General features: G+C 43.8%; 51 protein-coding genes and 1 tRNA gene (2 of these 52 only partly in view). 29 read left to right on the forward strand and 23 right to left on the reverse strand.

Going from position 1 to position 57671, the window contains the following annotated elements; all coding sequences use genetic code 11:
* The 6 genes from L2717_RS02735 to L2717_RS02760 all read left to right on the forward strand — a co-directional run.
* A protein-coding gene (locus L2717_RS02735) for a 5'-methylthioadenosine/adenosylhomocysteine nucleosidase (protein WP_076496960.1) crosses the window boundary here: on the forward strand, window positions 1-506 show its 3' portion. It extends 199 nt beyond the left edge of the window; 506 of the gene's 705 nt are visible here — the last part of the coding sequence; its start codon lies beyond the left edge, outside the window; it ends in the stop codon at window positions 504-506.
* 28 nt (window positions 507-534) lie between these two features.
* Window positions 535-1524, forward strand: coding sequence for a cobalamin biosynthesis protein CobD/CbiB (locus tag L2717_RS02740; RefSeq protein WP_220774363.1), 990 nt, complete (start codon window positions 535-537; stop codon window positions 1522-1524).
* Between the two features lie 54 nt (window positions 1525-1578).
* Window positions 1579-1956 carry a DUF2721 domain-containing protein gene (locus tag L2717_RS02745; protein ID WP_220774366.1) on the forward strand — a complete coding sequence of 126 codons (378 nt, stop codon included), beginning with the start codon at window positions 1579-1581 and terminating at the stop codon, window positions 1954-1956.
* Window positions 1953-2579, forward strand: a complete 627-nt coding sequence (locus L2717_RS02750; protein WP_220774362.1) for a trimeric intracellular cation channel family protein — start codon at window positions 1953-1955, stop codon at window positions 2577-2579. Before L2717_RS02745 ends, L2717_RS02750 begins: the two co-directional genes overlap by 4 nt.
* A 1-nt stretch (window position 2580) precedes the next feature.
* The gene (locus tag L2717_RS02755; RefSeq protein WP_220774361.1) at window positions 2581-3072 is read left to right on the forward strand and encodes a nuclear transport factor 2 family protein; all 492 of its coding nucleotides are present in this window, start codon (window positions 2581-2583) and stop codon (window positions 3070-3072) included.
* A gap of 124 nt (window positions 3073-3196) precedes the next feature.
* Window positions 3197-3625, forward strand: coding sequence for a hypothetical protein (locus tag L2717_RS02760; RefSeq protein ID WP_220774360.1), 429 nt, complete (start codon window positions 3197-3199; stop codon window positions 3623-3625).
* Window positions 3626-3741: 116 nt separating this feature from the next.
* Here L2717_RS02760 and tyrS read toward each other — a convergent pair whose 3' ends face one another.
* Window positions 3742-4935 carry a tyrosine--tRNA ligase gene (tyrS, locus tag L2717_RS02765; protein WP_220774359.1) on the reverse strand — a complete coding sequence of 398 codons (1194 nt, stop codon included), beginning with the start codon at window positions 4933-4935 and terminating at the stop codon, window positions 3742-3744.
* A 126-nt stretch (window positions 4936-5061) separates the two neighbouring features.
* Here tyrS and L2717_RS02770 point away from each other — a divergent pair, with 126 nt between their 5' ends.
* The 4 genes from L2717_RS02770 (at window position 5062) to L2717_RS02785 (ending at window position 8645) form a co-directional block, all read left to right on the forward strand.
* A complete protein-coding gene (locus tag L2717_RS02770; protein ID WP_248937970.1) occupies window positions 5062-6468 on the forward strand; it encodes a peptidoglycan DD-metalloendopeptidase family protein in 1407 nt (468 codons plus the stop codon).
* Window positions 6469-6488: 20 nt separating this feature from the next.
* Window positions 6489-7598: an anhydro-N-acetylmuramic acid kinase gene (locus L2717_RS02775; protein WP_220774602.1), complete on the forward strand. Its 1110-nt coding sequence runs from the start codon at window positions 6489-6491 to the stop codon at window positions 7596-7598.
* Window positions 7599-7789: 191 nt separating this feature from the next.
* The gene (locus L2717_RS02780) at window positions 7790-8170 is read left to right on the forward strand and encodes a DUF2750 domain-containing protein (protein WP_076497075.1); all 381 of its coding nucleotides are present in this window, start codon (window positions 7790-7792) and stop codon (window positions 8168-8170) included.
* 25 nt (window positions 8171-8195) lie between these two features.
* Entirely contained in the window at window positions 8196-8645 is a 450-nt protein-coding gene (locus L2717_RS02785; protein WP_220774601.1) for a hypothetical protein, read from the forward strand.
* Between the two features lie 98 nt (window positions 8646-8743).
* Here L2717_RS02785 and erpA read toward each other — a convergent pair whose 3' ends face one another.
* A complete protein-coding gene (erpA, locus tag L2717_RS02790) occupies window positions 8744-9094 on the reverse strand; it encodes an iron-sulfur cluster insertion protein ErpA (protein WP_220774600.1) in 351 nt (116 codons plus the stop codon).
* The gene (locus L2717_RS02795; RefSeq protein WP_220774599.1) at window positions 9087-9887 is read right to left on the reverse strand and encodes a DUF6776 family protein; all 801 of its coding nucleotides are present in this window, start codon (window positions 9885-9887) and stop codon (window positions 9087-9089) included. The genes erpA and L2717_RS02795 overlap by 8 nt, the downstream gene beginning before the upstream one ends.
* A 74-nt stretch (window positions 9888-9961) precedes the next feature.
* On the opposite strand from L2717_RS02795, the gene L2717_RS02800 reads away from it, so the two are divergent.
* From L2717_RS02800 to L2717_RS02810, 3 genes are all read left to right on the forward strand, one after another.
* A complete protein-coding gene (locus tag L2717_RS02800) occupies window positions 9962-11683 on the forward strand; it encodes a chloride channel protein (RefSeq protein WP_220774603.1) in 1722 nt (573 codons plus the stop codon).
* A gap of 413 nt (window positions 11684-12096) precedes the next feature.
* A complete protein-coding gene (locus L2717_RS02805; RefSeq protein WP_107881972.1) occupies window positions 12097-12954 on the forward strand; it encodes a LysR family transcriptional regulator in 858 nt (285 codons plus the stop codon).
* An 8-nt stretch (window positions 12955-12962) separates the two neighbouring features.
* A complete protein-coding gene (locus L2717_RS02810) occupies window positions 12963-13916 on the forward strand; it encodes an oxamate carbamoyltransferase subunit AllH family protein (RefSeq protein ID WP_248937971.1) in 954 nt (317 codons plus the stop codon).
* Window positions 13917-14184: 268 nt separating this feature from the next.
* Here the strand turns inward: L2717_RS02810 and L2717_RS02815 are convergent, their stop codons facing one another.
* The 6 genes from L2717_RS02815 to L2717_RS02840 form a co-directional block, all read right to left on the reverse strand.
* Window positions 14185-15120, reverse strand: a complete 936-nt coding sequence (locus tag L2717_RS02815; RefSeq protein ID WP_220774597.1) for a carbamate kinase — start codon at window positions 15118-15120, stop codon at window positions 14185-14187.
* Window positions 15121-15298: 178 nt separating this feature from the next.
* The gene (locus L2717_RS02820; protein WP_248937972.1) at window positions 15299-16717 is read right to left on the reverse strand and encodes a YlbE family protein; all 1419 of its coding nucleotides are present in this window, start codon (window positions 16715-16717) and stop codon (window positions 15299-15301) included.
* Window positions 16718-16719: 2 nt separating this feature from the next.
* On the reverse strand, window positions 16720-18273 hold the full coding sequence (fdrA, locus tag L2717_RS02825) for an acyl-CoA synthetase FdrA (RefSeq protein WP_220775061.1): 1554 nt from the start codon (window positions 18271-18273) through the stop codon (window positions 16720-16722).
* A 199-nt stretch (window positions 18274-18472) separates the two neighbouring features.
* On the reverse strand, window positions 18473-19735 hold the full coding sequence (locus tag L2717_RS02830; RefSeq protein WP_220775000.1) for an ankyrin repeat domain-containing protein: 1263 nt from the start codon (window positions 19733-19735) through the stop codon (window positions 18473-18475).
* Window positions 19736-19744: 9 nt separating this feature from the next.
* Entirely contained in the window at window positions 19745-20722 is a 978-nt protein-coding gene (locus L2717_RS02835; protein WP_220774999.1) for a hypothetical protein, read from the reverse strand.
* A gap of 19 nt (window positions 20723-20741) precedes the next feature.
* Window positions 20742-21320, reverse strand: a complete 579-nt coding sequence (locus L2717_RS02840) for a hypothetical protein (RefSeq protein ID WP_220774998.1) — start codon at window positions 21318-21320, stop codon at window positions 20742-20744.
* Between the two features lie 1072 nt (window positions 21321-22392).
* Between L2717_RS02840 and pyrB the strand changes: the two genes are divergently transcribed.
* The 3 genes from pyrB (at window position 22393) to hemL (ending at window position 25774) form a co-directional block, all read left to right on the forward strand.
* Complete coding sequence (gene pyrB, locus L2717_RS02845) at window positions 22393-23322, forward strand: aspartate carbamoyltransferase (protein WP_220774767.1); 930 nt, start codon at window positions 22393-22395, stop codon at window positions 23320-23322.
* 16 nt (window positions 23323-23338) lie between these two features.
* On the forward strand, window positions 23339-23800 hold the full coding sequence (gene pyrI, locus L2717_RS02850) for an aspartate carbamoyltransferase regulatory subunit (protein ID WP_220774766.1): 462 nt from the start codon (window positions 23339-23341) through the stop codon (window positions 23798-23800).
* A gap of 681 nt (window positions 23801-24481) precedes the next feature.
* Window positions 24482-25774 (forward strand): glutamate-1-semialdehyde 2,1-aminomutase, encoded by a 1293-nt coding sequence (hemL, locus tag L2717_RS02855; protein WP_220774765.1) that lies wholly within the window; start codon window positions 24482-24484, stop codon window positions 25772-25774.
* Between the two features lie 108 nt (window positions 25775-25882).
* Here the strand turns inward: hemL and plsY are convergent, their stop codons facing one another.
* Window positions 25883-26494, reverse strand: coding sequence for a glycerol-3-phosphate 1-O-acyltransferase PlsY (gene plsY / locus L2717_RS02860; RefSeq protein WP_220774764.1), 612 nt, complete (start codon window positions 26492-26494; stop codon window positions 25883-25885).
* A 268-nt stretch (window positions 26495-26762) separates the two neighbouring features.
* Here plsY and folB point away from each other — a divergent pair, with 268 nt between their 5' ends.
* From folB to L2717_RS02880, 4 genes are all read left to right on the forward strand, one after another.
* A complete protein-coding gene (folB, locus tag L2717_RS02865; protein ID WP_220774763.1) occupies window positions 26763-27113 on the forward strand; it encodes a dihydroneopterin aldolase in 351 nt (116 codons plus the stop codon).
* A 67-nt stretch (window positions 27114-27180) separates the two neighbouring features.
* A complete protein-coding gene (gene folK / locus L2717_RS02870) occupies window positions 27181-27684 on the forward strand; it encodes a 2-amino-4-hydroxy-6-hydroxymethyldihydropteridine diphosphokinase (RefSeq protein WP_220774762.1) in 504 nt (167 codons plus the stop codon).
* Between the two features lie 18 nt (window positions 27685-27702).
* Complete coding sequence (locus tag L2717_RS02875) at window positions 27703-28503, forward strand: undecaprenyl-diphosphate phosphatase (protein ID WP_220774761.1); 801 nt, start codon at window positions 27703-27705, stop codon at window positions 28501-28503.
* A 117-nt stretch (window positions 28504-28620) separates the two neighbouring features.
* The gene (locus tag L2717_RS02880) at window positions 28621-29463 is read left to right on the forward strand and encodes a class I SAM-dependent methyltransferase (protein ID WP_220774760.1); all 843 of its coding nucleotides are present in this window, start codon (window positions 28621-28623) and stop codon (window positions 29461-29463) included.
* A 619-nt stretch (window positions 29464-30082) separates the two neighbouring features.
* Here L2717_RS02880 and L2717_RS02885 read toward each other — a convergent pair.
* Together L2717_RS02885 and L2717_RS02890 are read right to left on the reverse strand one after the other, a co-directional pair.
* Complete coding sequence (locus tag L2717_RS02885) at window positions 30083-30349, reverse strand: Lpp/OprI family alanine-zipper lipoprotein (RefSeq protein ID WP_220772934.1); 267 nt, start codon at window positions 30347-30349, stop codon at window positions 30083-30085.
* 233 nt (window positions 30350-30582) lie between these two features.
* Window positions 30583-31833 carry a multifunctional CCA addition/repair protein gene (locus tag L2717_RS02890; protein ID WP_220772935.1) on the reverse strand — a complete coding sequence of 417 codons (1251 nt, stop codon included), beginning with the start codon at window positions 31831-31833 and terminating at the stop codon, window positions 30583-30585.
* A gap of 179 nt (window positions 31834-32012) precedes the next feature.
* Here L2717_RS02890 and L2717_RS02895 point away from each other — a divergent pair, with 179 nt between their 5' ends.
* Both L2717_RS02895 and L2717_RS02900 read left to right on the forward strand, forming a co-directional pair.
* Window positions 32013-33683, forward strand: a complete 1671-nt coding sequence (locus L2717_RS02895; protein WP_220772936.1) for an ExeA family protein — start codon at window positions 32013-32015, stop codon at window positions 33681-33683.
* On the forward strand, window positions 33683-34741 hold the full coding sequence (locus L2717_RS02900; protein WP_220772937.1) for a general secretion pathway protein GspB: 1059 nt from the start codon (window positions 33683-33685) through the stop codon (window positions 34739-34741). Before L2717_RS02895 ends, L2717_RS02900 begins: the two co-directional genes overlap by 1 nt.
* 72 nt (window positions 34742-34813) lie before the next feature.
* On the opposite strand, the gene tsaD is transcribed toward L2717_RS02900, so the two are convergent.
* Entirely contained in the window at window positions 34814-35836 is a 1023-nt protein-coding gene (tsaD, locus tag L2717_RS02905; protein WP_220772938.1) for a tRNA (adenosine(37)-N6)-threonylcarbamoyltransferase complex transferase subunit TsaD, read from the reverse strand.
* A 218-nt stretch (window positions 35837-36054) separates the two neighbouring features.
* Here tsaD and rpsU point away from each other — a divergent pair, with 218 nt between their 5' ends.
* The 5 genes from rpsU to L2717_RS02930 all read left to right on the forward strand — a co-directional run bounded on the left by rpsU (window position 36055) and on the right by L2717_RS02930 (window position 40841).
* Window positions 36055-36270, forward strand: coding sequence for a 30S ribosomal protein S21 (rpsU, locus tag L2717_RS02910; RefSeq protein ID WP_006080725.1), 216 nt, complete (start codon window positions 36055-36057; stop codon window positions 36268-36270).
* 6 nt (window positions 36271-36276) lie between these two features.
* Entirely contained in the window at window positions 36277-36720 is a 444-nt protein-coding gene (locus tag L2717_RS02915) for a GatB/YqeY domain-containing protein (RefSeq protein WP_076496994.1), read from the forward strand.
* A gap of 83 nt (window positions 36721-36803) precedes the next feature.
* On the forward strand, window positions 36804-38528 hold the full coding sequence (gene dnaG, locus L2717_RS02920; protein ID WP_220772939.1) for a DNA primase: 1725 nt from the start codon (window positions 36804-36806) through the stop codon (window positions 38526-38528).
* A 135-nt stretch (window positions 38529-38663) separates the two neighbouring features.
* Entirely contained in the window at window positions 38664-40502 is a 1839-nt protein-coding gene (rpoD, locus tag L2717_RS02925; RefSeq protein ID WP_143562195.1) for an RNA polymerase sigma factor RpoD, read from the forward strand.
* A gap of 262 nt (window positions 40503-40764) precedes the next feature.
* A tRNA-Ile gene (locus L2717_RS02930) sits at window positions 40765-40841 on the forward strand.
* Window positions 40842-41053: 212 nt separating this feature from the next.
* Here L2717_RS02930 and L2717_RS02935 read toward each other — a convergent pair.
* Window positions 41054-43174 carry a methyl-accepting chemotaxis protein gene (locus tag L2717_RS02935; RefSeq protein ID WP_220772941.1) on the reverse strand — a complete coding sequence of 707 codons (2121 nt, stop codon included), beginning with the start codon at window positions 43172-43174 and terminating at the stop codon, window positions 41054-41056.
* A gap of 361 nt (window positions 43175-43535) precedes the next feature.
* Between L2717_RS02935 and L2717_RS02940 the strand changes: the two genes are divergently transcribed.
* Window positions 43536-45086 (forward strand): peptide MFS transporter, encoded by a 1551-nt coding sequence (locus L2717_RS02940; protein WP_220772942.1) that lies wholly within the window; start codon window positions 43536-43538, stop codon window positions 45084-45086.
* Between the two features lie 489 nt (window positions 45087-45575).
* A complete protein-coding gene (locus L2717_RS02945; protein ID WP_220772943.1) occupies window positions 45576-46583 on the forward strand; it encodes an LLM class flavin-dependent oxidoreductase in 1008 nt (335 codons plus the stop codon).
* 144 nt (window positions 46584-46727) lie between these two features.
* Here L2717_RS02945 and gabT read toward each other — a convergent pair whose 3' ends face one another.
* The 9 genes from gabT to L2717_RS02990 form a co-directional block, all read right to left on the reverse strand.
* Window positions 46728-48005: a 4-aminobutyrate--2-oxoglutarate transaminase gene (gabT, locus tag L2717_RS02950; RefSeq protein WP_220772944.1), complete on the reverse strand. Its 1278-nt coding sequence runs from the start codon at window positions 48003-48005 to the stop codon at window positions 46728-46730.
* Between the two features lie 31 nt (window positions 48006-48036).
* The gene (gabD, locus tag L2717_RS02955) at window positions 48037-49485 is read right to left on the reverse strand and encodes an NADP-dependent succinate-semialdehyde dehydrogenase (protein ID WP_220772945.1); all 1449 of its coding nucleotides are present in this window, start codon (window positions 49483-49485) and stop codon (window positions 48037-48039) included.
* A 50-nt stretch (window positions 49486-49535) separates the two neighbouring features.
* A complete protein-coding gene (locus tag L2717_RS02960) occupies window positions 49536-50822 on the reverse strand; it encodes an NAD(P)/FAD-dependent oxidoreductase (protein WP_220772946.1) in 1287 nt (428 codons plus the stop codon).
* Window positions 50823-51066: 244 nt separating this feature from the next.
* A complete protein-coding gene (locus L2717_RS02965; protein ID WP_220772947.1) occupies window positions 51067-51885 on the reverse strand; it encodes an ABC transporter permease subunit in 819 nt (272 codons plus the stop codon).
* Entirely contained in the window at window positions 51882-52787 is a 906-nt protein-coding gene (locus L2717_RS02970; protein ID WP_220772948.1) for an ABC transporter permease subunit, read from the reverse strand. Before L2717_RS02970 ends, L2717_RS02965 begins: the two co-directional genes overlap by 4 nt.
* Window positions 52784-53920: a polyamine ABC transporter ATP-binding protein gene (gene potA, locus L2717_RS02975; RefSeq protein WP_076497004.1), complete on the reverse strand. Its 1137-nt coding sequence runs from the start codon at window positions 53918-53920 to the stop codon at window positions 52784-52786. The genes L2717_RS02970 and potA overlap by 4 nt, the downstream gene beginning before the upstream one ends.
* 177 nt (window positions 53921-54097) lie before the next feature.
* The gene (locus L2717_RS02980) at window positions 54098-55198 is read right to left on the reverse strand and encodes a polyamine ABC transporter substrate-binding protein (RefSeq protein WP_076497005.1); all 1101 of its coding nucleotides are present in this window, start codon (window positions 55196-55198) and stop codon (window positions 54098-54100) included.
* A gap of 596 nt (window positions 55199-55794) precedes the next feature.
* Window positions 55795-57150, reverse strand: a complete 1356-nt coding sequence (locus tag L2717_RS02985; RefSeq protein ID WP_220772949.1) for a glutamine synthetase family protein — start codon at window positions 57148-57150, stop codon at window positions 55795-55797.
* Between the two features lie 2 nt (window positions 57151-57152).
* On the reverse strand, window positions 57153-57671 hold the 3' portion of the coding sequence (locus L2717_RS02990; RefSeq protein ID WP_220772950.1) for a gamma-glutamyl-gamma-aminobutyrate hydrolase family protein. It continues 243 nt past the right edge of the window; 519 of the gene's 762 nt are visible here — the last part of the coding sequence; its start codon lies off the right edge, out of view; its stop codon occupies window positions 57153-57155.

Here is a 57671-nt window from a genome sequence, read left to right on the forward strand (position 1 = left end):
CGCCAGATGCGGTGATCAACACAGGCTCTGCCGGTGGTTTTGTCGATACGTTAGCGATTGGCGATATCGTCATTTCTTCCGAAGTACGTCATCACGATGTAGACGTCACCGCTTTTGGTTATGAAATTGGCCAAATGGCGCAGCAGCCTGCCGCGTTTATTCCTGCGGCTCATTTAGTTGAAGCTGCCAATAAGGCGATAGCTCAATTAGGTGAAGTTAAAGCGATTGAAGGATTGATTTGTACGGGTGATAGCTTTATTTGCGATCCTGTTCGCACTCAAACTATGCTAAAAAACTTCCCGACTATGGCCGCCTGTGAAATGGAAGGCGCTGCAATTGCCCAAGTTTGTCATCAATTTGGAGTGCCATTTGTAGTGATCCGTTCATTATCAGATAACGCCAATAATGACTCACCAGTTGATTTTGACTCTTATATTGTCAAAGCTGGTTATCACTCAGCACTGATGGTGATGTTACTGCTTGAGCAATTAACTCCAGCTCAGTAAAATAATCACTTAAGCGGAAAAGTATCAAATGCACACCTCATTTTATCAACAACTTGTCGTGAACGATGGCACTTTGTTTACAGGTTTTTTGGTACTTTTTTTTGCTTTATTATTGGCACGTTTAGCGCCATTACCACGCGAAATACAACCGCTTATTTGGTTTAGCCATTTAGCAAAACAACTCGCGGTTAAAGTAAATCGCCCCGAGCGTTCACCAAGGCAACAAGCTATAGCAGGTTTTTTAGCGATGTTGCTGTTAGTATTTCCATTTTGGGCCATCATTACCTTTTTGCTCGAATTAGCCGAGTTCCCATGGTTCTTTGAGTTCTTAGTCCTTTACCTGTGCTTAGCTGATGCAGGATTTAGCCAAATAGCCGATGAAATCGCTAAAGCCTTAAAGCGTGGAGACAATACCCACGCCAAAACGCTTTTACAGCCTTGGGTAGTGCGCGATACCGATAGTTTATCGGAAGTTGGCCTAGCCAAAGCCACCATAGAAAAACTAGCTACTGCACCCATTTATGGCATTGCTGCGACGATTTTCTTTTTTGCTATCGCCGGGGCACCGCTAGTACTGGCGGTGCGTATGCTAAAACAGCTCGAATTGAGCTGGCCGCCTATTCAGCCAAAGTATCAACACTTTTGCAGTACCATAAATAGCTTATCAACTATCTTATTAGCAATCCCCGCTTGGTTGTGGGGTTTATCACTCGCCATTCAAGGCGGCCCTAGCGCGTTAACTAAGCTGTTTACTGCGCCGAAAAATCATCCCACGATTCGAAGCGATATTCTCTGTGTGAATATCGTTGCCAATATTTTAAGAATAGAACTTGGTGGACCACAAAAGTTTGCAGGCATACGTATCAATGTGGATAAATTCCACTATGGCGCGCAGCCAAACAGTGATGCCATTGCGCCAGCTATTAAGCTAACCACGCGCGCCGGCGCCATCTGGTTTAGTTTTATTATTCTACTCCCCGTGTTATGGGCAAGTTTACGTTGGTTACATAGCTTGTGATATGATCTAGCCCTCTGTTAGCACTAGGTAAAGGCGGTTATTTTGCTCGAAAGTATGCATGTTTCACTGACAACGCCTGCGTTGTTATTTCCAGCGATCTCATTGTTATTGCTTGCTTATACCAACCGTTTTTTTGCTTTGGCTGCATTAATCCGAAACTTAAGCAATGGTGATAAGCCAGTGCAAAACGATCAACTTAAAAACCTGAGCCAGCGCATCACTATTATTCGCCGCATGCAAGAGGCGGGTGTATCAAGCTTCGCCCTGTGTGTATTGTGTATGATATTTATCTATATCGGTTTCAATAAAACAGGTTCAGTGATTTTTGGTGCTAGCTTGTTGTTACTGCTCTATTCACTGATTTTATCTGTAATTGAAATCCGCATCTCCGTCGATGCATTAAATATCCATATCAAAGAGATGAGTAAATGAGCCAATGGATTTATTTTTTTGACTTATGTGGCACTGCTGTATTTGCTTTATCCGGTGCGCTTGCTGCGGGACGTCACAGAATGGACCCCTTTGGCGTTATTGTACTTGCCTCAGTTACCGCGGTTGGCGGCGGCAGTATCCGCGATGCCCTAATTGGTGCAACGCCCGTTTTTTGGATCCGCGATCCCAATTACATCATAGTGATCCTTGCAACAGTGCTCGCCTGTTTATTATTAGTACGCCGGCCTCGTAAGGTGCCTGAATACATTTTACCCGTTGCCGATGCCTTTGGATTAGCCCTTTTTACGGTAATTGGTGCTGAAAAAGCCTTCAACATGGGCTTAAGTGGCATGATTGCTGTCGTTATGGGCTTGATCACAGGCGTAGGAGGAGGCATTATTCGAGACGTACTGTGCAAACAAATCCCGATGGTATTACGTACAGAAATCTATGCTACGGCTTCTATCGTAGGTGGTATAGGCTATACCGTGAGTTTAGCCTATGGCATGGGCGAAAAAACGGCACTATTTTTAGCGATGACCAGCATCTTAACGATCCGTTTAAGCGCCATTAAATGGCACCTGTCTTTACCAGCGTTTGATCTCAAAACCAAGAGGGAATAATTTGCGAATATTGTTTTTTATGTTGAGTCTTATTTTTGGACTAGCCTTCAATCCCACAGCGGCAACAGCCAATACAGGTGAAATGCCCACAGAGCAGCTGTTAGCCGTAAAATACATGAACGCGCTTACAGAACACGACTACAAGACTCTGCGAAAATTCTATAACCGTGATAGCGTTTTTTTCGACAAAACGGCTAATCGGAAATACACCGGCGGTCGTTTCATTATCGACTTTCTCGAACGCGCTCATGAGGGGGTGCTCGAATATAATTTCAATATAGAACACATGTATAACGCAGGCTCTTTGGTGGTCATGATAGGTAACTACCATTTAAAAGGCCCCGGTGAACAATTCGGCAAGCCGGGTAAAATCATTGATATTGCCATTCCGGGCGTCACCAGCCTTAAACTCGATATGCTCAACCATAGGGTAATTGAGCATATGGATCTGCTCGATTACCAAACCATGTCTGACCAATTAGCCATGCAGTAGTGACAAAATTTACGCATCTTTGAAACTTGAGCCCTAAAAAAGGGTCGAAACTAGCAATAGGCCAATACCTGAGTGTGATGTCTTAGACAGGTTGACTGAGTTAGTTCGTTTCAATGAGGTTCATATGAAGTTTTTGGGATTACTTGTTCTACTCATTCTTAATAGCCTAGTGCTAACCCCCAATGCCTTGGCATTGCAACCCATTATCGTTTCTTACGCCGTTCAGCCAGTGAGCCATTTTAACCAACAATTACGGGTCGCTCAGGCGCAACATCAACCATGGGCGGATGATCCTAATAAGATCAGTAACCGCTATGCTGGCGATAAATTTACTTTAGTGAGTACTCAGGCTAATAAAGACAGTATCTTAACTTATCAAGTAAGTGAGTTTTCTAAACAACATCCGCAGATGCTGTTGATTATCTCTCTAAAGCAAGACGCTAAACTGTGGCAAGTTAGCTCGGCGCAATTAGCGTGGAAGTGCAGTGATGGAAAACACTTTGGCACCGATAGATGCAATATCGCTGAACATGAAGCGAGTACAGCACCTTGATTTTATGGGATAGAAAAGACTTAAAAACGAAGAGCGCCTTAAGGCGCTCTTTTTGTTCATTTAACTGATTTAAATGAAAATAACTTAAACTAAAGTGACTTAAACAACCAAGCCACTTAAACCAACGTCACTTTGGCAAACTTACGTTTACCGACTTGGAATACCGCTACAGTACCCGAAGACAGCATCATACGGCTATCATCTAGTTTTTCACCGTCCATCTTCACCGCGCCTTGCTTGATCATCCGCATGGCTTCTGAAGTCGACGAGACTAAATCGGCATCTTTCAGTAAATTGGCAATAGCGAGACCTTCACCAGCAGCTAACTCCAGTTCTTCGATATCATCGGGGATTATACCCTTAGCTCGATCAACGAAGGCTTGGTGCGCACTCTCAGCAGAAGCTGCATCGTGGAAGCGTGTAATGATTTCCTTCGCCAAGGCGATTTTAGTATCACGTGGGTTTGAACCATTAGCCACATCTTGCTTAAACTGTTCAATTTCAGCCAATGGGCGGAATGACAACAGCTCAAAGTAGCGCCACATTAAGTCGTCCGAAATAGACATTAGCTTACCAAACATTTCATTAGCCGGTTCGCTCACGCCAATATAGTTGAACGCCGATTTAGACATTTTCTTCACGCCATCTAAACCTTCCAGCAGTGGCATCATGATCACAGCTTGTGGCTTTTGGCCTTCCGCTTTTTGTAATTCACGGCCCATCAACAGGTTGAACTTTTGGTCTGTGCCACCTAGCTCTACATCGGCTTTTAACGCAACTGAGTCATAACCTTGCAATAATGGGTACATAAACTCATGAATTGCAATAGATTGGCCCGATGCATAACGCTTTTTAAAGTCATCGCGCTCCATCATACGGGCAACCGTTTGTTGAGAAGCAAGACGGATCATGCCAGCCGCGCCCAATGGCTCTAACCAGCTTGAGTTAAATTCAATACGTGTTTTTGCAGGATCTAGAATTTTATAAACTTGTTCTTTATAAGTTTCTGCGTTGGCTAACACTTGTTCACGGGTCAGCGGTGGACGCGTGCTATTTTTACCACTAGGATCACCCACCATACCGGTAAAGTCACCAATCAAGAAAATGACCTCATGACCTAACTCCTGGAATAACCTTAGTTTATTTAAGATTACTGTGTGTCCAAGGTGAATATCCGGAGCCGTAGGATCGGCGCCTAATTTAATCCGCAGTGGACGTCCTTCTTTGAGCTTTTCGAGCAAATCTGCTTCGAGTAAAATCTCATCGGTACCACGTCTAATTTCTGCTAATACTTGGTCTAAATCAGCCATTTCGGCAAGGACTCCTAGGGCCATGGTCATAAAATGAAGAGACTTATGTTACTTGTTAGCCACTACAATTGAAAGTGTGTACACTAACGGGATTATTCAAGTTTCTGGTTATCGGTATCGGCGTCAATGGCAAAGGTTATAACATTATTTAAATTGTTGCCTAAAAAGCATCAAATTCTCCTCAGCATTCTTTCTGTTATCACTATGATAACCATGCTGCTACCTGCTGAAGAAGCCCAAGCTTCAAAGCAAACTGCCAGCCTAGGTGAACATTCTCAAATCAACACTCGTTATGATGTGCCTTTAGCCTTTCGCTCACCTGAACGGCCAGAATCACTTGAACATCAAACACACAACGCCGTAGAAATGGCAACGCCATTATCTTCATCCGATGCACTAGCAGCAGGTGAAGCCAATAATCAAGCCATTGAATCACTCGAAAGTGCCCATCACAGAGACGTCGAACATTTTAATGTCAAAAATGGGGATACCTTAGCCGCGGTATTTGATCGTGCAGGCTTAACCACTAAAGATGTTTACGAGATCACCCAACTCCCCTTAGCCAAGCAAAATTTACTTAAAATTATGCCAGGTGAAGAAATTGTGATTTCAAAGGATATTAATGGTGATTTAACTGAGGTACGTTATCGAGTTAATGCCGTTTCGACGCTAGTTATCACTAAAAAACAAGAACAATATCACGAAAAAATCTCCGAAAAAGATATCGAAATCCGCAGCCATTTCACCAGTGCGAATATTAAGAGCAACTTCTGGAGCGCGGCGGTTGATGCGGGAATGACCGCGAACCAAATTATGCAGTTATCAACCGTATTCGGTTGGGATATCGATTTTGCTTTAGATTTACGTGAAGGCGACAGTTTTGCCATTATTTATGAGCAAGAATATGCCGATGGAGAGTTTTTACGTAACGGTAATATTCTTGCCGCCGAATTTATTAACCAAGATGAACGCTATACCGCCATTCGCTATACCGACGGAAACTATTACTCCGAGAATGGTACGAGCATGCGTAAGGCTTTCTTGCGCTCACCCGTTGATTTCAAGTATGTCAGTTCCAACTTTAATCCAAGACGTTTACATCCTGTAACTGGGCAAGTTAAAGCTCATCGCGGCGTAGACTACGTTGCCGCTATTGGCACGCCGATTAAGGCGGCGGGTAGTGGTCACGTAATTGAGGCGGGTTATAATCAATTTAATGGTAACTATGTTTTTATTAAACATAACAACACTTACACTACCAAATACCTGCATCTGACTAAACGTAATGTGAGTAAAGGTGCTAGCGTCAAGCAAGGGCAAATTATCGGTACTTTAGGTAAAACGGGCCGCGTGACAGGGGCACATTTACATTACGAATTTATCGTCAATGGCGTACACCGTAACCCAAGAACGATTACGCTACCAAAATCAGAATCGATAGCGAGAAAAGAAAAACCTCAATTCGATACGCTTAGCAAACAGTTGATGGCAACACTTTCGCAAAACAAACAAACGCAATTGGCAATGCAATAACGAAGGACGGACTCCTCCTCATGAGAAATGCGTATTATATTGGACTGATGTCAGGCACCAGCATGGACGGTGTTGATGCAGTATTAGTCGACTTTTCGGGTATAAAACCGCAACTGATTTGTAGCCATACAGAGGCCATTCCGAGTCATTTACTCAAAGGTCTACAACGTTTATGTTTACCGAGCACAGATGAAATCAATCGTCTCGGCCGCTTAGATCGCAATGTCGGTGAGCTATTTGCCCTTGCCGTCAATAATTTAATGGCTAAATGCGCTATTGCTAAAGAAGATATTATTGCCATTGGCAGTCACGGCCAAACCGTGCGCCATATGCCAAACCTCGAAGTGGGTTTTACCCTACAAATTGGCGACCCTAATACCATTGCGACCGAAACGGGTATCGATGTCATTGCCGATTTTCGTCGTAAAGATATTGCGCTCGGTGGTCAAGGTGCGCCTTTAGTTCCGGCATTCCACCAGCAAACCTTTGCGGAAGTCGGTAAAAAACGTATCATTTTAAATATTGGCGGTATAGCTAACATTACCTATTTACCAGGTAATAATGAACAGGTACTCGGGTTTGACACTGGCCCAGGCAATACCTTAATTGATGCGTGGATCCAACAGGTTAAAAGTGAGCCCTTCGATAAAGGGGGGGACTGGGCCGCATCGGGTACAACCGATCAAAGCCTATTAACCCATCTATTATCGCACCCCTATTTCTCACTGGCTTACCCTAAAAGTACAGGCCGAGAGTTATTTAACCAAGCTTGGTTAGAACAACAGTTATCGCCGTTTAACCATTTAGATGAAGAAGATATTCAATCGACATTATTAGATTTAACTTGTCACAGCATAGCTCGGGATATCATTAAACTATCTTATGAAGGGGAATTATTCGTTTGCGGTGGTGGTGCGTTCAACGGTCAACTGATGCAGCGTTTAGCCGTCTTATTACCCGGTTATCAATTAGATACGACCTCAGCCCTTGGTGTTGATCCTAAATGGGTAGAGGGCATCGCCTTTGCGTGGCTTGCCATGCGTAATCATTTAGGCTTACCCGCCAATCTACCCGCAGTGACAGGTGCTTCACGCGAAGCCGTACTCGGTGGATATTTTAGCGCGAAATAGGCCAACGCTTTTAAAACAATCGCCAATAAAGCAGCAAAATACCGTGGCCGCTCCAACACAACAGCACTCTATAGTGCTGTTGTTCTTTTTCTAATCCCTCGCTAATGTTACCATTTGCACAACTGGTGAATTTTGCTGTGTAACTAAAAACACATCAAGCTCACCCTATTCAAGCAAAAGAGATATTTTTCATGAGTAAGACTGTTAAAACCCTCGCTGAGACAGCAGCAATGACACCTGAAGCCCGTTACGATTACCTTGTTGAACAAGTTAAAGAACACCAAATTATTTGGACGTTACAGGACCAAGACGGTTGCGTCATGCTGACCACAGAAGAAGAAGATTGTATTCCAATGTGGCCAACTGAAGAAGCGGCGGAATCTTGGGCTGTGGACGAATGGAGCGATTGCCAAACCTTAGCCATACCCTATGACGAATTCCACGATAGATGGGTGCCAGGCATGGAAGATGATGATTTATTTGTTGCCGTGTTCCCAGTATTAGATGATTTAGGCGTAGTGATCCCACCTTACGAACTTGATCAAAAATTAGCGCCTAAGCAAAGCCATTAATCTGCAGCGCTAAGCGAGAATATCTATGAGCGAGCAAGAACCCACGCTAACAACACCTCAAGCAAGCGCAATGATGAGTCAACGTTTACCGAAACGACTCATTGCGCTGTTAATAGTGTATACCGCTGCGTCAATCAGTGGCTTAGTTGCCAAGCAAGGCGTGTTATTTTGTCTACTGACACTCTTTATGGTGATTGCCATTATCGGTCGGCAAAAGGCTGCGCTTATCATGCTGAGGGGTTACACCTTAGTACAGCTTGGGTTGATTAGTATGCTGCCAGTGATCATGTACGATCCTGACAACTTAATTGTCGGCCCAACCACAGTGTATTTAGGTGAGTGGCAGAGCAGACTACCTGACTATGTCATTTTTATCGCTTTGATCGTTTTGTCGTTACTGCAAGTTTGGGTCGCCTTTGATAAAAAGGTGAAGGCGTGGTTTAAGCCTAAGCTTAACTTGAATATCATGAGTTAAGTCGTGATAGGTGACTAAATTACGCCCAACAAAAAGCCGTCATTACGACGGCTTTTTTGATCTAACTCTGTGCCTTTAGGCACTACATTAGCAATGCGTTAAACAGAAAAGCTGGCACCACAACCACATGTCGAAGATGCATTAGGGTTTTTTACGAAGAAGCGAGAACCTTCAAGGCCAGAAGTATAATCGACTTCTCCACCAACTAAATATTGTAGGCTCATAGGATCAACAACTAAAAGAACGCCTTGTTTTTCTATCGTAAAATCGCCTTCATTAACCTTTTCATCAAAGGTAAAGCCGTACTGAAATCCAGAACAACCACCACCTGTCACATAGACTCGTAGCTTAAGTTCAGGATTTTGCTCTTCTTCCAGCAAACCTTTTACCTTAGCGGCGGCCGCATCGGTAAATTGGATTGGCATTGCTGCATCAGCTTGATCAGTCATTACTACCTCTTACATCAGTTTTCTGGGGCAAATTATCCTTTACCTGACTATTTTGTTCAAGTATTACCCGTGGTTCTTTTTCACCCTGTAATAACTCAGGGGCACTATAGACTTGTTCAGTCTGTGAATTCTTAGTCCAGCGGCTCGAAGGCACCAACACTTTAACTTTCACTTGCTGTAAATTAAAGCCTGCGGGAACAGTCACCTTAGTATCTATGACCTGAAAATAACGAAAATCAAATTCAAGCTTAGAGTCCGTGAGTTTATTCACACTCAAATTAACCGATTTACCATTTTGCACACCGATTAACGTCAATTCGGCTCGACCTTGAATCGAATGTTTACGCTTTTGCAACTGAGTTAACACCAGTTTGAGCTTATAATCATCGGTCAAAGCGCCCGGCGTTATCTCAAGTCCGTGAATTGCGACACCTTCTGCATTATCGTCTGGCGTCATAATACTACGGTAGAACGCTAGCTCGTGCTCTAATTCCTTTTGCTTTTTCAGTTGCTGACCAAACATATCTTGCATCTGTGCATTCGCTTCACGCTCGACGGAAAGTTCTAGATTTCGGGTCGCAAGTAATTGCGTTTGAGCTGCTAATTCAACGTTCAAATCTTGGGCTTTACTACTGTGTTTAACAATCGGATTATCACTGCTTAACAGCAGAAAACTAATCCAAGCCCCCAAAAGAAGGGCCACTAAGACTAAACACGATAAATATATTGAAGATGGACGATACTTGCGATCCATCATTTGTAACCGATTTAGCCAATGAGAATAATTTGGCATTAGGTAACAACCCCTTATATAAAATACAATCAACTCAAGAACGAGTTCGATACAATACAACTCAGGCCAACGCAGTGCAATTACCGATAAACAAAGTCGCGATTCAACGCGCCATCATAGTAGCTAAAAAGTATTTCGCTAATGAGCTACGTGATCATTTATCCCAAGCCCGTATCAGTGCACAACTGTGCATACTGGCGCTGCTATTTGCCATTTTCGCATCTTGTGTCATTTTACTGTTTCGACTTTTACTGGTTTGGGCTAATCATTACACTCAAATACAGACGCTGGATTTTACGGGGAACGTCGCTGACTGGCGAGCTCTGTTACCGCTTTTAGGGGCAGTATTAATTTGGATTGTGGCAAAACTAGGCTCTAAACGCTACAAGCGGATGGGAATAGCCTATGTTTTACATAGAGTTAAGTTGCATTATGGTAAAATTCCGCTGCAATCCGCCGCAGGACAATTTTTTCAAGCACTCTTTGCCCTTGGCACTAATTTCTCGGTCGGTCGTGAAGGTCCAGCTATTCATCTGGGTGCGGTCAGTGCCAGCTTTCTCGCTGAAAAATTTAATCTTCCGGATAATAGCGTGCGTATTATGTGCGTCAGCGGCATTGCTGCAGGCATAGCTGCAACTTTTAATGCCCCACTCGCTGCGGTCATTTTTGTACTCGAAGTGATTGTTCGCGAGTATAAAATCCACTACTTTTTTCCGATTATGCTCTCGGCAATTTGTGGCGCCGTATCAAGCCAACTGGTATTTGGTGATGTACACGAACTGGACCGTATTCAAGTATTCCATATCCCCTTAGATCACTACCCCATACTGGCGATTGGCGGCGTGGTATTAGGCTTTGCTGCCGCCCTATTTAATTACTCACTATTAAAAGTTACCGCCACGGGGCAAAACTGGCCATTAATTTATCGGTTATTATTGGCCGGTAGCATAACGACATTGATTGGTTTAGTGTTGCCACAAGCCCTTGGAACTGGCGATTTCGCCATTGGTGAGGCTATTAGTCAACACCCGAGCCTATTACTTTTAATTGCGCTGTTGTTTGCCAAAATGATTGCCACTATTGCGGCAATTGGTTTAGGTATTCCTGGTGGCTTGATTGGTCCTCTCTACGGTATAGGTGCTTTACTCGGTGCTATCCTTGCCTTAGTCAGCGCCCTATTGTTCCCGTCTATTGCGCCCTACGTTGGGCTTTATACGGTTATAGGTATGACCGCCATGATGGGAGTATGCCTTGCTGCGCCACTGGCAGCCTTAGTCGCTCTGTTAGAAATGACCAATGATGCCAGTATTATTTTGCCTTCAATGTTCGTCACTATTCCAGCTTTTTTAATTGCTTATCAAGGTTTTAAAACTAAATCTATTTTCTTTGAACAGTTAGAGATCATGGGGCTTAATTATAAAGTCGCGCCGGTCAATTTAGCGCTGCAGAAAAAAGGGGTTAGAACCCTGATGGATAGGCGTTTTGTTATCGTCAACAACGATGAATTATTGCTCGAGGTACTTAAGCGGGCTGAGGGTCGAAGCGTACTGATGCGTAATACTGAGGCAATATTTGAAATGGTCAGTCTTGAGATGCCATCCGATAATCATAGCCCCGCGCTAACACGCCATCCTATCGAAGGCCTAAGTGATACAACAACACTCAATGAGGCTTATATCATCTTGTCACCCAAACGTAGTGGTCAGGTATTTATCTACCAAGATACGCCCGATAACATCGTTGGCGTGATCAGCTGGGCAGCACTCCAAAAAGAAATCAATTCAGGACAAATATAATCTATAGCCACTTATTCTTCCCACCAGCATAAACAATCAGTAACACCTAATGCTGAGTAAGCGCTAATTGAACATCACCAATAACATGGACTCCACACAGTTGATATTGAGTTGGCGCAAATACTATTTCCCTTACTAAGTTAAAGGTCTTACTATTTGTCGGTTGAATGTCTGCCCTATTGAAGAAAGACTGAATGCTAGGATGATGTTTAAACGCATCCCCCATGAAGAAGATCAAAATAATATCAAAGTCGTGATCCCTAAGATTAAAAACTAAATCACGAAACTAGGCAGCCACAGGGCTAAAACTAGAAATTGTCTAGCGTGAAACAGCAAAGCCCACTACCCCATTCACAATGGCGCAACTTATTTTACGAAAAATATAATAACAAGCTAAACGTAGGTGACCCATCATGAAGTTTATTCCTCCGCAGTTATTTTTAACCTATATCGCCGTGTGTGAAACTGGCAGTTTTACCCGCGCAGCAGAAAGAATACATAACTCTCAATCGGCCATTAGCCAACAAATTAACCGCCTTGAATCTATGCTCGGCAGCACGCTATTAATACGTACACCGCAAAAGGTGACATTAACGGAGCAAGGGGAATTTGTATTACGTTATGCCCATAAAATTATCGACTTGAACACCTCTATGGTCGATAACTTTCATGAGAAGTCAGAGCAAAGCATTATCAAGATAGGAGTGCCTGACGATCTGTCGGTCGATGTCACTAAAGCCATTGTGCAGTTTCAACATAACTACAATATCTTAATTGAATTTACCTCAGGCCTAAGCAACAGCCTGTATCAGGCCTATCAAGCTGGTCAGTATGACCTTATTTTGGTTAAGCAGCCCATACTCGGTAATGCTTACGCCTATCGCAGAGAGCCTCTCTTATGGCTCGACAGCGCGGCGCACCCCACCTTTAATAACAAGATGGTCCCATTAGTGCTGTTCCCCACTGGAGCTCTGTATCGGGAGCATATTCTTAACTCTATGGATCAATTAGGTTACTGCAGCAAAATTAACTATTGCAGCAGTAACTTGTCGGCCATTATTACCGCTTCATCTATCGGTTTTGGGATCACCTTGTTACCGGAAACCTGTAAAACGGCAGAGCATAGCATTATTAATGAGCTACAAACCTATGCTCCACCCAACGACTTTTATTTAGCCTTATATGTTAATAATACGCATGACATGATCGTGACTAAAATAGCCGATGAGATCATCAATACCTTTAACTTAAAGCACCATAAAACCTATTAAGCCAGATGATGACAAAGATAACCCTAGCTCAACCGATTTATGATCAACTCATGCACCACGGCTCAATAATCACAACCGTACATTCGGTATTTAACGCCGCCTGCAATCTACAAAGTCCCTTTGGTTTGATCTCGCTACTCACCCAACCAAAAAAGATAAACCCAAGCGCAATTTTATTGCCGCAAGGGGTAAGCCTTAAGTCGCTCATTGTCGGTGCAAAAGTTGAGCTGTGCGTGATTAATAACACAGACTCTAACTTGTCACTGGCATCAGCGACCTGCGCCCATATCGATAATCTGATCCTGCATATCAACTTAGGTGCAGGCGCAACCATTGTGAGTGAGCAGATAGCACGCTTTAACCCCAGCTTGCCTGCGGCTTTGCCCATCGCACTCAGCCAACAATCAAGCCTTCAGCTGCATATCGCTTCTTTTTTGCAGTGCAATCAAAAGTCGCTGGGGATTTATCCATTACTGTGTCAGCAACCGCGGCTCAATATCGCGACTAATCTGGTGTATCAACCAGAGATGATGATTAAATATATTACGCCGCATCTACAAAAGTTTATCGCTACTGTAGCCCAGCAAGACCGTGCAATTGAGCTTAAATTTATTATCGGCTTTGGTGCTGGGCTAACCCCCTCAATGGACGACCTACTGGTCGGCTTGCTCTCCTGGCTAGACTTTAGCCAGCACCCTTATTTTTATCTGCTAGCACAAGCGGTACAAGCTAGTGCGGCGCAAACTACAGATGTTAGTCAAGCCATGTTATTGCACGCCACGCACCATCGTTATAACCAAGAGATTATTGAGCTGTATGCCTTTTTAAATCAGCCCTTTAACCCCTTGGCGCTCGATGTAGCCCTTGATACTGTGATTGCCTATGGTCACTCTTCTGGCCACGATACCCTATGCGGCATCTACTTGGGATTAATCTTCTTCGGGGATGCACTAATAAGCTGAAAACACAAAACAGGGGCTTATGTAGAGTGATGCTCTATCATGCTTATGTACGTGCTTGATCATGCCTATTCTGGTCAGCTCTAAACCGTAAGCCCCTAATGGGTGGCAACCATCCGAATACAATGGAATGAACTGAAATGGCAGGTTGTAGGTTGTAGGTTGTAGGTTGTAGGCCAAAATAAAAAAAGCCTCTATTTGAGGCTTTTAAAACATAAACCAGCATTAAGATAACAAAGCGTGCAAGTGACTGGCTAGGCCGTTGATAAAATCAATAATACTCGACCATTTCATCCAGTGTGATGCGCGTACCAGAGTGTCCAGCAATAACCGCCGATAACTCATCTAAAGCACCAATGGCAGCATCACCCAGCCCCTTAGAAACAAATTTACACACGGCATCAATTTTAGGGCCCATAGAACCCGCTGGAAAATGGTATTTATCTAACTCTTCAGGCGTAATATTTTTAATCGCCTGCTGATTTTCTTTACCGTAATTAAGGTAAACCGCGCCGTCGGTTAGAATAATAAACAAATCCGCCTTAATTTGCTCGGCAAGTAACTCCGCCGTTAAGTCTTTATCAATCACACATTCAACACCAACGAGATTACCATTGTTAGCCTTAAATACCGGAATACCGCCACCACCACAGGCAATCACAGTATTACCATTTTCAAGTAGGTTACTGATCTGCTTAGATTCGACAATATCTTGTGGAATAGGTGAAGACACAACCCGGCGGTAATAGTCGCCATCTTTCTTAAAAATTGCCGAAGGATTAGCAATATTAATCTTATCTATCTCTTCTTCGCTATAAATGGGACCCACAAACTTAGTGGGGTCGTTAAACGCAGGATCGTCAATATCTACGCAGGTTTGGGTCAAAATAGTGGTAATACTTAACTTATTGTCACTGTTAAATAATTCCTGCTGCAACATATAACCAATCATGCCGCAAGTTTCGGCGCCCAATACATCCAATGGGTAGGCGGTGACCGCACTATTAATTTTTTGGTACTCGTAATTTTGCTCCATCAATAATCCCACTTGTGGACCATTACCATGAACAATTACCACATCATGCTCTCTAGCGATAGCCGCAATTGATGCCGCAGCCTTTTTAATATTATTACGAAGATTGGTCGCAGTGAGCGGTTGACCACGCTCTAATAACGCATTGCCACCAAGGGCTAATACTATTTTCATGGGAAACCTCAATATATATTTAATCCACAATCATGTGGCAGAGAAATAAACACACAGTTGCAATAAAGGTAATAAATAAAATGGATAAAACTAACAATAAAAGCCGACTCATTTCTTATCATTAATAACAGATTTAAATAGAGCCGACTTTTATGTGTACAAGAGTTAACCGTATTGATTAAAATTTATTAGCAAAGGCAATAATGGCTTTTTCAAAGCATTCCACTGGTGGATTCGTAATACCACAACCTATCATACCAACGCCGGGTTCTTTATGAGCAATAGCGGTATTAATAATAGGTAAAATACCTGTTTCAATGACTTTACGAATATCAATACCCGATGAAATACCTTTAAAATTTAATAACGGAATAGTGACATTCGGATTTTTGGCAGTTGTAATTTCATCCATCTGGATAGAGTAATCAATCGCCTCATTTACCGTGCCGCCAACCAGTGCAACGATTGCTGGCGCCGTCGCCATCGCAAATCCACCAATTCCATAGGTTTCGGTAATAGCACTGTCACCTATGTCTAAGCCCGAATCTTCAGGCTTAAAGCCAGCAAATAGTGGGCCGATAACTTTTTGAGCAGGACCTGTAAACCAAGTAAAGCCTTTCATACCGCTGACACGAATACCAAATTCAACGCCGTTACGCGCCATTGTAGTCACTACCGTACTGTGCTCGACCCCATGACCAGCATCGAGGGCACACTTACACATTGCCATCCAAGTTGGACCCGAAAAGTAATCGCTTGATGCAATAAAATCAAACACCTCACGCTTTTCTTTGATGCTGAACTCAGTTTCTAAAATCAAAGGTGTTAATGCCTGTGATAATAAAGCGGTACCCGCGTTATTACGGTTATGACATTCATCTCCCATATGCAGGGCTTGAGCTAGCATTAAGCGTAAATCGATAGGCTCAGCTTTATCCATAGCAGCTTTTAGCATTGGGCCTAATACGTCGCGCATCCAGATTAAGCGCTCAACCACGCTTTCATCGTTGGCGCCCATACGTAAAATTTTCGCCATCTGCTCACTAAGGTTGGTATACGCGACGTTACCATAGGTCATGTTTTTGACCACGTGCATATACATAGAAGCCGACGTGACCCCCGCCATAGAGCCGACGCAATCGTGCTCATGACATGGCGAAAAAGTGATTTCACCCGATGCTGCTAATTTAAATGCCTCATCAAGATTAGCCGCCAAACCTTCAAAAATCAGTGCGCCAGTTACCGCGCCGCGCATTGGGCCATTCATATCATCCCAGCATATTGGTGGGCCAGCATGTAAAATGGTGGTCTTAGTCATACCAGGAACGACATCAATCGCTCTTTCATAACCCACCAACACTGGGTGTGATTTAATAATGCGATTAACCGCTTCTTCGTTGGCTGCCTCAATTTTTTGCGCTATTTCTGGCTGTGCCAGTTTATCAAGCGCCGTAATCACCTTGGTATTACCGCCAGCAATGGGTTGCCAGTTCACATGGGTCACCGGCGCTTGCTGCTTGCTGATATCGTCTTTAAAGAACTCAAGGCCCACATTAATTACATTTAAGTTTGAAAATAGTGCTGTCATCTTGCTCATGATTATTCTCCCTTGCTCACAAAGCCGCTTGCCAATAGCCCGGTATTTTGACTGCTGCTGGAAATGGTCACCCCTGCCGAAGCCAATTTATCAACTTGCTCGCTCAACTTTGGCGTGTCCAGATCAGTACCCAGTACGTAACCTAGAATCTCTAAGTGCTGACCCCGCGCCGCCGCTTTTTGCTTCGCGTTGATAATGGCTGGCAAAGTCACGCCAACAGGATCTTCATGTGAACCATAACCGATAACAAAATCGAGAATGATCACCCCAACTTCAGGGTCATCAGCTTCTTTAAGCAGACGTTCAATACGCGATGAAGGGTCGATCATCGGATGTGGGCGACCATTAGTAAAATCATCGTCACCAAAATCGATAAAGGTGTGCTGCTGGCTAACATTAATGTCCGCTAAACGCTGCTCTGGTTTTTTAGCGATATTGCTATACACCTGGCTATGCGTATCACGCACCAGCATCATGGTTTCTTCACATAAGGTGCCACCGCAGAACAAGCCACGAATGTACTTTTGTTCAGGTGATAACTTGACTTTAATCTCTTCTATTAACGCTAAGTTCAAAGCGCGCTTATTAATACTACTTTCATCAACACCCGCTAAAACAACCGCTTGTAACGCGGCTTCTTTAGTGGTTTTAGCAAAGTGAGCCCCGGCTGCAATAACCGGTGCTTCTTCACCACCTAACAGACAGACTACCACCGGCTTGCTAAAGCTCTGAACCAGTGCGAGTACCTTGGCTTCAACGCTTTTCGCCGCAGGTTTAGAGACGATTAAGATCACCTCAGTGGCAGGGTCGGCCTCTAATGCACGCAGTCCATCTAGCATCATGATACCACCGACTTCTGCGCTTAAGTCACGTCCGCCTGTACCTAATAGTTGCGATATACCACCGCCAAAGTCATGAATACGTGCAGCAACTTCTTGGCTGCCCGTGCCTGATGCGCCGACAATACCAATATTACCTGGACGGACTTTGTTGGCGAAACACAGACCAACATGATTAATAATGGCGGTGCCGCAATCTGGCCCCATCATTAACAAGCCTTTTTCGTGAGCAAAGGTTTTAAGCTCCACCTCGTCGGCCACCGAAACGTTGTCGCTAAACATCAATACGTGTAAACCGTTAGTCAGCGCGGTTAGTGCTTCACGCTTAGCAAACTCACCAGGCACAGAGATCACCGCCAGATTGGCATCGGGTGCGTCGTTTAAGGCACTCTTTAAGGTGGCATATTTTTTCTTACTTGCGCCTAACCCTGTTGCCGCTTTGTCATCGCCTTTTAAGAGCACTTCTACTTTGGCAAGTGCAGCATCACACACCTCCTCGCTAACGGCTTTTACCACAATAAACAGATCACCACTGTTGGCATTTTGCACTTCAGGTAATAATAAACCTATGTTAGCTAACACCCCTTTATTCATCTCGGTTGCCATTGCAACAAAGGCCTGTTCAACATCATTAATTTCATTAACTTTGGTCGTTAATGCCATTAATGAAACCGAATCGAAATAGGTATTCTTTTTTAAAGTTAATTTTACGACCATATTAGCCTCTACTATATTTCAACAAAAATATATGTAATTACTCATGTAATAGTTAATAAAATAACAACTACACCTATGTGTAAATATGTATTCCATTTAAATAAGATAAAATAAAAACTAAGAGCATCAACCTTCAAGTAGGTACTGACTTAAACCCACCAATTAATTAAAGTATTTAACAAGGATACTCAGTTAAATTTTATTTATTTGACAGAGTATTTTTAATATCAACCAATTCATCAACGTCATCGCAGACTTCAATGGCTTGATTAATGACGGCTATTGCTTGTTCAAGCAGCCCCATTATTTCTAATGACTTGGCTTTATGCTGATAATAAAGCCCATTGCGAGCATCATGCTTAATCGCATTTTCTATAGCGGCAATCGCCTCATCGTGTCGGCCTAATGAACGCAAGCTATTAGCCTGATGAAATGAGTAATCATAACGATGCGGCTGCTGCGCCAATAATAGGGTCATAGCATCGACTGCATCCTCATGCATGCCAAGCTCTCGTAAATAATTAGACTTGTGGTAGCGCACAAACGGTGATTCAGGCTGAACTGCAATGCCGTAATCAAATTCAACGAGTGCCTGCTGCGTTTGTTTGGCAAGCCGATAACTATTGGCGATATAAAGATAAAACTGCGCTTTATTGTCACTCAGTGCCAAACCTTCACGGTAAGCGGTTATTGCCTCATCAAAACGCGCTAACTCCGTTAGCACATAACCACAGTAATAGAAGTAATCTACTGGATTGGTAAAGCCATCCCTATTGGTGGTTAACACTGCCAACGCCGCTTGATAGTCAAACTGACGAATATGCTGTTTAACCAAGCGTAATGCAGCACTATAGCCTTGCTTAACTTGCTCACGTTGCGTCATCAAGGCGACAATACTTTGTTGACCCAAAGCGTTGGCATGATCGAGCGCGCTTAATCCATCGCGATCTTGAAGGTGAATGTCAGCGCCAGCGTCGAGTAACCCCTCTATAACGTCGGCATATAAATACCCACCATCACCTAAGATCACCGCTTCTAATAATGCCGACCACCCTAATTTATTCGCGTGATTGACTGGGATGCCAGCATCTAAACTGACCAGTACAGTACGTAAAAAGCCTTTTTCGCTTGAGGGCAACAATGGCGTCCCCCCAAAACGGTTAACACTGGTGACGTCGGCGCCATTGGCTAAAGTCAGTGATAAAAGTGCGTGAAATCCGTTAGCACCAGCGCACAGGTAAGGCGTCAGTTGGTTCACATCACGAGCATTAACATCAGCACCATGCTCTATGAGCACCTTGGCTAGTGTCAGATTATTTTGCTGCACAGCAATCATCAATGCAGTACAGCCATTTTGATCTCGGCTATCGACTTCGACCTGCTCCGCTAAATAAGTCATAACATCGTCAACCCGATTATTGATGACCAACTTATGCAACGACATAGGGGCATTAGCATTCATATTCACTCCTCAAGCGGCTTCAGTGGCTTTAGTTGCTGGGATAATAGGCAGTGGTTGGCTAACAGGCTCGCTTACACTCTCTTTAAGGTTGTAAAAATGTTTCACCCCAAACAGAGTCGCCATCATCAAATAGGAGTAAACAAACATCATAGATTCCGGTTGAGCAAAGCCAACGCCATTGGCATGGATGAACCCCACCAGTGCTAAACCTGCAGCAACTAAGGCAGCAACCACGGCGCGAAGGGGGGTATTATTGATAGCAAAAACCACCATACAGCCCCACAGCAAACTCGCAAGCGGCGCACCATTACCTAAGCCCACCATGCCTTGGTAATAAATTCCTTTTGCCGCTAACGCTTCTATCCCTACCTCTTGGGCATTCGTACCGGCAGTTGCCAAAGTATTTTTGAATAAAGATAGTGCCCAGTAGCCAATCCATGGGAATAAACAAACGAAGATTGCAGGTACTTCCAATTTAGGCGTTTCACGTACGACTTGGTTAGCCGTCACAATACCGATGTAGACTAATATTGGTGCAATAGCAGCACCAGGGATAAGGCTCAGTAACAGTGCACCTAAACCAAATAGACACACGAAGAACATAATCACACCATTAAACAAGGTGTAACCTATACTCGCACCCATCTCTTTATAAGCGGCATGACCCACATACACAGTGACAGGAAAAGGGTTACCCATAAACGCACCGAGCATTGATGCACAGCCGTTAACCATCATGATTTTACGTGTCGGGTAAGAGTCACCCGCGGCATCAGCACTTTCAATATTTTCAAGGTCAAATACATAATTGGCCAAACCTAGTGGCACAGCGGATGCCAAATAAGGTAAGGCGTGTGGCACACCTTGGATAAAGCTGTCGATATGGAATTGTGGAGGGTTGAAACCCGCATCCGATAGTGAGGCAATAATCGCATCGGGTGATTGCAAACCAAATAACCAAGCCAGCGCGGTACCAACAATAATCAATAACAAGCCAGTGGGGATTTTAGGAAACAGCGGTTTTTTTACCGAACCAGTTGATAAAGATAATACCCAGCACTACAAACGACACAACAGGCGTTGAGAATGCTTGCAACATCGGATTGAGCGCCAACAGTGTAAGGCCTAAGCCCGCCAAACAAGACAACAGCACTGTGCGAGGTACGATACGACGGATGGTATCACCGAAGAATGAGCCGACTAATAGAATCATCGCCTCAACAAAACACCAAACTAATGCGATTTGAATTGCAAACGCCGCATCTTGCGTCGAGTGATAAACAGGCATAATCACGAGGAAGGTAACGGTAAAAATAGACGGGGCACTCGGACCAGATGGTAAGGCCGTCACATCATCGCGGCCGGTTTCCTTTTTCAATTTATAGGCAAACCAAGCATAAAAAATACTGGCACACATCACGGCTAAGCCAAACGCCGGGACGACCTGCCCCATAACAAATTCTTTTGGTAAACCGACGACAAAAAGTAACAAGCCCATCATCGTCAGTAAATTGGTTAAATTATTGGTAAACAGGCCAAAGAAGGCCGCCCAATCACCTTTACGCCAAACATCACTTATGTCCATATAGCTGTCCTATTGTGATTTAATTATTTAATTGGAGTTAATAGCGAACACCCAAAGGTTAACAAAATTAAGGCGAGTCAATAAATTAGAAAACTAAATAGGCAAGATTAGACTTAATGATACAGTCGCAAAATCAAACATAAAACAACCATAAAATAACAATGTAAAAACAATTAATTAACACAGACTGAGTTCAAGGTTATTTAACGTGTTCAACCTCACCCTTAGGCTGACTGCTAACGTTTGCAAGTAACAAAATGAAGTGTGATGAGAGTCACGTCATACTATTAGTAAAGGTTTTTTGCTAAATCTCTCGAAGCATTTGCCGTTAGTGTGCTTAGATAAACCAGTAAGACTTTAACCGTAAAATCAAAATAAATAGCTGATAATATTAAAAAATCACTTACCTTGTGAACTAAACACGCTAAGACCGCAAAAACCGAATATCACACTGAAGCATGGCTCTACAGCTGATGTTGCCATTGATTTAACAAGCCTTAAATTCTACGACGAAGATGATAAAAACATCTCAGCAAGATAAAAAAGTGCCAAACCTTGCCGGTGCAATACCGCTATGTAGCACTTAGCCGATAGCATTTAGTCGATAACGGTATACATAAATGCGTATCATCAGAAGCCTTCATTATTAATGATGCCAATAATGAAAATGAACTGATGACTCAGCTACTGAGGTAAATCGCTCAGGAAGGTATCTCTTTTTCAAGTGTTTAACCAACAAAATGACGGGGTAATGCAAATGCTTGCGAACACAAGAAATGGGCGTATAATCCTTCGGAATTTTTCGGAACAGGGTTTAACAATGAACTGGGCAGCTAAGTACAACTTGATTCATTACCGTCGAGAAGCTGCATTGGTATTATTGTTCTGTTTTTCGATTTCAAAAAAAGCCTCCTTATTTAAGGGGGCTTTTTTTTGTCTACTTTTTGCGTCAGATAAAACCGTTTTAAAGCTTAATTTGTAAGATACATTCACAAGGTAACTTGGATGTCAGTGCGACCTAAAAAATTTAAAACCATTTATATCAGTTATCTATATATAGGGAAGAGAAGCCATGGCCAATTCGTTGTTTCAAAAACACATCATATCCATTCCGGAATTAACTCGGAGTGAACTTGAACTGATCGTTGAAACTGCTGGAAAATTAAAAGCAGAACCCAATCCACAATTATTAAAAAATAAAGTCGTGGCATGCTGTTTTTTTGAACCATCAACACGTACCCGCCTCTCTTTCGAAACCGCAATACAGCGCCTTGGTGGCACTGTGATTGGTTTTGATAATGGCGGCAACACCTCGTTAGCTAACAAAGGGGAAACTCTGGCTGACTCAGTCCAAGTGATATCTTCTTACGTCGATGCTTTTGTTATACGTCACCCGCAGGAGGGCTCAGCACGTTTAGCCTCTGAATTCTCCCACGGTGTCCCCGTAGTTAACGGTGGCGATGGAGCAAATCAACACCCAACACAAACCCTATTAGACCTATTTTCAATCTTTGAAACCCAAGGACGGCTAGATAACTTGAACATCGCATTCGTCGGCGATCTAAAGTATGGCCGTACTGTGCATTCTCTGGCTCAAGCGCTATCAAAGTTTAATAACATTAACTTCTTTTTCATCGCACCCGAAATTTTGGCTATGCCTGATTATATTTGCGAAGAGTTAAACCAAGCAGGTATCAATTATAGTCTGCATGCCACTATGGAAGAAGTGATCCCTAAGCTAGACATACTGTATATGACTCGCGTGCAGAAAGAGCGTTTGGACGAATCAGAGTACGTGCACATTAAAGCCGCTTACGTCCTAACCGCTTCAATGCTAGCTGACGCGCCAAATAACCTAAAGGTATTGCACCCATTACCACGTATAGATGAAATTACCGTCGACGTAGATAAAACCAAACACGCTTACTACTTTCAGCAAGCTGAAAACGGGGTTTACGCGCGTGAAGCGCTACTGGCACTTGTACTCAACGAACAACTATAAGCAGGAGATAAACGCTATGCCTAAGGAAACCCAACTGGTTGAAGCAATAAAAAATGGTTCTGTTATCGACCATATTCCCGCAAACGTGGGAATAAAGGTACTTAAACTATTCAAAATGCATAAAACTAACCAACGTGTAACGATAGGCCTTAACCTTCCATCTTCAGCTTTAGGTGCCAAAGATCTGATTAAGATTGAGAACGTATTTATCAATACCGATCAGGCTAACCAACTGGCCTTATATGCGCCCAATGCAACGGTAAACCAAATAGAAAATTATGAGGTTGTTAAAAAACTCACCTTGTCACTCCCGGAGAAAATCAATTCAATTTTCAAGTGCCCTAATAGCAACTGTATTACTCATAATGAGCCTGTCGACAGTAGTTTTACTATTATTGCCAAAAAAGAAGATGTATTCCTAAAGTGCAAATACTGTGAAAAAGTGTTTTCGCGGGAAATCGTCACAGAACGTGTTTAACCTTAGCAGAGGTTAAACATTAGATTGACCGAGATGAATTAACTACTTATATGGTTAATTCATCTCAAACTTATCACTCACTATACTCATAAGCTGGATTTGTACATCAGCACCCCGCCTTCCCATTAAACGTTCACACCTAAAACAAGCCATTTTCCCAATACGCCAGAAAGTACCCAGTACAAAAATATCGTTAAGCCACTAATGGCAAGATGGCAATTAATACTGGCCTCCTTTAAGCGTTGCCAATGCCTGATTATGTGATCGATGATCATTGCAAATGCTGAGTATAAGATCACAATAACGGAACGACTTGACGGAAATTTAGATCAGCCTGATATACTCTACCCTGCACGAATTCAAGAAGAGCCAATCCCACTACAGGGGAAGGCGAATAAATATCATGGTATAAGAGCGCTTAAACCTAAATATTGATACAAAACATTGCAAATACTGTGGTCAAGTATCCGCTATAAAGGCTATAGAACACAGGTAAATAAGTTAGATAGTCATCCTAATTTAGCCACCTTTAGACTGGCAAATAACGGATTTTTAATTCGCATGACACCGCTTGTACTGACATTGGGTGTTGGTTCACAATTTGAACAATACAAATGTCCAGTTAATTGGTACTTACAAAACGCCGATTTAAAATCTGGCGACTCACTTTAAGGATATAGAATGACCCGTTCTGAAACCCTATTTGAACAAGCTAAAAAAACCATCCCCGGCGGTGTAAACTCCCCGGTTCGTGCTTTTAATGGTGTAGGTGGTTCACCCCTGTTTATTGAAAAAGCAAACGGCGCTTATATTTATGATGCTGACGGTAAAGCTTATATCGATTACGTTGGCTCTTGGGGACCGATGATCCTCGGTCATAACCATCCTAAAATCCGTGCTGCAGTATTAGCTGCCGTTGAAAATGGTTTGTCTTTTGGCGCGCCAACTGAGCTTGAAGTGCAAATGGCCGAAAAAGTCATCTCTATGGTGCCGTCTATCGAGCAAGTGCGCATGGTGAGTTCAGGCACAGAAGCCACCATGAGTGCTATTCGTTTAGCCCGTGGTTTTACCAACCGTGACAAAATTTTAAAATTTGAAGGCTGTTACCATGGCCACGCAGATTGCCTGTTAGTTAAAGCCGGTTCTGGCGCACTAACCTTAGGCCAACCTAGTTCACCCGGTATTCCTGAAGATTTCGCCAAGCACACCTTAACTGCGGTGTATAACGACTTAGATTCAGTCAGAACCTTGTTCGAGCAGTATCCAACTGACATTTCTTGCATCATCATCGAGCCTGTTGCTGGCAACATGAACTGCATTCCACCTATCCCTGGCTTCTTGCAAGGTCTACGGGATATTTGTGATGAGTTTGGTGCTTTACTGATTATCGATGAAGTGATGACAGGCTTTCGCGTATCAAAAAGTGGTGCACAGGGTTATTACGGCGTAACGCCTGACTTAACTACGCTAGGTAAAGTCATTGGTGGCGGTATGCCGGTGGGTGCATTTGGTGGACGTAAAGATGTGATGCAATTTATCGCACCGACGGGCCCGGTTTACCAAGCGGGCACGTTATCAGGTAACCCTATTGCAATGTCAGCGGGTCTGGCACAAATGGATGCCCTGTGTGAAGAAGGTCTGTACGAAGCCTTAAGCGCTAAAACCAAACGTATCGCCGAGGGGTTTAAAGCGGCGGCAGATAAGCACGGTATTCCAATGGCGATCAACTATGTTGGCGGCATGTTCGGTTTCTTCTTCACAGAACAACCGGAAATTACCCGTTTCGACCAAGTGATCCAATGCAATATCGAGCAGTTCCGTATTTTCTACCACGGCATGTTAGATGAAGGCGTTTACTTAGCACCTAGTGCCTATGAAGCCGGTTTCCTATCAATGGCCCACGGCGATGAAGAAATGCGCTTAACCTTAGAAGCGGCTGACCGCGTATTAGCGAGCATGAAAGCGGCAAGCTAAGTCTGTATATCTAAAATAAAAAGGACGCCAATCGTAATGCCGTTCACTTAAGGGTGAACGGCATTACGCATTAAGCGCAGTTTTTATTTTTAAGTATTATATTTATCACTACGGTGTCTTAGGGCGTTTTTTGCGCGACAACTTAGATTCTTCCCCCTTGAGCAACCGCTGGATATTGTCCTTATGCCTAATAATGATGAGAGTCGATAACATGGCTACGGGAATGGTGAATCTGTCATCTAATAGCCAAGTATAGAGTGGTGCAAGTAAGGCAGTAAGAATAGCGGCAAGGGAGGAGTAGCGGCTAATAAGTAACAAAATGACCCAAGATGCCATTAAGCAAATAGCCAAATCATCACCAATCGGGGCCATAGCACCAAAGGCGGTTGCAACCCCTTTACCGCCTTTAAAACCAAAAAACACGGGATAAATGTGTCCAAGGCAGGCCGCGATGGCGATTAGCCCAAGAGATACGGCATCTATACCCATAAGATAGGCTAAATAAGAAGGTAGGGCGCCTTTGAGCATATCGAAAAACAGCACTGCTGCAGCGGCACCAGCACCGCCAATCCGTAAGACGTTGGTAGCCCCTGGGTTGCCCGACCCATGCAATCTTGGGTCCGGTAACCCCCTCATTTTACAAACCAGCACGGCACTTGAAATCGAGCCTGCCAAATAGGCGGCTAGCATCATCAAAAGTGTCAGTGTTAATGGACTCACATTGGTTTCCTTACGCGTCTTAAGGTATTATCGCGCAACAATTTAAAAAGCTAACTCAGTTATCAATTCCGCTATCGGTCTGTGTTATCAGCGACATGCTTTAGTACACAGATATTTTCTGAATGAGCAAATCCTTTTAGGACGTTATCCTACTGTGGATCGGCTTGAGTAGAAAGTAAATTAGTGTTCTGTCAGAAGATTGCGGATTATACAGCGAGAATCGCTTTGAACTTATCAGACCTCAATATCATAAGTCGTTGGAGAATGTATGGATAAGGTACTTATACGTCAATTACGTATTGATACAGTGATTGGTGTTTATGAGTGGGAAAAAAAAATCCATCAGAGTCTATTACTAGATCTTGATATGGCGTGGGACATCAAACCTGCCGCAGCGACCGATGATTATCAATTTGCGCTTTGTTATGAGACAGTTTCGAATCGATTAACTCAACTTATTACAGAGCAACCTATTGAATTAATAGAAACCGTTGCTGAGCGAGTTGCCGATTGTTTGTTGCAAGAATTTAAGGTGACTTGGGTTAAAGTCACTGTAATGAAACCGGGGGCGGTGGCAACTGCAGCCTCTGTTGGTGTTGAAATTGAGCGTTCGCGTTAACTCAATATGTAAGCACCATAATGGTTTTAAAAAATAATATTTATCTACAGATAAATCGGACATATGCATGGCACGTATTTATATCAGCTTAGGCAGTAATATTGAGCCTAAACAACATCTACAAGCGGGATTGAAAGCTCTGCGAGCGTGTTTCGGGCCACTGAGCCTCTCTTCTATGTATGAAAGCGAAGCCGTTGGTTTTAGTGGCACTAATTTTTTGAACATGGTTGCTAGTGCTGAAACTGATCTTAATATTGCCGCGGTAGTTGCGCAGTTTAAGCAAATCGAGCAAAATCACGGCCGGCTTATCGGTGCTAAGAAATTTAGCCCAAGAACCTTAGATTTAGACTTATTGCTTTATGACGATATTGTCTGCCAAATTCCGATCGTGCTGCCCCGTGCTGAGATAGTCAATAATGCATTTGTGTTATGGCCATTAGCTGAGTTAGCGCCAGCGCTTAACCATCCCTTGGCAGGCAAAAGTTATGCAAGTTTGTGGCAAGAGTATGATAAAGATTCACAGCGGCTTTGGCCTGTGACGTTTGAGTGGCCTCAAGGGCTGACGTTTTAATTTATTGATAGGATTGTCATGGATACGTTTCAGGTTATTATTTTAGCTCTTATTCAAGGGCTAACCGAGTTTTTACCTATTTCTAGTTCTGCCCATCTAATTTTACCTGCACAGCTTTTAGGCTGGGAAGATCAAGGTTTATCCTTTGACGTTGCGGTTAATACCGGATCATTATTTGCTGTAGTGATTTATTTTAGGCATGAGCTGTGGACAATGTTTAATGCGTGGATTGCCAGTATATTTAAAGGCAAACAATCAGAAGATAGTAAGCTGGCTTGGTGGATTATTCTGGCAACCTTACCAGCGGTGTTTTTTGGTTTTCTAGCTAAGGATTATATTGCGACCCATTTGCGAAATACCGAAGTGATCGCCGTCACTACCGTCGTGTTTGGTTTGTTATTGTGGTGGGCTGATAGAATGTCACGCCGCGATTTAACTGTGTATCAGACCGGTTGGCGTAAAGCATTATTAATTGGTTTCGCGCAGGCACTAGCCTTGATCCCTGGAACTTCACGTTCAGGTGCAACTATGACTGCGGCGCTCATGTTAGGTTTAAGTCGAGATGCCGCTGCGCGTTTTTCATTTTTAATGTCAGTACCTGTGAGTTTAGGCGCGGCGATTTTAGTCGGTAAAGATTTAGTAAAGAGTGAACTTCCAATTGATTATCAAGCATTAACTTTAGGCACTTTAGTCTCATTTGTTGCTGCTTATGCTTGTATTCACTACTTTTTAAAGATTATTAGCCGTATGGGAATGACCCCGTTTGTGATCTACAGATTAGCACTAGGCGCAGTGTTGTGTGGATTTATTTTCTTTTAGCCTCCTAATTGGGCCACCATAGTTAGATAATAAATAATAGAATCGGGTCAAGTACCCGATTTTTTTTCTTCAAGCTTCCTCATTTTCTGAAGCGTTAACTCATTCTTGGAGCTTTATATGGGTCTCGAATATCAGTGTCCAACTTGCGGAGTTGCGTTAAAGCAACACAAAGCATCCCAAGGTTTTTATTGTGTAAATAAACATCACTTTGATCGGGATGAGCAAGGCTATTGGGTTTTTACTAAACCACAACGCCAAAAGCCAACTGGAGATTCGCGCGAGCAAGTGAGAGCTAAGCGTTTTCTGCTAGAATCAGGTATCTTTGCACCCTTGGTCGATAAATTGGCAGAGATAATCACTGGCTCTATCACCGCGGATGCTTGTTTATTAGATTATGAATGCGCTGAGGGTTTCTACCTACGTGCTTTAGCATCTAAGTTGGCAGAGGTCGAAAATACGCTAAATATCCAGTACGTGGGCGTAGCGGACGCAGAAAATGCCATTTTTGCTGCCGCTAAAGCACAAACCCCCGGGTTCTTGTGTTTAACCTCCTCTAAAAAATTACCGTTTGCCGATAATTGTGTCGATTTTATTACGGTCATTGATCGGCCATTAAAGGGAAAAGAGTCTGTCAGGATATTGAAAGACGATGGGACTATGTTACTGGTTATGCCTGGGCCACGACATCTATGGCAGCTAAGAGAATATATTTATTCTGACTTGGCAGAAAAACCTTTCAAAGTAAATTTACCCTCAGCATTATCAGTGAGAAGCACTAAGCCATTGAGTTTTACCTTATCAGTTACAGGCGAGCAGGCATTAACGCTATTGGATATGGCTCCCTATGCGTGGCGTGCAACCGACAAGATGAAGCATGATATTCAAGCCCATAACTTTGAGTCGTTAGAAATTGACTATGTATTAGTCTTAGCACATAAACATGTGAGTGAATCACTATAGGCGAAAAACCATAGTTGATTGGAGTAATTTTAAGATAATTCATAGGCTTAGTTTTATAGTTTTTATATGCTTTGAAAGGCGATATAACTCAAGCCTATGATTCTATTTGATGTTTTTATGTTGCTTCTGTGTTGCAATGACTGGGTGTGATGATTTTTTAACTTTAGGCCTATTTTCTCTGTGATAAATACAACCTACTTATTGCTTATTCCTCCTATATAGCCTCAATTTTTGTCAATAGTTTTTCTTTTATAAAATAATATTATTATTTTATAAAAATACATGTTTAAGGATGAGCGCGGCTAACTGTTATGAATACTTCAAAGTTCAAATGACAAGCTCAGATTAATAACGAAGATTCTAATTAAAAGATAAATTAAGAACAGTCATATAGGAACATATAAAAGTTAACGCTTATGGGATGAATGGATTGTCCTTGAAAGATGCCTTGGGATATTGAAGCCAATTGAGTGTTTTTTTATTAGTGCATTTACAATCTTTAGTATTAATAGCTTGAATAACAGGCATAAAAAAAGGCTTAGATTGATGTGCTTATCGCTTTCATCTTTCTTAAGCCTTTTGTCTTAACCTACTAAATAGTAAGCTAAATTACCTATCATTACTTCTTGTAACGAGAAGCAACGTTGTCTAAACGGTCGTTTGCGCGTTTAGCTTCTGCTTGTGCGTCCATAGATGCAGCTTTAGCATCTTTAACGTCTGCAGACAGTTTGCTTTGCTCTGATTTCAGAGAGCCAACATCAGCTGACAATTGATCAACTTTGTTGCCCAGAGTTGCAACGCTTTCTTCTAGAGCAGTAGTGTTTGCGCAACCACCTAGTAGGGCAGTCATTGCTAAACCAGCAATCATCAGTACTTTTGTGTTCATTGTAAAAAATCCCTTAAAATAGGTTGGATTAGAATGTTTCGTTACTTTGTAAGCGAAACTACCTAATTATGACATAGCTATTTTAATTTGCTACGAATATTAATGTGTTTAACCACTATAGGCAGATAATTTTTTTTTAAAAGCTTTTTTTCGAAGTGATATCAATATTTCTAATCGTAAAGAGAGCCATTCTTCACCATAAAGCGATGTGGCGATTACAAAGTTGTTACAAATCACTGGCTATTTGTTGACGATTGGGTTTGCAGTTGATGTTTAAACTGACTGACCACTTCAATTCGACGTAAATTTAATGCATTTTTTATCTCTGAACCCTGAAAACCAGCTGCAATGATAGCGGCAATATCGATATTGTTGGCAACGAAAAAGCATTGCGTTAAATACGCACCTTGCGGGTATGTATCGTTTTCAAAGCCCGTGCGTCCACGCATATCGGCAGTACAAGCTAGGATAAGTTGCTCTAAGCGTTCAGGCTTACGCCAAAAATCCGCTTTATCGAATATTTTGACGATAGTTTCCGCTCTGAGTTCGAATGCTTGATGCACATTTTGGTGTTGGTCGCTGACTAATAAAGCCAGATCGCGCATTTCGTTAGGCACTCGTAGGCGACTGCAGAGTGCTTTAATGAGCGGTAAACCTTTTTGCCCGTGGCCGTGATGTTTTGGTAACTGCTCTTTGGGGCTGAGTGCTTTACCTAAATCATGGACTAATGCGGCAAATCGAACGCTTTTGTCCTCAGTGAGAAGAGCTGCTTGAGCGAGAACCATCAGTGTATGCACACCCGTGTCGATTTCTGGATGCCATTTTTCAGGTTGAGGAATACCGAATAAAGCAAAAATCTCGGGAAATAGTACCTCCAGAGCACCGCATTGGTTCAGTACTTCAAAAAAGACTTCGGGGTGTGGTCCAGCTAAACTTTTATCCACTTCTTGCCAAACACGTTCTGCTGTTAAAGCGTTAAGCTCATCACTTTCGCTAATCTGACGCATGAGTGCCAGAGTTTCTGCGGCAATTTGAAATCCTAAGGCATGAAACCTCGCGGCAAAACGGGCGACACGTAATACCCGTAACGGATCCTCAACAAAAGCGGCTGATACGTGGCGTAATTTACGTTCTGCAAGATCTTTTATCCCGTTGAAGGGATCATGAAGAGTGCCATCTTCGTCTTGTGCTATAGCATTGATGGTAAGATCTCGGCGCAGTAAGTCTTGCTCTAAAGTCACATCAGGACTGGCGTGGCAACTAAAACCACCATACCCTAGGCCAACTTTTCGTTCGGTGCGAGCCAGTGCGTACTCCTGTTGATTTTTAGGATGTAGAAAAACAGGAAAGTCTTTACCTACTTGGCGGTAACCCAGTTGTAACATTTGTTCTGGTGTTGCACCAACGACGAGGTAATCTTTATCTTTGATTGGCAGATTGAGCAGGTTGTCACGCACTGCGCCGCCGACGAGATATATTTTCACGGGTTTGCTTCGGCTAATGTGTCATAAACATAGCTTAACATGCTCACATTGATGATTGGCAAAGTCGTCAGGAGATATTTGCATGCTGAGTATGTCACATCGATGTTGCGGATATTTTGACAATAACATTGGGACGCTTTAACGTGGGGCGTTATTTTTAAATTAGGATGATTGGTGGTATGTACAAGGCTTTTTATGGACTCAGCGACAACCCTTTTTCAATTGCACCCAATCCCCATTATTTGTTTTTGAGTGATAGGCATCGAGAGGCATTAGCCCACTTAACTTACGGGTTAGGTGAAACGGGCGGTTTTGTGTTGCTAACAGGAGAAGTTGGCACGGGAAAAACAACAGTATCTCGCTGTTTGCTTGGGCAATTACCCGACAATACCGATACCGCATTTATTCTTAATCCGTCGCTAACAGAGCTCGAGTTACTCGCAACTCTCTGTGATGAACTGAAGATTACCTACGGCGATAACCCCACACTCAAGCAATTGATCGATCACTTGAGCCGATTTCTATTGGCCAATCACAGTAAAGGCCGCAACACGGTATTAATTATTGATGAGGCGCAGCATTTACGCCCCGAGGTATTAGAGCAACTGCGACTGCTTACCAATCTTGAAACCGATACTAAAAAATTACTGCAAGTTATCTTGATTGGCCAGCCAGAGTTACAGTTGTTATTAAAGCGCCAAGAGTTGCGTCAATTAGCGCAACGTATTACTGCGCGTTACCATTTATTACCGCTAAATGAAGATGAAATAGGGCTTTATGTCTTACATCGCTTGCAAGTCGCGGGGCGATTTGAGCCGCTGTTTACTGGAAAAGCTATTAAGGTTTTGCAAAAGTACAGTGGTGGCATACCTCGACTAATTAACCTTTTATGTGAGCGGGCCTTGATGGCCGGCTATGCGCAGTCACGCTTGCCAATTGACCATCATATGGTGAGACAAGCTGCGGTAGAAGTATTAGGTGAAGCTGAGCCTACTCAACATCAATATCTGTGGCCGGCAGCGACTGTGATTGTGCTGCTTATAGCTTTTGGCGTTTCTTATTGGCTATTGACTGATAAGCCCGCAAATTCAGCGACTAATTTAGTCTCTCAACCTATGCCAGATCCTATCGAAATGAACCCTCAAGAACTCAATACAACCGCGCCCCCCCCTAGGGTGGAGCCTACTAATCACTCAAGTGCTGAGCTGTCTCAGGCGCCAGGTGCAACCCCTAATCAACGCTTGCTCAATGAGGCAATTAATCAAAGTCGCAATATCGATACCGCTTTTGCGGGGCTATTTGGTCTGTGGGGAAAAGTGCCCTATAAAGGCTTAACCGCCTGTCAATCAGCAGTTGAGCAAGGATTAGCATGCTATCAACAGCAAGGTAATTGGATGTCTCTCACCCGACTTAATTACCCTGCTGTGGTTTATTTAGTCGATGACAATCAGCAAGATTTTTATGGCGCAGTGATCGCGATAGATGGTGATCAACTACTTATGCAATTAGGAGAGCAACAGCTTTGGGTTGATAAGGCTTGGTTTAATCAACATTTTAGTGGCACCTTCGAAATACTATGGCAAGCCCCTAATTTACCTATGATGGATATTAGTCAAAAATCGAGTCCTGGACAATTGCAATGGCTAGAAAATGCCTTAGCCCAGGTAAACAACCGTAATGCACGCAGAGTTAACCAATTTGATGTGCAATTAGAAAATGATCTTAAAGCTTTCCAAAGTCAGCATGGATTAAAAGCCGACGGTATTGCAGGGAATCAAACATTAGTGAGATTAAATTTGTATTTAAGTCAGCAAGGGCCGCGTTTAACGGATAATGGGGCAAGTCGCTAATGTCCATATTACTTGATGCCGTTATCCGTAATAAACAACAGCAACAATCGCAGCTTCCCGATGCCGTGATGACGCCAAGGGCGAATTATCCGCAGCCACGTAAAAATACGTTACCCATAGGCAACATTTCTTTATTGGTACTCGCACTTGCCGCCGGAGTTGGCGCGGCTTGGGGATTAAACCTGTGGAATCAAGCTCGACAGACTCCAACGGAATCGACTGCAAGTCGCTTAATGATAAATCCATTATCATCAACATCATTGACAGCGATAAAAAATGAGCCTCAGCAGGCTGTGGAAACTGACGATCAATTACAAGCGCAATCTAGTGCCGCTTCAGGTGTTCGCTTTGCTGGGAAAGTGGCGCTTCCTCGGGCACAGACGTTACCTGAGCTAACCGCCATACCGCAATTTCAATCTGGGGTAGTAGTATCAAATGCGCCTCAGGTTGATGCCGCCAATGTAAATACTCAGGCTGTTAGTGCAAGCGATGCCAGTTACACTGACTACATGTCGACGTCAGCTCAAGTAGATGCTGAAAATAGTGAAACGATGGCTGCAGACACTCAAACCTTACCCGTTGATGCATCGCAAACCATGGTGTTAGGTGCCAACGCTAATGGAGCCGGTTTAGCAAGTCTTGAGGCTCTACGCCAGCAAGTGAGCGCCGCAGCGGAAGATATTGGCTTAGAAACTAACAAAAGTCGTGATGAAGATAACTTAGTGGCGACGTTTCAAAGTGCATTAAAAGAAGTGGAATATACTAATGCTGCAGCAACTCCTGTTACAGAAGCTAAATTAGATCCTATTCCTAGAACTGCTGTGGATGATATTCCTAAATATGGTCAATTACCTGCAGGATTACAGCTGCAAGTCCCTGAATTTAATATTGTTGCCCATGTTTACTCTACTGATTCAAGCCAACGATGGTTAAATGTCGATGGCGCTGAGTTACAAGAAGGGGATTTGATCGCGGGAAAATTAAAGATTATCGCCATTCGTCCACGAGATATTGTGTTAGATATCCAAGGTACCCAGTTTAAGGTGCCTGCGATTTAGCCAAAGGATAATAATGTCTATATGAATCATGCCCATCCGTAATAGTAATGCGATAACTTGCAGCATCAAATCCTAGAAATAAAAAACTGGAGGTAAGGTGTCTAACGGCCATCTTGGCTGACCTTTAACCGTTAAATCTTCATGCTGCCCCGCTTTTAAACGTTGTAATCCCGCAAAGGCAATCATGGCGCCATTATCGGTACAAAACTCTCCACGAGGATAAAACACTTGCCCACCCAGCGAACTCATCATTTCAGCTAAAGTTTTCCTTAGGCGAGTATTTGCACTTACGCCTCCAGCGATAACGAGGCGGTTATAACCCGTTTGTTTCAGCGCGCGGCGACACTTAATGGCAAGCGTATCAACCACAGCCTCTTCAAAGGCGCGGGCAATATTGGCACGCGTCTGCTCATCATCTGGCTCTGCAGCAATGGTATTGGCGGTAAAGGTTTTTAAGCCTGAGAAGCTAAAATTAAGCCCTGGTTTATCAGTCATTGGACGTGGAAATTTATAACCTGCTGGTAAGCCTTTAGCGGCAAGCTTGGCTAAACGGGGGCCACCGGGATAATCTAGTCCCATTAACTTAGCCGTTTTATCAAACGCCTCACCCGCAGCATCATCAACGGACTCGCCTAGCACTTCATAGCGGCCAATACCATCAACTTTAACCAACATAGAGTGGCCGCCGGAGACTAATAAAGCCACAAAAGGAAACTCAGGCGCATTCTCCTCGAGCATAGGTGCTAGTAGGTGCCCTTCCATGTGGTGCACACCAATAGCAGGCTTATCCCACGCAAAAGCGAGAGAGCGTCCAACACAAGCGCCAACAAGCAAGGCCCCAATAAGGCCAGGTCCTTTGGTGTAGGCAATCCCATCGAGTTCAGCTATTTCAGTATTCGCATCTTTCAGCGCTTGACGGATAAGCGGCACAATTTTACGTACATGGTCACGTGACGCCAGCTCTGGCACCACACCGCCATAGTCCGCATGCAACTTAACTTGGCTGTATAACGTGTGGGATAACAAGCCTAGCTCATCGTCATAAACGGCAATACCTGTCTCGTCACAAGATGTTTCAATACCTAGAACCCGCATGATGTCTCATCAATTGTCTAATTAAGGGCGCTAATTCTACCTGTAAGTGCTATATTACTCCAGCAGCACAAACCATTATTGAACCCGCTATAGTGGCAGTTCCCGGTTTTAGGGCTTTACAAGCCTAGGTGTCTCGGTATAAAATTCCGCACCATTTTAAATAGACTTGGTTCGATCCAATTGAACCAGAACAACCTACACCTAAGGGGTGATGGCGTATGCCAATTATTAAAGTACGTGAAAACGAACCATTCGACGTAGCTCTACGTCGTTTCAAGCGCTCTTGTGAAAAAGCTGGTATTTTAGCCGACGTGCGTGCTCGTGAGTTTTACGAGAAGCCAACTACTGCACGTAAGCGCGCAAAAGCAGCTGCAGTTAAACGTTTAGCTAAGAAGCTTTCTCGCGAAAACGCACGTCGCGTACGTTTATATTAATCTCATATGAGCCTAATTGATCAGCTAAAAGACCATATGAAGCAGGCCATGTTCGCCAAAGAGAAGGTGCGCTTGAGTGCTATTCGTATGGCATTGGCCGCCATCAAACAGATTGAAGTGGATACCCGCGAATCTCTGACTGATGAACAGGTCATAGCGGTCTTAACCAAAATGGTGAAACAACGTCGTGATTCGATTGCTCAATTTGAAGCAGCCGGTCGCAACGATTTGGCCGACGTGGAAGCAGCAGAGATTCAAGTTATTGAAGCTTTCCTGCCTACCCCTCTTAGCGAGGCGGAAATCACGGCGCTCATCGATGCAACTATTCTAGAAATAGGCGCATCCACTATGGCGGATATGGGCAAAGTAATGGGAGCATTGAAATCTAAAGTGCAAGGACGTGCAGACATGGGCGCTATTGGCGCTATGATCCGTGCTAAATTGCAATAATTAGCGTTTCACTGTATGAACAAGCCGTGCCTATGCGCGGCTTGTTTGTTTAAATTCGCGCAAGGCGGGATTTTAAGCATTCAATGGCAATACCTCGTGATTTTATCAATGAGCTAATCGCTCGCACTGACATCGTCGAACTTATCGATCGTAAAGTGCCCTTGAAAAAGGCGGGTAAGAACTACTCGGCTTGTTGTCCTTTTCATAGCGAAAAATCACCTTCGTTTACCGTCAGCCATGATAAACAGTTTTATCATTGCTTTGGCTGCGGTGCTCACGGTAACGCCATCGATTTTGTGATGGAGTATGACCGACTCGATTTTATTGATGCCATTGAAGATCTGGCGGGCCAGCTTGGATTAGAGGTTCCTAGAGAACAAGGCACAGGCAAGCGACATGACGACGGCTTAAGTCGTGATTTATATCAACTCATGGAAGAAGCTTGTCTTTACTTTCAAAACCAACTTAGACAACACCAAGATAAACAAAAGGTTATCGATTACCTTACTTATCGTGACTTATCCGATGAGGTAATAGAGCATTTTGGTATCGGTTTTGCGCCAGACGGTTGGGATGGCTTACTAAGCCGCTATCGTCAAAATCAAGATGCGCAGGACAAACTACTGACTGCCGGTATGTTAATTAGCAACGACAGTGGTAAACGTTACGACCGTTTTCGTGACCGCCTTATGTTTCCTATCCGCGATAGACGCGGACGAGTGATTGGCTTTGGTGGAAGAGTTTTAGGTGATGGCACACCCAAATACTTGAATTCTCCAGAAACGCCCATATTTCATAAGGGCAATGAGCTTTACGGTCTGTATGAACTAAAGCAACGCCATCGCGATCCTGACAAAGTGTTGATCGTCGAAGGCTATATGGATGTGGTCGCACTGGCGCAATTTGGCGTCGATTATGCCGTAGCCTCTTTAGGTACATCGACTACTGCTGAACAATTTCAGCTATTACTGCGTAGTGCTAAAGAAGTGGTTTGTTGTTACGACGGCGACCGAGCGGGTACAGAAGCGGCTTGGCGCGCCTTAGAAACGGCATTGCCATTATTAAAGCCGGGCGATCAAGTGCGATTTATGTTTCTGCCTCAGGGTGAAGATCCTGATTCTATGGTGCGTAAAATTGGTAAAGAGGCCTTTGAAGTTTTAATGGGTTCTGCCATTGCGCTACCTGAGTTTTTATTTGACACATTAGCCACCAAATACGGTACGGATAAAGGCAACTTAGCGAAACAAGCTTTTATCTTAATTGAAAAAATTCAAGACACTGTACTGCAAAATTTATTGCTTGAGAATTTAGCTCACAAGCTTGGAATGAACAGCTCAGAAGATATGAAAAAGAAGCTAGGCTTTAGCGTTAAACAAGCTAAGCCAATAGCAAATAGAGGATTAAAAGGACGTGGTACACCATTGCGACTTGCCATCGCATTACTCGTACAACATCCTAAACTGGGATTGGGTTTATCCCCACAGCCCGCACTAGCCCACTTGCAGATGCCAGGCATAGAATTGCTGCCACTGTTATTGGAGATGACTCGAGAGCAAGAGTTAAACAGCGCACAACTACTTGAAAAATTCAGGGAACACTCCCACAGCGGAGCTCTGCATAAATTAGCCCAATGGGACCATCAAGTGGCGGATGAAAACCTGCTCGAAAAGTTTAAACAAACCCTGGTTTGGTTGAACAATCAATATATTGAACAACGATATCAGGAATTGAGTCTTAAACAGACTCATACTAAAGAAGAGAAGATACAGCTCTCGAAGCTGATCTCAGTCATGAAAGGGTTAAACTGAGGCAAAAATGTCCTCATTCACTATCCTCGTGACTAGCACAGATATGTGCACGCGGCTATAATTGACGATTTGCGCGGCATTGAGCTTACGCTCTGTGTCCGTCGTTGTAACAGTTTCCCAACTTGGATGATATCTATGGATCATACTCCGCAGTCGCAACTTAAGCTGTTGCTTGCCAAAGGTAAAGAGCAAGGTTACTTAACCTATGCAGAAGTGAACGATCACTTACCTGCAGACATGGTCGATTCTGACCAGATCGAAGATATTATCCAGATGATCAATGACATGGGTATCCGAGTTTTCGAAGAAGCTCCCGATGCCGATGACATGATGATGTCAGAAGACAATACAGACGAAGATGCTGCTGAAGAAGCCGCCGCCGCACTGGCAACAGTCGAAAGCGAACTTGGCCGCACAACCGATCCCGTCCGCATGTACATGCGTGAAATGGGTACTGTTGAACTTCTAACCCGTGAAGGCGAGATTGTTATCGCCAAACGTATCGAAGAAGGTATCAACACAGTTCAAAGCTCAGTAGCCGAATATCCACAAGCGATCGCGATGATCCTTGAACAATTCGACCAATTTGAAGCCGACGAACTGCGTCTATCCGATATTATTTCTGGATTTGTCAACCCAGACGAAGATGACGTTGCACCGACGGCAACTCACATCGGCTCTGAATTATCTGAAGATCAATTAGATGACGAAGATGACGAAGAAGATGACGATGATGCCGAAGAAGAAGAGGAAGGCAACAAAGGGCCGGATCCTGAAGAGGCACGTGAAAAATTTGGTCAACTCAGAACCGCTTACGAAAGTGCGCTAAAAATTATTGACGCCAAGGGCCGTGAACACCCTGAGTCAGTAAAAGCTTTATTCGAAATCGGCGAAATCTTCAAAGAGTTTCGTTTAGTCCCTAAACAGTTCGATCGTTTAGTGAAAAGCATGCGTACTATGATGGATCGCGTTCGTGTTCAAGAACGTTTAGTATTAAAACTATGCGTTGAACAAGCTAAAATGCCGAAGAAAAACTTCGTCAAATTCTTTACGGGCAACGAAAGTAATCTTGATTGGTTCCACACTGAAAAAGCCTCAACTAAACCTTATGCCGAAGGCCTAAGAATGGTTGAAGATGACGTAAACCGTTGTCGCACTAAGCTTGCAGCAGTGGAAGAAGAAACGGGTTTAGCCATTTCAGCCATTAAAGACATCAACCGTCGTATGTCAATCGGTGAAGCCAAAGCGCGCCGAGCGAAGAAAGAAATGGTTGAAGCAAACTTACGTCTGGTAATTTCTATCGCGAAGAAATATACCAACCGTGGTCTGCAATTCTTGGACTTAATCCAAGAAGGTAATATTGGCTTGATGAAGGCTGTGGATAAATTTGAATACCGTCGTGGTTATAAGTTTTCGACTTACGCAACTTGGTGGATCCGTCAGGCAATTACTCGCTCTATCGCCGACCAAGCACGTACGATCCGTATTCCAGTGCACATGATCGAAACGATCAACAAGCTGAACCGTATCTCTCGCCAAATGCTACAGGAAATGGGCCGTGAGCCTTCGCCTGAAGAACTGGCTGAGCGTATGATGATGCCGGAAGATAAGATCCGTAAGGTATTAAAAATCGCTAAAGAACCTATCTCTATGGAAACCCCAATCGGTGACGATGAAGATTCGCATTTAGGTGATTTTATCGAGGATACAACCCTCGAATTACCACTGGATTCAGCGACTAGCGAAAGCTTGAAAAACGCTACCCACGAAGTATTAGCGGGCCTAACCGCTCGTGAAGCGAAAGTACTGCGTATGCGTTTTGGTATCGATATGAATACCGATCATACGTTAGAAGAAGTGGGTAAACAGTTTGACGTAACGCGCGAGCGTATTCGACAAATTGAGGCTAAAGCACTGCGTAAGCTTCGCCACCCTTCACGCTCAGAAATCTTAAAATCGTTCTTAGACGAATAGCCGGACGAAAGTCCACTAAGCTAAAACGATAAAGCCCTGCTCTTGCAGGGCTTTTTTTATGTCACGCCTCTGTCCACCCCAAGATCATTAAGCTGTAATAGAGCATAAAATGGCTAAGTGCACGCCTGATAAACCAACAAAGTTGATTAACAGATAACCACTTGGATCAATTAGGTGAATTAGAGGCAAAAACACCAGTGACAAGCGCAAACAAGCTTAGTATAATTCCACCCGCTTTAGACAGTGACGACTGTCTTTAGTCGGCCCCTTAGCTCAGTTGGTTAGAGCACACGACTCATAATCGTTAGGTCCACGGTTCAAGTCCGTGAGGGGCCACCAATTCTGATAAGGCGTAGTCGGTTAATCACCACTACGCCTTTTTCATGTCTAAAATAGTAGTGATCCTTTATTGAGTCACTGCGCACGATTCTCCCCATAAACGATTTTAACTACGTAAGATATTAAAAAAATTCTCTAATAAAAAACTCTTAGATGAATAGCCTTCATTCTAAGAGTTTTTTAAATACATATAAAACCGTCAAACTGACGTTTTAGGTTTTTAACTTACCTAATTCTTCATGTTGTTGTTTCACTAAATCGGCTAATACCACGCTGCTTCGCTGTGCTTCATCGGCTAGACGAGCAAGCTCAGATGCCGATTCTGAAATCCCCGTAATATTGCGGTTAACCTCTTCAGTTACGGCGCTTTGCTCTTCAGCGGCGGTTGCTATATGCGTAATCTGTCCTGATATTTCCTCAATTTGGTTTACCATTAAATTCAACGAAGATAAGGCTTGCTCTGTCTGAGTCACGGCCATTTGCGCCCGTTCAGCCCCTTTATCGATAATACTTGAAGCACTATGTACTTCTTTTTGGAGTGCATCGATAAGCACGCCGATATCATCGGTAGAGCTTTGTGTTTTTGACGCCAATGCTCTTACTTCATCGGCAACGACGGCAAAACCACGGCCTTGCTCACCCGCTCGTGCGGCTTCAATTGCCGCATTCAAAGCGAGTAAGTTTGTTTGTGCCGCAATCGAACTAATCACCTCAAGAATTCGACTGATATTAGTGCTACTTTCAGCCACTTTGCTGACAGCAACTTTAGCCTGCAATGACTCTTTCGACATTGTCGCCACGTAATCCATTGCTTTAGTTAAGCTTTGCTCACTTATACGAATATTGCGTGACATCGCCTCTGTTTCTGCCGCAGTTTGTTCCGATGCTTTAGCAACTTCGAGTGCAGTTGCGCTCATTTCATTTACCGCAGTCACAACACTTTCAATCTCTCCATGTTGACGCTGCACGCTATCGCGAGTTAATTGGGCTATTTCGGCTGATGATTGGCTTTCTTGTTGAGTGCGACTCGCTAAAATTTTAAGTTCTTCAATAAGACCTTTTAGCTTATAGATAAAGGAATTAAAGCCTTTTCCGAGCGCGATGAGTTCGGCATGTGAGTCGACTTCAATCGATTGGGTCAAATCTCCCTCTGCGCTAGCAAGATGCTCTACTCTATTTTGAATCATCTTCAGTGGTGAAATAATACTGCGAAGCACCAAGCTAATAGTAATGACGGCAATCACTGATACGACTAACCCCACGATTAATAGTAGGCTACCAAGTGATGTGGCCATTTCATCCATTTTATTATTAAGTTCAATTGAACTTTTATAGGCTTGAGCGTTAGGGACTTGTATCACCAGTGACCACTCAGTATTAGCGAGTGGGATTTTAATCGGATAAGCGACAATAATTTCATCGCCCTGCGTCATATACTGTGCATTTTTATGTAATGAGCTTATTTGCGCCGCCAATTTAGGATCTATTGATTCCGATAGGGGACGCGCTTTTTTACTGTCATAACTGGACGCAACAATAAAGCCATGATTACTCAATAATGTGACCTTAGCTTGTCCGTCGTAAAGGCTCTTTGCTAATTGTTCAATTAATGATTGGAATACGGGTAAATTAACATCAACACCTATTACACCGATAAATTGCTTATGCTTAATGATTGGCACGGTCAACGAGGTCATTAACTCGCTATTACCCGGGACAATTTCATACAAATAAGGTTCCATTAAACAAGGTGTTAGTGTTTCTTTAGCACATAAATACCATTCAGCATCACGCACACCAAACTCATTCACACTCGTGAGATATTTTTCTGCTGAATCATCCACTTGTTGATGTTTTACACTGCCATCACTGTTACGGGTGTAATACACTTCTAATGCACCAGAAGAGGCGACGCTATGGCTAACATCTACGTTTAAAAACTCACTATCGAGACCGTCATAACCATTCGGTTCAAATTGAGCATACATAGAAGAAGTTTGCGCATTTTTCTTTAGTACTGCAGCAAGTGCAAGCTCAAGCCTGTCACGCTTTAAGGGTAATTCTTCAGCGGTGCTTTCAACAATCCCCGCAAAAGAAAAAGGAATTCGATAAGCCTCATTAATAAACCCCGCGACCATTTCACCATACTCGCCTGCTCGAGCCTCTAGCTTATCGCGGATTTCCAGTTGCAGTGTTTTTTGTACCTGTTCAGATACCTGTACATTTTGGTCAGATAATGCCTGCCAGAGACTGATAGTTAAAATTGCAACAATCGATAGGAACAATGCGGAAGTAATCCACAACAACTTAGTACTGATGGATAAATGCTTCATCTGGTTAACTCCCAAGGGATGACAATGGCACAATAATCTTGAGCTATTTTATTTTTAATATTCATTAAACTAACTTAAAAATGGCAACCCACTTCTAAGCTTACCCACATTATCATCAAAGATAATTTTTTGTTGCCAACAAGTAAAATATTAGCATTAAAATAAAGGCTGAGATGTAGAAGTCTCTCTTTATCTGGCGACATAAACATCTATCGGCCTCTATTGCTTAAATTCAGCTTAATATTTTAAATATTATTTGTAACAAAACCTATTCTGCAGCTTTACACCATTGGTTTGCCGTAAGTATCGCCTTATAATCTTCCCCCTTAAATCTAAAAAAATAATGTTGGAAGCAAGCGATATGGCTATTGGGACTGCTCCGGTAAGCAAAACACACTCATTTATGACTGTGTCACTTATCGAATTATGGGAACGCTTTGGTTATTACGGCATGCAAGCGCTAATTGTATACTTTATGGTACAGCGCCTTGGCTTTGATGACTCCCGCGCAAACTTAGTATGGAGTGCCTGTGCGGCGCTTATTTACGTATCACCAGCGATTGGCGGTTGGGTTGGGGATAAGATCCTCGGCACTAAACGAACTATGTTACTAGGTGCGGGTATCCTTTCTCTAGGATATGCACTGATGGCAGTACCCACTGAAAATACTTGGTTTATGTTTTCAGCACTCGGTGTGATAGTGGTCGGTAACGGCCTATTCAAACCCAACGCGGGTAACTTAGTTCGTAAAATCTACGAAGGTGACGATTCTAAAATCGACAGTGCGTTTACCATTTATTATATGGCGGTCAACGTCGGCTCAACCTTCTCAATGTTACTGACACCTTGGATTAAAGATTACGTCAACGCCCAGTATGGCAACGAATTTGGCTGGCATGCCGCCTTTGCCGTTTGCTGTGTGGGCATATTAGTGGGATTAGGTAACTATGCATTAATGTATAAAAGTCTCGCTAACTATGGATCTGAGCCAGATACACGCCCAGTAAATAAGAAAAGTCTCACAATTGTATTGGTTTTGGCCGCGCTTTCAGTTGTGGCCTCGGCTGTTATTCTTGAATATGAAGCGGTTGCACGTATCTTTGTTTATGCTGCGGGCATTGCCGTGTTAGCAATTTTCTTCCACTTAATCCGTACCAGTGAAAAAAGTGAACGTGCTGGCCTTATCGCTGCATTGATTCTGACAGTGCAAACCGTGTTCTTCTTTATTTTCTATCAGCAAATGTCAACGTCACTGGCGCTGTTTGCTCTACGTAACGTGGACTGGGATTTCCAAGTGTTTGGCACCCATTTGTGGACTTGGTCACCGGCCCAGTTTCAAGCACTTAACCCACTGTGGATTATGGTATTAAGTCCTATATTGGCCTGGAGCTATTCATGGGCGGGGCGCAATAACAAAGACTTCTCTATTGCGGCTAAGTTTGCGCTCGGTTTCGCGGTAGTGGCGATTGGCTTTTTTATCTATGGTTTTGCGGAGCAATTTGCTGTTAATGGTAAAACCTCATCATGGATCATGATTTGGGGCTATGCCTCTTACTCTTTAGGTGAATTACTGGTGAGTGGCCTAGGTCTTGCGATGATTGCCCGCTACGTGCCTGCACGTATGGGCGGTTTTATGATGGGCGCTTATTTTGTCGCATCGGGTATTTCACAATATCTGGGCGGTGTAGTGGCTAACTTTGCCAGTGTGCCGAAAGATTTAGTCGATCCTCTGCAAACCTTGCCAGTATATACCAGTCTATTTAATAAATTGGGTATCGCGGCTGTAGTCTGTACCTTTATTGCGTTAGCGGTATTGCCGCTAATGCGCCGCCTGACTGAGACTCACAATGCCCATAATAGTATTGGCGATAATGCTGTAGCATCACTTCGTGATGTAAAAGCCGAGCTGTAATCCTCAACTTAATGGTCTTTATTGCCTAAAATCAAACTGCCGATAAGCCATGCTATCGGCAGTTTTTTATCACCTCATTCAAATCGATTACTGTCCTTGCGTAGCGCCTCATAACCCAATGGACTTTAGCAAAAGCTATACAGCGCATTACGGTGGACACGGCGCTAAGTTTTTGACAATAAAATCTTTATTTCCACCTTATAGTGCTGAGACTAAGATGACTTTAACCCTCGATTATTGTTACAAAGCAAGCACGAGGTCGGTCGACTAGAACAACTTAAATAAGAGTTCAAATAAAGATTAAGCTACGGGGCATTAGCCGACTAAGCTTGAGAAGTGCTAATGTGACCCCATATCAATGACACTGAATACCTTTTATTCATCATGACTGTTCCCTACGTTTATTTTTATCTTCAGTCTAACAGTGCTTCTCACAACATAAGAGCCACTTGTTATCACTAATGAAAACGGCAGTCACTTGGAGACACCATGTCACAACAAACATCAATATTAGCCGATATTCCTTTCTCGTTATTGGAACTCGCGCCCATGCGCCAAGGTTCGACCGTGGGTGAAACGCTACACGACAGTTTGCAGTATGCCAAAGAGGCCGATCGCCTCGGCTTTAATCGCTTTTGGTTTGCCGAGCACCACAATATGCCAGGTATCGCCAGTTCGGCGACCTCAGTATTAATTGGTTATATTGCAGGTAATACGCAGCGCATTCGTGTTGGCGCGGGCGGCATTATGCTGCCTAATCATGCACCTTTAGTGGTCGCAGAACAGTTCGGTACTCTCGAGAGCCTCTACCCCGGTCGTATCGATTTGGGGCTGGGACGCGCGCCCGGCAGCGATCAAATGACCAGCCGAGCATTGAACCGCGATAGCAGCCGCGCAGAACAATTCCCAGAGGAGGTCAGTGAATTACAAACCTTACTTGGCCCTTACAATGGCCGTCAGGCGGTGCGAGCGATTCCCGGCGAAGGCACTAATGTGCCGATTTGGCTATTAGGTTCGAGTCTCTTTAGCGCACAGTTAGCGGCGCAGCGCGGTTTACCCTATGTGTTTGCCGGCCACTTTGCACCACGCTTTCTTTATGATGCGATTGAAATTTATCGTCGCGACTTTAAACCATCGCAAGTGCTTGATAAGCCCTATGTGATGCTCGGCTTACCCTTAATTGCTGCAGATAATGATGAAGAAGCCCAATATCTGGGTACGACATCGAAGCAACGTATATTGGCGCTTATCCGTGGTCACGAGTTATGGTTAAAACCACCTGTTGAAACCATGGACGGCTTGTGGAGTGAGCAAGAAAAGACCTATGTCGATAATTTCTTAGGTTTATCTGTTTCTGGCGGCCCTGCGACTATAAAACATCGCTTGGAAATGATTGTCACAGAACTTGGCGTAGATGAGTTTATCTTCACCAACGATTTGTATGATCTTGATAAACGCAAAAGGGCACTGCAGATCCTCATGGATATTAAAAAGTAGCAACTCAGTAAGCTGACTAGTGCTGAAAACTATAGATAGTAAAAAGCCAATTAAACCATGCAACTTATATAAAAAATCCCGCCGAAGCGGGATTTTTTATGATTCAAAACTGTCATCTAAAATAGATAGTATCTCAAAGCGATATTAGCTTTTCAGTACTGCATCAAAGCAGTTTTTTAGAATACTAAGGCCAGCATCAATTTGTGAATCTGGTGCGGTTAATGGCACTAAAATACGTAGCACATTGCCATAAGTACCACAGGATAAAAGGATAAGCCCCCTATCACGGGCATCACTTAATACTTGCGCGCAATAGTGCGGCGCTGGCTTGTCATCTTCCATCAGTTCGATGGCAATCATAGCGCCTAAACCACGCACATCGGCGATTTGGGCATGTTCAACTTGCATTACATTTAATGCTGACTTAATCCGCTCACCGATAGCATTAGCACGCTCTAATAGTTTTTCCTCCTCAAACACTTCGATGACAGCGAGCGCCGCGGCGCAGGCTAACGGACTACCACCATATGTGCCGCCAAGACCACCCGGACCAATCGCATCCATCACTTGCGCACGGCCTGTAATGCCAGAAAGTGGGAAACCACCCGCAATTGATTTAGCAAAGGTAGTGATATCCGCACTCACGCCCATTTGCTCCATAGCAAAGAAAGTGCCAGTTCGGCCAGCGCCCGTTTGCACTTCATCGGCAATAAGCATAATACCTTCACGATCGCACAGTGCGCGCAAACGCTGCATAAAAGCAGGTGATGCAGCGTAGAAACCGCCCTCGCCCTGCACGGGTTCTAAAATAATCGCGGCTATGTCACTTGGCTCGGCATCATTTTTAAAGATGCGTTCAATCGAAGCCATGGCATCATCATCGGACACGCCGTGCAGCTCGCACGGGAACTCAGCGCGGAACACATTCGCTGACATCAATCCCATACCTTTACTGTAAGGCGCGACTTTTCCGGTCAGTGCTAAGGCCGCGATAGTGCGACCATGGTAGCCAGACGTAAACGCAATCACGCCAGCACGTTTAGTATAGGCACGCGCCACTTTAACTGCGTTTTCAACCGCTTCTGAACCACTAGTGAATAGTGCCGTCTTCTTGGCAAAATCCCCAGGAACCAGTTGATTGAGCTTTTCACATACTTGGATATAGCTCTCGTAACCGAGCACCATAAAACAAGTATGGGAAAAATTATCCAGCTGAGCAGCAACCGCCGCCTTCACTTTAGGGTGAAGATGACCGGTATTGAGCACGGCAATGCCACCCGCAAAATCGATAAACTCGCGACCTTCAACATCCCACACGGTTGCATTTTCGGCGCGCGCGGTAAAAATAGGGTGAATTTGCCCAACACCACCCGCGACTGCGGCTTGGCGACGTGCCATCAATGAATCATTGGTTGTTGTCATTTAGTGTTCCTCACTCGCCAAATCAGCCGTATTAAACGGACATGCAGATGTATTTCATCTCTAAATATTCTTCGATACCAAACTTAGAACCTTCACGGCCCAGTCCAGAGGATTTCATCCCGCCAAAAGGAGCCACTTCAGTAGAAATCAAACCCGTGTTGACCCCAACCATACCGTATTCCAAGGCTTCAGCCACTTTCCACACCAGCGAGATATCACGGCCATAAAAATAGGCCGCAAGACCAAATTCGGTATCGTTGGCTTGCTTGATCACATCATCAACATCGCTGAATTTAAACAGCGGCGCGAGTGGACCAAAGGTTTCTTCACGGGCGACCAGCATGCTTTTATCAACGTTTGTAAGCACGGTTGGCTCAAAGAAATTACCGCCAAGGTCGTGAACCTTACCACCAGCGAGTACCGAAGCCCCTTTTGCAATGGCATCAATGAGATGACTTTGCACTTTTTCAACTGCAGCAGCATTGATAAGCGGCCCCGTAGTCACGCCCTCATTAATACCCTCGCCAACCTTAAGTTTGCTCACTGCAGCACTGAGTTTTAAAGCAAATTCATCGTATACACCGTCTTGCACATAAATGCGGTTTGCGCAGACGCAGGTTTGGCCGGCATTACGGTACTTAGCGATCATGGCGCCTTCGACAGCGGCATCGATATTGGCATCGTTAAACACGATAAATGGTGCATTGCCGCCAAGCTCTAGCGACAGTTTTTTTAAGGTAGGCGCACATTGCGCCATTAATTTAATACCGATATTGGTTGAGCCAGTGAAAGACAGCTTACGCACTATCGGGTTGCTGCACATTTCATTACCAATCTGCACCGCATCACCCGTTAACACACTAAATACGCCCGCAGGAATACCGGCACGCTGTGCAAGTTCAGCCATCGCTAATGCGGTAAATGGTGTTTGGTGCGCCGGTTTTACCACCATAGTGCAACCCGCGGCTAACGCAGGAGCGGCTTTGCGGGTGATCATCGCGGCAGGAAAGTTCCACGGCGTTATCGCGGCAGTTACACCGACAGGCTGCTTAATCACAATTAAGCGTTTATCACCTTGATGCCCGGGAATTGTGTCGCCATAAATACGTTTCGCTTCTTCTGCAAACCACTCGATAAACGAGGCGGCATAGGTCACTTCACCTTTCGCTTCTGCCAGTGGTTTACCTTGCTCAGTCGTCATGAGCAATGCTAAGTCATCACTGTTTTCATTGAGTAATTCAAACCAACGCCTTAACTTAGCGCCGCGCTCTTTAGCAGTGAGCGCTCGCCATGCAGGTAAAGCTGCTTCCGCCGCCTTAATCGCCATTTCAGTTTCAACTTGTCCCATATTGGGAACATGGCCAATCACAGCATTGGTTGCGGGATTTACCACAGTTAGCGTGTCACCAGACACGGCATCACACCATTGACCATTAATAAAAGACTGTTGGCGTAGCAAACTCGGATCATTTAATTGCACAAGGATTTCCTCGTATTGTGAAGCTAGCTAGCTTCTTAAAAGTGATAATGTTAGAGACCTAGTTTGTCTCTTAACGTGTAATACCAAGCCCCAATAGCGCTAAAAGGGACGCGTAATGCGTGGCCACCAGGGAAAGGATAATGGGGGAGCGCGGCAAAGGCATCAAAACGCGTAGCTTGACCGTTGAGCATTTCGGCCAGTAACTTGCCCGCTAAATGGGTGTAGGTGACGCCATGTCCACTACAACCCTGTGAATAATAGATATTTTTACCGATACGACCGACCTGCGGTAAGCGTGATAATGTCAGTAAGAAGTTACCTGTCCACGCATAATCGATTTTTACATCTTTTAATTGCGGGAAGGTTTTAAGCATATTCGGAATAATAATTGACTTAATATCTGCCGGATCGCGAGCGCCATACACCACACCGCCGCCATAAATCATCCGTTTATCGCCAGATAAGCGGAAATAATCGAGTAGATAGTTACAGTCTTCAACACAGTAATCCTGTGGCAATAGACTGGCGGCTAAATCATCACCCAAAGGCTCAGTGGTGATGACCTGCGTACCACAAGGCATTGATTTAGCTTGTAGCTCTGGCATTAACTTACCTAAATAGGCATTACCTGCCACGACCACAAACTTGGCTTTAACACTGCCCTGTGCCGTATGCACTACGGGGCTGTCGCCTTCATCAACGCGTAGCACTGCTGAGTCTTCAAAAATCTTACCGCCAAGGGATTCTACCGCCCGCGCTTCACCTAACGCTAAGTTAAGCGGATGAATATGGCCGCCACTTTTATCGAGTAGACCACCGATATAGCGTTCAGTATTGACCACATTGCGAATGCTTTTGGTATCGAGGAGTTCAAGCTGATTAACATGACCGTGGCTTTCCCACAGTTGCTTTTGATGGCGCAAATGGCCCATTTGCTTTTCGTTCATAGCTGCAAATACGCCACCATCTTTTAGATCGCATTGAATGTTGTACTTTGCAATACGATCGCGGATGATTTGACCGCCCTCAAAGGCCATTTGACCAAAGAGTTTACCTTGTTCTTTGCCGACCGTTTTTTCAATGGTATCAATGTCTCGGCTAAAACTATTGACGATTTGTCCACCATTACGGCCCGAAGCGCCCCAACCAATGCGAGCGGCTTCTAACACCACCACACTAAAGCCTGATTCTGATAAATGCAGTGCGGCAGAAAGTCCGGTATAACCCGCGCCAATCACACACACATCGGCTTCAATCGATTCCTGTAGGCGCGGACGTTCAACCTTATCGTTGGCCGATGCCGCATAATATGATCCAGCGTGAGCGATGGCAGACATGTTGTTCCCTTGAATTCTAATGTTCATTATTTTAAACAGCCATCACATCCTACACGCTCACAAAACGAAACACTAGCCAAAAAACCACAATAATTTACACTTCGTTTGATATTTCAAACGGGATATATTGTCAAAACCAGTGATTAAATTAAGCTTGAAGCGTTTGTAGGATAACGTTGCGAATAGCAGCTGATAAGCTAATAAAAATGGCTTTGTCGAGCACAAAGCCATTTTGTTATTAAAGTCACTCGTTAATCGGCATACGGTCGCGTTTCTCTGCCCGCCTTGCCATATACCAAGAAAGAAAGGCAATTAAAGACACACTCAAAATAATTAGCGTCGCTAGTGCGTTGATTTTAGGCGAAATACCCATGCGTACTGATGAGAACACCACCATAGGTAAGGTCGTTGCACCAGGGCCAGAAGCAAAACTTGCAATCACTAAATCATCTAAAGATAAACTGAAAGACAACAACCAACCCGCCATTAATGCGGGCGATATCATAGGCACAGTAATTACAAAGAAGGTTTTAAGTGGCGTTGCACCTAAGTCCATAGCGGCTTCTTCAATCGATCTATCAAGCTCACGTAATCGAGATGAAACCACCACAGCGACATAAGCCGCGCAGAAGGTCGAATGCGCAATCCATACTGTCAACATGCCACGCTCTTTGGGCCAACCGAATAAATCGGCCATGTGCACAAATAACAGTAGCAATGACAAACCGGTAATCACCTCTGGCATAACCAGCGGCGCGGTAATCATGTTCGATAGGGTTAATTTAGCCCACGAGCGCTTAAAGCGCGTCATCACAAAGGCTGCCATAGTCCCAATAACAACCGCCATGGTTGAGCTATAAAAAGCAATCCGCAGACTGGTCCATACCGCATCTAAAATCTGTTGGTCTTCAAATAACTCGCCATACCATTTAGGTGAAAAACCGCCCCATACCGTCACGAGCTTAGAGTCGTTAAAGGAGTAAATCACCAGCACCAACATAGGGGCATATAGGAACAGCAGCCCAAACCACAGCATGACAGAAGAAAAACTTAATTTATTCATAGGTCTTTCTCCAAACTACGCGCCTGATAGCGATGAAATAGCGTTATCGGAATAATTAATAAACCGAGCATTACAATCGCCAGCGATGATGCTACTGGCCAGTCACGGTTGTTGAAGAATTCTTGCCATAGGACTCGGCCAATCATTAGTGAATCTGGGCCGCCTAGCAGCTCGGGGATCACAAACTCTCCCACCGCTGGAATAAACACCAACATAGAACCCGCAATAACACCACTTTTTGACAGTGGTAAGGTAATTTTCCAGAAGGTATTAATACGGCTTGAGCCTAAGTCTGACGCAGCTTCAATCAAACTCATATCAAGTTTCACTAAGGTGGCGTATAGCGGCAAAATCATAAAGGGTAAATATGCGTAGATAATGCCGATATACACGGCCACATTGGTATTTAAAATCTGTAGCGGCTCAGAGATAACGCCTAACCACATGAGTGTATTGTTGATAATCCCCGTATTACTTAGAATTCCCATCCAAGCGTAAACACGAATTAAGAACGAGGTCCAAGAAGGCAACATGACTAATAGCAACAACACGGTTTGCAGCCGTGCTGGCGCACGGGCTATGGCGTAAGCCATGGGATAACCAATAATCAAACAACCAATCGTCGAGATAAATGCCATTTTAAGCGAACTGAGATAAGCCATGTAATACAGCGAATCGTCAAGCAACATCAAATAATTACCAAAATGTAAAAAAACATTTAAGACATTATCGGCATACTGAAAAGTCGCTTCGTAGGGCGGAATCGAAATCGCTGCTGTCGAAAAACTCAGCTTGAGTACAATCGCAAATGGCAAAGCAAAAAATAATAACAGCCAAAGATAAGGAATACCTATGGTCCAAATGCGGCCTTTTAACCATTTTAATCGAGTCGGTATCTTCATGATCTCAACACCACGCCGCTGGTGTCCTCCCAACTGATAAAGACTTCGTCATCCCATGTCGCATTATCGGCACGGCGTTCGCGGTTTGTCATACTGCACTGTACAATTTGGCCATTTTCTAAGCGAATGTAATAGACTGATATACCGCCTAAATATGCGATATCGTGTACAACACCCTTAGCCCAGTTATATGGGCCTTCTGGCTGTTCACGGTTAATAATGGTTTTTTCAGGACGTACGGCTAACCAGACATTTTTATCTTCAACGTTAGTTGATACCCCATAGCCAACATAAAAATGCTGTGTTAGCTCATTAGGTTTTATGACCAAATGGTCAGCTTCATCCACTTCAATGGCGCCAGCAAATAAGTTTACGGTACCAATAAACTCGGCAATCATGCGACTGTTTGGGCTTTCATAAATGTCCATCGGTGAACCTGTTTGGGCAATCCAACCATCGTTCATTATGGAAATTCGTCCCGCCATGGTCATGGCTTCTTCTTGATCGTGAGTCACCATCACACAAGTCACACCCACACGCTCAAGAATCTCAACTACTTCGAGTTGCATTTGGGTACGTAACTTTTTATCCAATGCGCCCATAGGCTCATCGAGTAATAATAATTTAGGCCGTTTTGCCAATGAACGCGCCAGCGCAACACGTTGACGTTGACCGCCAGATAGCTGATGCGGCTTACGCTTACCGTATTGTTCCATGTGTACAAGTTTGAGCATATCTTGCACACGTTGCTCAATTTCTGCTTTAGGTAGCTTGTCTTGTTTTAAACCAAAGGCGATGTTTTGCGCCACTGTCATATGAGGAAACAGCGCGTAGGATTGAAACATCATATTGATGGGACGTTCATAAGGAGGTAAATCAGTAATATCTTCACCATCGAGAAAAATGCGGCCAGATGTGGGCTTTTCAAACCCCGCTAACATACGCAACAGCGTTGATTTGCCCGATCCAGAGCCGCCAAGTAAGGCAAAGATCTCACCTTTATTAATCGTCAATGACACATCATCGACAGCCCGTACATCATCAAATAATTTACTAACTCGCTCAATCTTAAGCAGCACTTTATCTTGCGTCTTTGTTGTCGGTTTATTAGTGACGCCCGAGGTGATTGTCATAGTACTTCTCCACCCTATAATGAGGCGTTAACATCCTCAAATTCTGGGTTCAACACAATTAATGAATGAAAAATAGAGTAACAAAACGCTGTTAAATCCTATACGTGGATTAATCTGCATAGGGTTGGATAGAGTGAATTTGCAAAATAGGGGCAAGCTAAACTTGCCCCTTATCAACTATTGCCCTGACTTCACTTTGGTCCAAACACGGTTTAATACGCGCTGGATTTTCAAAGGACGGATTTCACCAATATAGAGTTTATCGAGTACATCTTGCGGTGGGTAAATAGCTGGATCGGTACGAATCGCTTCATCAACCAAAGGTTGTGCAGGATCGTTTGGATTAGCATAAGCGACAAAGTTAGAAATTGGCGCAATCACTTCTGGGCGCAGTAGATAGTTAATCAGTGTATGGGCATTATCTACGTTAGTTGAATCAGCAGGGATAGCTAACATATCAAACCACAGGTTTGCGCCTTCTTTAGGAATTGAGTAACCAATTTTATTGCCGTTGCCCGCCTCTTCAGCACGCGCTTTGGCTTGGAACACATCACCAGAGAAACCATAGGCAACGCAGATATCGCCATTTGCTAAGTCAGAAATATAGCGTGATGAATGAAAGTAAGTCACATAAGGACGAACTTTTTCAAGTAACTCACCTGCCTTTTCATAATCGCTAGGATTAGCGCTGTTAGGATCTAGACCTAAATAAATCAATGCTTGAGGCACCATATCATCGGCAGAGTCCAGCATAGCAAAACCACACTTCGAGATTTTTTCAGCATATTTAGGGTTAAAGATCAGCTCCATTGAGTCTAATGGTGCATCCTCGCCAATAGCCGCTTTTACTTTGTCGATGTTGTAACCAATTCCATTTGTACCCCATAAATAAGGTACCGAGTATTTATTACCGGGATCGGCTTTTTCAAGCAATTTCATCAACGCCGGATTTAGATTTTTGAAGTTAGTTAATTTGCTACGGTCTAATTCTTTAAAGGCACCCGCTTTAATTTGCTTAGCAAGAAAGTGATTAGAAGGCACAACGATATCGTAGCCACTACGGCCTGAGAGCAACTTAGTTTCGACGACCTCGTTACTATCAAATACATCGTAAACTACTCTAATACCCGTTTCTTTCTTGAAATTATCTAAGGTATCTTCTGCAATATAATCAGACCAGTTATACATGTGTACGACTTGTTCAGCTTGAGCTGCTGCGCTTGCCATTACACTCGCTGTCACCAAAGCGAGAGTGGTCACTTTATTAAATAGCTTCATGCTTTCTCCTTTCTCGGGTAGCAGAATTGCTTAAGCAATTCTGACATTGTGTCACCGGGCTGCCCGGATATTGTTGTTATTTTCGACCAATGCTACACCTTAAAACCGCATCGGCAGTCACTACGACATGATAATCATGCTGATTTCGCTCTTGTTACAACTTGTTAAGTATCAGGTTTTGTGCCAAATATTGAAATATAAAATATTGCATTAATACTCAAAAAAATAGACTAAATATCGCTAGCATCGCCATAGGACAATATTTTAAAAGGCCTCAAGCCACACTAAATTAATCATTAAAATCCTTGCCACATGAAATTATTAACAAATAAAAACAAATACTTAAACCTACAAATGATTAGAGCAACAAACACGATTAAGGCTATTAGCTTACTCTAACAATCTACACACTCGGTTGAAGTATACGCTTTATGCAAAACCATTATAAAATCATTATATTATTTAACAACAACGTCGCACCAACAGAGTGCAACATTACTATAACAGTGCAAATATTCAAGCTTAAGTCCCCGCGTTAACTTGAAACGGTCTTAGGCTAACGCGGGCAAACATTGCAGAGTCTTAACGTAACAGCATCACACTGTGAGCAGTAGAAATTCACGTTCCCATGAACTGACAACACGGCGGAAGTTTTCAAGCTCAGCCTGTTTCACCGCCACAAAACCAGTGGTGAAAGCTTCGCCTAAATACTGTTTACAGGCATCACTTTCTTCCATCGCCGCTAACGCCTCCTCTAAGGTCAGGGGCAGACAATGGGTATTATTGCTGCGACTTTCATTGGCTTTTCCTTGCACCGGTGTCGACGGTTTAAGTGCCTCAACCATACCGATATAACCACACAATAAGCTGGCAGCAATCGCCAAATAACAGTTAGCATCGGCACCAGGAATACGGTTTTCGATACGACGATTTTGCGGCGAAGACTCAGGAATGCGCAAACCACAGGTACGGTTTTCATCACCCCACTCTAAGTTTACTGGTGCTGAAGTACCGGGCAAGAAACGGCGGAAAGAGTTCGCATTGGGCGCCATAAGGGGTAATAGCTCAGGAATAAATTTTTGCAGACCGGCTATATAACCTAAGAATAACTGGCTTTTAGTGCCATCTTCATTGGTGAAAATGTTTTTACCTGTCTCTTTATTAATGACGCTCTGGTGAATGTGCATCGCACTACCCGGCTCATCTGTCACAGGTTTTGCCATAAACGTGGCGCAAACATTGTGCTTTAGTGCCGCTTCACGCAGGGTGCGCTTAAAGATAAACACTTGATCAGCTAGGGATAATGCATTGCCATGGCTGAAGTTTATCTCCATCTGCGCTGGACCATCTTCATGGATTAAGGTATCGATATCCAACCCCTGGAGCTCACACCAATCGTACATATCCTCAAACATGGGATCGTATTCGTTGGCAGCATCGATAGAGAAAGACTGGCGACCAGCTTCGGGTCGGCCTGAACGGCCAATGGGTGGCTTAAGCGGTAAATCGTGGTCATCGCTACGGCGGGTTAAATAAAATTCCATTTCGGGAGCGATAACCGGTTCCCAGCCCTGTTCATCATAGAGAGACAAGACTTTTTTCAATACGTTACGGGGTGATAGTTCAATCGGATTGCCCATTCTGTCGTAGCAATCATGGATCACCTGCGCTGTAGCTTCAATGGTCCAAGGCAACATAAAGACAGCGTTTTCATCGGGTACGCACACAAAATCAATATCGGCAGCATCGAGCAGGCTGTAGTAAATCTCTTCGTTAACAAAATCGCCAGTTACGGTTTGTAACAGCACACTTTCGGGCAAACGCATGCCTTTTTCATCGAGAAACTTATCGACTGGCGCAATCTTGCCGCGGGCGATACCAGTCATATCGCAAATAACACATTCGACTTCTGTGATTTTTCGTTCTTTTAAAAAAGCGATAAGCTTATTCATTATTATTTCACTCGAGTTGTAGCCCTACGTCGGCAGGCATCACCAAACGCACTGAAGATAGAAAGATAAAATGAGTTTTCACTCACCTTCCACTCTGGATGCCATTGCACACCTAGGGCAAATTCTTTAGTACCGATCACGGAGAAAGCCTCCACTAATCCATCGGGAGCATAGGCTTCTGGCCGCAACCCATCACCCAGACGCTCCACGCCTTGAGTATGCAAAGAGTTAACCTCTGCAGAGTTACGGCCCCAGGCCTCATGAATAACCCCCCCAGGCTCAACAGTAATACTGTGAGAAACCCCATACTGCACATCTAAGGATGCGGTGTTATCTTCTCTATGTTCAATAAAGCCATCTACTTCATATAATTTCTGGTGCAAACTGCCACCAAAGGCCACATTCATTTCTTGAAAACCGCGGCAAATACCTAATACAGGTATCCCTGCTGCAATTGCAGCATGGATTAACGGCAATGCAGTTGCGTCACGCTTGGGATCATGATGCGTACCAAGCTCACT

The sequence above is a fragment of the Shewanella glacialipiscicola genome (assembly GCF_023283485.1).
Lineage (GTDB): Bacteria > Pseudomonadota > Gammaproteobacteria > Enterobacterales > Shewanellaceae > Shewanella > Shewanella glacialipiscicola.

Bases quoted from the DNA above. Each gene is read 5' to 3' on its own strand.
- L2717_RS02810 (WP_248937971.1), top strand. From the start codon at position 12,963: ATGACAAAGATAACCCTAGCTCAACCGATTTATGATCAACTCATGCAC.
- L2717_RS02900 (WP_220772937.1), top strand. From the start codon at position 33,683: ATGTCCATATTACTTGATGCCGTTATCCGTAATAAACAACAGCAACAA.
- L2717_RS02740 (WP_220774363.1), top strand. From the start codon at position 535: ATGCACACCTCATTTTATCAACAACTTGTCGTGAACGATGGCACTTTG.
- L2717_RS02795 (WP_220774599.1), bottom strand. From the start codon at position 9,887: ATGCCAAATTATTCTCATTGGCTAAATCGGTTACAAATGATGGATCGC.
- L2717_RS02985 (WP_220772949.1), bottom strand. From the start codon at position 57,150: ATGAATAAGCTTATCGCTTTTTTAAAAGAACGAAAAATCACAGAAGTC.
- potA (WP_076497004.1), bottom strand. From the start codon at position 53,920: ATGACAATCACCTCGGGCGTCACTAATAAACCGACAACAAAGACGCAA.
- L2717_RS02960 (WP_220772946.1), bottom strand. From the start codon at position 50,822: ATGTCTGCCATCGCTCACGCTGGATCATATTATGCGGCATCGGCCAAC.
- L2717_RS02780 (WP_076497075.1), top strand. From the start codon at position 7,790: ATGAGTAAGACTGTTAAAACCCTCGCTGAGACAGCAGCAATGACACCT.
- folB (WP_220774763.1), top strand. From the start codon at position 26,763: ATGGATAAGGTACTTATACGTCAATTACGTATTGATACAGTGATTGGT.
- hemL (WP_220774765.1), top strand. From the start codon at position 24,482: ATGACCCGTTCTGAAACCCTATTTGAACAAGCTAAAAAAACCATCCCC.
- rpsU (WP_006080725.1), top strand. From the start codon at position 36,055: ATGCCAATTATTAAAGTACGTGAAAACGAACCATTCGACGTAGCTCTA.
- L2717_RS02940 (WP_220772942.1), top strand. From the start codon at position 43,536: ATGGCTATTGGGACTGCTCCGGTAAGCAAAACACACTCATTTATGACT.
- folK (WP_220774762.1), top strand. From the start codon at position 27,181: ATGGCACGTATTTATATCAGCTTAGGCAGTAATATTGAGCCTAAACAA.
- L2717_RS02895 (WP_220772936.1), top strand. From the start codon at position 32,013: ATGTACAAGGCTTTTTATGGACTCAGCGACAACCCTTTTTCAATTGCA.
- L2717_RS02785 (WP_220774601.1), top strand. From the start codon at position 8,196: ATGAGCGAGCAAGAACCCACGCTAACAACACCTCAAGCAAGCGCAATG.
- L2717_RS02760 (WP_220774360.1), top strand. From the start codon at position 3,197: ATGAAGTTTTTGGGATTACTTGTTCTACTCATTCTTAATAGCCTAGTG.
- L2717_RS02775 (WP_220774602.1), top strand. From the start codon at position 6,489: ATGAGAAATGCGTATTATATTGGACTGATGTCAGGCACCAGCATGGAC.
- L2717_RS02830 (WP_220775000.1), bottom strand. From the start codon at position 19,735: ATGAATGCTAATGCCCCTATGTCGTTGCATAAGTTGGTCATCAATAAT.
- pyrB (WP_220774767.1), top strand. From the start codon at position 22,393: ATGGCCAATTCGTTGTTTCAAAAACACATCATATCCATTCCGGAATTA.
- tsaD (WP_220772938.1), bottom strand. From the start codon at position 35,836: ATGCGGGTTCTAGGTATTGAAACATCTTGTGACGAGACAGGTATTGCC.
- L2717_RS02945 (WP_220772943.1), top strand. From the start codon at position 45,576: ATGTCACAACAAACATCAATATTAGCCGATATTCCTTTCTCGTTATTG.
- L2717_RS02965 (WP_220772947.1), bottom strand. From the start codon at position 51,885: ATGAATAAATTAAGTTTTTCTTCTGTCATGCTGTGGTTTGGGCTGCTG.
- L2717_RS02980 (WP_076497005.1), bottom strand. From the start codon at position 55,198: ATGAAGCTATTTAATAAAGTGACCACTCTCGCTTTGGTGACAGCGAGT.
- L2717_RS02880 (WP_220774760.1), top strand. From the start codon at position 28,621: ATGGGTCTCGAATATCAGTGTCCAACTTGCGGAGTTGCGTTAAAGCAA.
- pyrI (WP_220774766.1), top strand. From the start codon at position 23,339: ATGCCTAAGGAAACCCAACTGGTTGAAGCAATAAAAAATGGTTCTGTT.
- erpA (WP_220774600.1), bottom strand. From the start codon at position 9,094: ATGACTGATCAAGCTGATGCAGCAATGCCAATCCAATTTACCGATGCG.
- L2717_RS02770 (WP_248937970.1), top strand. From the start codon at position 5,062: ATGGCAAAGGTTATAACATTATTTAAATTGTTGCCTAAAAAGCATCAA.
- L2717_RS02915 (WP_076496994.1), top strand. From the start codon at position 36,277: ATGAGCCTAATTGATCAGCTAAAAGACCATATGAAGCAGGCCATGTTC.
- fdrA (WP_220775061.1), bottom strand. From the start codon at position 18,273: ATGGTCGTAAAATTAACTTTAAAAAAGAATACCTATTTCGATTCGGTT.
- L2717_RS02885 (WP_220772934.1), bottom strand. From the start codon at position 30,349: ATGAACACAAAAGTACTGATGATTGCTGGTTTAGCAATGACTGCCCTA.
- gabT (WP_220772944.1), bottom strand. From the start codon at position 48,005: ATGACAACAACCAATGATTCATTGATGGCACGTCGCCAAGCCGCAGTC.
- L2717_RS02805 (WP_107881972.1), top strand. From the start codon at position 12,097: ATGAAGTTTATTCCTCCGCAGTTATTTTTAACCTATATCGCCGTGTGT.
- rpoD (WP_143562195.1), top strand. From the start codon at position 38,664: ATGGATCATACTCCGCAGTCGCAACTTAAGCTGTTGCTTGCCAAAGGT.
- L2717_RS02935 (WP_220772941.1), bottom strand. From the start codon at position 43,174: ATGAAGCATTTATCCATCAGTACTAAGTTGTTGTGGATTACTTCCGCA.
- L2717_RS02750 (WP_220774362.1), top strand. From the start codon at position 1,953: ATGAGCCAATGGATTTATTTTTTTGACTTATGTGGCACTGCTGTATTT.
- dnaG (WP_220772939.1), top strand. From the start codon at position 36,804: ATGGCAATACCTCGTGATTTTATCAATGAGCTAATCGCTCGCACTGAC.
- L2717_RS02815 (WP_220774597.1), bottom strand. From the start codon at position 15,120: ATGAAAATAGTATTAGCCCTTGGTGGCAATGCGTTATTAGAGCGTGGT.
- L2717_RS02820 (WP_248937972.1), bottom strand. From the start codon at position 16,717: ATGAGCAAGATGACAGCACTATTTTCAAACTTAAATGTAATTAATGTG.
- L2717_RS02745 (WP_220774366.1), top strand. From the start codon at position 1,579: ATGCATGTTTCACTGACAACGCCTGCGTTGTTATTTCCAGCGATCTCA.
- L2717_RS02970 (WP_220772948.1), bottom strand. From the start codon at position 52,787: ATGAAGATACCGACTCGATTAAAATGGTTAAAAGGCCGCATTTGGACC.
- L2717_RS02875 (WP_220774761.1), top strand. From the start codon at position 27,703: ATGGATACGTTTCAGGTTATTATTTTAGCTCTTATTCAAGGGCTAACC.
- L2717_RS02840 (WP_220774998.1), bottom strand. From the start codon at position 21,320: ATGGACATAAGTGATGTTTGGCGTAAAGGTGATTGGGCGGCCTTCTTT.
- tyrS (WP_220774359.1), bottom strand. From the start codon at position 4,935: ATGGCTGATTTAGACCAAGTATTAGCAGAAATTAGACGTGGTACCGAT.